The 56694-nt window shown below is 61.1% G+C and carries 53 protein-coding genes and 1 pseudogene (1 of these 54 only partly in view); 15 read left to right on the forward strand and 39 right to left on the reverse strand.

What is annotated here, in order from left to right; genetic code table 11:
- From ACCC94_RS00005 to ACCC94_RS00040, 8 genes are all read left to right on the forward strand, one after another.
- Window positions 1–894: phosphoenolpyruvate carboxylase (locus ACCC94_RS00005; RefSeq protein ID WP_413347470.1), on the forward strand; the 894-nt coding region annotated here is incomplete at its 5' end.
- 248 nt (window positions 895–1142) lie between these two features.
- A complete protein-coding gene (gene adk, locus ACCC94_RS00010; protein WP_045209968.1) occupies window positions 1143–1790 on the forward strand; it encodes an adenylate kinase in 648 nt (215 codons plus the stop codon).
- Between the two features lie 102 nt (window positions 1791–1892).
- On the forward strand, window positions 1893–2567 hold the full coding sequence (gene tsaB, locus ACCC94_RS00015; RefSeq protein ID WP_413347471.1) for a tRNA (adenosine(37)-N6)-threonylcarbamoyltransferase complex dimerization subunit type 1 TsaB: 675 nt from the start codon (window positions 1893–1895) through the stop codon (window positions 2565–2567).
- Between the two features lie 66 nt (window positions 2568–2633).
- Window positions 2634–2981, forward strand: a complete 348-nt coding sequence (locus ACCC94_RS00020; protein WP_088417915.1) for a hypothetical protein — start codon at window positions 2634–2636, stop codon at window positions 2979–2981.
- The gene (locus ACCC94_RS00025; RefSeq protein WP_413347560.1) at window positions 2978–3838 is read left to right on the forward strand and encodes a DUF72 domain-containing protein; all 861 of its coding nucleotides are present in this window, start codon (window positions 2978–2980) and stop codon (window positions 3836–3838) included. The genes ACCC94_RS00020 and ACCC94_RS00025 overlap by 4 nt, the downstream gene beginning before the upstream one ends.
- Window positions 3839–3913: 75 nt before the next feature.
- Window positions 3914–4759: an isocitrate lyase/PEP mutase family protein gene (locus ACCC94_RS00030; protein ID WP_413347472.1), complete on the forward strand. Its 846-nt coding sequence runs from the start codon at window positions 3914–3916 to the stop codon at window positions 4757–4759.
- A gap of 3 nt (window positions 4760–4762) precedes the next feature.
- Window positions 4763–5455, forward strand: a complete 693-nt coding sequence (locus tag ACCC94_RS00035; protein WP_413347473.1) for an extensin family protein — start codon at window positions 4763–4765, stop codon at window positions 5453–5455.
- A 56-nt stretch (window positions 5456–5511) separates the two neighbouring features.
- A complete protein-coding gene (locus ACCC94_RS00040) occupies window positions 5512–6294 on the forward strand; it encodes a class I SAM-dependent methyltransferase (protein WP_413347474.1) in 783 nt (260 codons plus the stop codon).
- Window positions 6295–6427: 133 nt separating this feature from the next.
- On the opposite strand, the gene ACCC94_RS00045 is transcribed toward ACCC94_RS00040, so the two are convergent.
- A complete protein-coding gene (locus ACCC94_RS00045) occupies window positions 6428–7060 on the reverse strand; it encodes a TetR/AcrR family transcriptional regulator (protein ID WP_413347475.1) in 633 nt (210 codons plus the stop codon).
- A gap of 97 nt (window positions 7061–7157) precedes the next feature.
- On the opposite strand from ACCC94_RS00045, the gene ACCC94_RS00050 reads away from it, so the two are divergent.
- The 3 genes from ACCC94_RS00050 to ACCC94_RS00060 all read left to right on the forward strand — a co-directional run bounded on the left by ACCC94_RS00050 (window position 7158) and on the right by ACCC94_RS00060 (window position 12740).
- Window positions 7158–8261 (forward strand): efflux RND transporter periplasmic adaptor subunit, encoded by a 1104-nt coding sequence (locus tag ACCC94_RS00050; RefSeq protein ID WP_413347476.1) that lies wholly within the window; start codon window positions 7158–7160, stop codon window positions 8259–8261.
- A 6-nt stretch (window positions 8262–8267) separates the two neighbouring features.
- The gene (locus tag ACCC94_RS00055; RefSeq protein ID WP_413347477.1) at window positions 8268–11336 is read left to right on the forward strand and encodes an efflux RND transporter permease subunit; all 3069 of its coding nucleotides are present in this window, start codon (window positions 8268–8270) and stop codon (window positions 11334–11336) included.
- A 924-nt stretch (window positions 11337–12260) separates the two neighbouring features.
- Window positions 12261–12740, forward strand: a complete 480-nt coding sequence (locus ACCC94_RS00060) for a Bro-N domain-containing protein (RefSeq protein WP_413347478.1) — start codon at window positions 12261–12263, stop codon at window positions 12738–12740.
- Window positions 12741–13031: 291 nt separating this feature from the next.
- Here the strand turns inward: ACCC94_RS00060 and ACCC94_RS00065 are convergent, their stop codons facing one another.
- The 27 genes from ACCC94_RS00065 to plsB form a co-directional block, all read right to left on the reverse strand.
- Window positions 13032–13709: a DUF4197 domain-containing protein gene (locus ACCC94_RS00065; RefSeq protein WP_413347479.1), complete on the reverse strand. Its 678-nt coding sequence runs from the start codon at window positions 13707–13709 to the stop codon at window positions 13032–13034.
- Between the two features lie 109 nt (window positions 13710–13818).
- Entirely contained in the window at window positions 13819–14217 is a 399-nt protein-coding gene (locus ACCC94_RS00070) for a YbaY family lipoprotein (RefSeq protein WP_413347480.1), read from the reverse strand.
- 83 nt (window positions 14218–14300) lie between these two features.
- On the reverse strand, window positions 14301–16388 hold the full coding sequence (locus tag ACCC94_RS00075; protein WP_413347481.1) for a YjbH domain-containing protein: 2088 nt from the start codon (window positions 16386–16388) through the stop codon (window positions 14301–14303).
- The gene (locus tag ACCC94_RS00080) at window positions 16385–17158 is read right to left on the reverse strand and encodes a capsule biosynthesis GfcC family protein (protein ID WP_413347482.1); all 774 of its coding nucleotides are present in this window, start codon (window positions 17156–17158) and stop codon (window positions 16385–16387) included. Before ACCC94_RS00080 ends, ACCC94_RS00075 begins: the two co-directional genes overlap by 4 nt.
- Window positions 17155–17811, reverse strand: coding sequence for a YjbF family lipoprotein (locus ACCC94_RS00085; RefSeq protein ID WP_413347483.1), 657 nt, complete (start codon window positions 17809–17811; stop codon window positions 17155–17157). Before ACCC94_RS00085 ends, ACCC94_RS00080 begins: the two co-directional genes overlap by 4 nt.
- Window positions 17812–17822: 11 nt before the next feature.
- Window positions 17823–18932, reverse strand: a complete 1110-nt coding sequence (locus ACCC94_RS00090; protein WP_413347484.1) for a polysaccharide biosynthesis/export family protein — start codon at window positions 18930–18932, stop codon at window positions 17823–17825.
- 172 nt (window positions 18933–19104) lie between these two features.
- The gene (locus ACCC94_RS00095; protein ID WP_413347485.1) at window positions 19105–20520 is read right to left on the reverse strand and encodes an undecaprenyl-phosphate glucose phosphotransferase; all 1416 of its coding nucleotides are present in this window, start codon (window positions 20518–20520) and stop codon (window positions 19105–19107) included.
- A 40-nt stretch (window positions 20521–20560) separates the two neighbouring features.
- Window positions 20561–21580, reverse strand: coding sequence for an NAD-dependent epimerase/dehydratase family protein (locus ACCC94_RS00100; protein ID WP_413347486.1), 1020 nt, complete (start codon window positions 21578–21580; stop codon window positions 20561–20563).
- A 69-nt stretch (window positions 21581–21649) separates the two neighbouring features.
- A complete protein-coding gene (locus ACCC94_RS00105) occupies window positions 21650–23059 on the reverse strand; it encodes a mannose-1-phosphate guanylyltransferase/mannose-6-phosphate isomerase (RefSeq protein ID WP_413347487.1) in 1410 nt (469 codons plus the stop codon).
- A gap of 48 nt (window positions 23060–23107) precedes the next feature.
- Window positions 23108–24232 carry a glycosyltransferase gene (locus ACCC94_RS00110; protein WP_413347488.1) on the reverse strand — a complete coding sequence of 375 codons (1125 nt, stop codon included), beginning with the start codon at window positions 24230–24232 and terminating at the stop codon, window positions 23108–23110.
- Window positions 24229–25560, reverse strand: coding sequence for a hypothetical protein (locus ACCC94_RS00115; RefSeq protein ID WP_413347489.1), 1332 nt, complete (start codon window positions 25558–25560; stop codon window positions 24229–24231). The genes ACCC94_RS00110 and ACCC94_RS00115 overlap by 4 nt, the downstream gene beginning before the upstream one ends.
- Entirely contained in the window at window positions 25541–26263 is a 723-nt protein-coding gene (locus tag ACCC94_RS00120) for a hypothetical protein (RefSeq protein WP_413347490.1), read from the reverse strand. Before ACCC94_RS00120 ends, ACCC94_RS00115 begins: the two co-directional genes overlap by 20 nt.
- Window positions 26232–27212, reverse strand: coding sequence for a hypothetical protein (locus ACCC94_RS00125; RefSeq protein ID WP_413347491.1), 981 nt, complete (start codon window positions 27210–27212; stop codon window positions 26232–26234). The genes ACCC94_RS00120 and ACCC94_RS00125 overlap by 32 nt, the downstream gene beginning before the upstream one ends.
- Window positions 27170–27637: a hypothetical protein gene (locus ACCC94_RS00130; RefSeq protein WP_413347492.1), complete on the reverse strand. Its 468-nt coding sequence runs from the start codon at window positions 27635–27637 to the stop codon at window positions 27170–27172. The genes ACCC94_RS00125 and ACCC94_RS00130 overlap by 43 nt, the downstream gene beginning before the upstream one ends.
- Window positions 27638–27657: 20 nt before the next feature.
- On the reverse strand, window positions 27658–28722 hold the full coding sequence (pseI, locus tag ACCC94_RS00135) for a pseudaminic acid synthase (protein WP_413347493.1): 1065 nt from the start codon (window positions 28720–28722) through the stop codon (window positions 27658–27660).
- Window positions 28719–29231 (reverse strand): UDP-4-amino-4,6-dideoxy-N-acetyl-beta-L-altrosamine N-acetyltransferase, encoded by a 513-nt coding sequence (gene pseH / locus ACCC94_RS00140; protein WP_413347494.1) that lies wholly within the window; start codon window positions 29229–29231, stop codon window positions 28719–28721. Before pseH ends, pseI begins: the two co-directional genes overlap by 4 nt.
- 11 nt (window positions 29232–29242) lie before the next feature.
- Window positions 29243–30328 (reverse strand): UDP-2,4-diacetamido-2,4,6-trideoxy-beta-L-altropyranose hydrolase, encoded by a 1086-nt coding sequence (gene pseG / locus ACCC94_RS00145; RefSeq protein WP_413347495.1) that lies wholly within the window; start codon window positions 30326–30328, stop codon window positions 29243–29245.
- The gene (gene pseF / locus ACCC94_RS00150; RefSeq protein ID WP_413347496.1) at window positions 30325–31032 is read right to left on the reverse strand and encodes a pseudaminic acid cytidylyltransferase; all 708 of its coding nucleotides are present in this window, start codon (window positions 31030–31032) and stop codon (window positions 30325–30327) included. The genes pseG and pseF overlap by 4 nt, the downstream gene beginning before the upstream one ends.
- Window positions 31029–32189, reverse strand: coding sequence for a UDP-4-amino-4,6-dideoxy-N-acetyl-beta-L-altrosamine transaminase (pseC, locus tag ACCC94_RS00155; protein WP_413347497.1), 1161 nt, complete (start codon window positions 32187–32189; stop codon window positions 31029–31031). The genes pseF and pseC overlap by 4 nt, the downstream gene beginning before the upstream one ends.
- Window positions 32189–33187: a UDP-N-acetylglucosamine 4,6-dehydratase (inverting) gene (gene pseB, locus ACCC94_RS00160; RefSeq protein WP_413347498.1), complete on the reverse strand. Its 999-nt coding sequence runs from the start codon at window positions 33185–33187 to the stop codon at window positions 32189–32191. The genes pseC and pseB overlap by 1 nt, the downstream gene beginning before the upstream one ends.
- 7 nt (window positions 33188–33194) lie before the next feature.
- Complete coding sequence (locus tag ACCC94_RS00165) at window positions 33195–34460, reverse strand: lipopolysaccharide biosynthesis protein (RefSeq protein ID WP_413347499.1); 1266 nt, start codon at window positions 34458–34460, stop codon at window positions 33195–33197.
- A gap of 129 nt (window positions 34461–34589) precedes the next feature.
- On the reverse strand, window positions 34590–35084 hold the full coding sequence (gene rfaH, locus ACCC94_RS00170; protein WP_413347500.1) for a transcription/translation regulatory transformer protein RfaH: 495 nt from the start codon (window positions 35082–35084) through the stop codon (window positions 34590–34592).
- Window positions 35085–35122: 38 nt separating this feature from the next.
- Window positions 35123–37363 carry a polysaccharide biosynthesis tyrosine autokinase gene (locus ACCC94_RS00175; protein ID WP_413347561.1) on the reverse strand — a complete coding sequence of 747 codons (2241 nt, stop codon included), beginning with the start codon at window positions 37361–37363 and terminating at the stop codon, window positions 35123–35125.
- 19 nt (window positions 37364–37382) lie between these two features.
- Window positions 37383–37829 carry a low molecular weight protein-tyrosine-phosphatase gene (locus ACCC94_RS00180; protein WP_413347501.1) on the reverse strand — a complete coding sequence of 149 codons (447 nt, stop codon included), beginning with the start codon at window positions 37827–37829 and terminating at the stop codon, window positions 37383–37385.
- A gap of 336 nt (window positions 37830–38165) precedes the next feature.
- Complete coding sequence (locus tag ACCC94_RS00185) at window positions 38166–39218, reverse strand: glycosyltransferase family 4 protein (RefSeq protein ID WP_413347502.1); 1053 nt, start codon at window positions 39216–39218, stop codon at window positions 38166–38168.
- Between the two features lie 149 nt (window positions 39219–39367).
- Window positions 39368–39814, reverse strand: coding sequence for a low molecular weight protein-tyrosine-phosphatase (locus ACCC94_RS00190; protein WP_413347503.1), 447 nt, complete (start codon window positions 39812–39814; stop codon window positions 39368–39370).
- An 87-nt stretch (window positions 39815–39901) separates the two neighbouring features.
- Window positions 39902–42412 carry a glycerol-3-phosphate 1-O-acyltransferase PlsB gene (gene plsB, locus ACCC94_RS00195; RefSeq protein ID WP_413347504.1) on the reverse strand — a complete coding sequence of 837 codons (2511 nt, stop codon included), beginning with the start codon at window positions 42410–42412 and terminating at the stop codon, window positions 39902–39904.
- A 169-nt stretch (window positions 42413–42581) separates the two neighbouring features.
- Here plsB and ACCC94_RS00200 point away from each other — a divergent pair.
- Window positions 42582–43020 (forward strand): annotated as a pseudogene (locus ACCC94_RS00200) (hypothetical protein).
- A gap of 558 nt (window positions 43021–43578) precedes the next feature.
- Window positions 43579–43788, forward strand: a complete 210-nt coding sequence (locus tag ACCC94_RS00205) for a cold-shock protein (RefSeq protein ID WP_015476243.1) — start codon at window positions 43579–43581, stop codon at window positions 43786–43788.
- 70 nt (window positions 43789–43858) lie between these two features.
- On the opposite strand, the gene ACCC94_RS00210 is transcribed toward ACCC94_RS00205, so the two are convergent.
- The 5 genes from ACCC94_RS00210 to ACCC94_RS00230 form a co-directional block, all read right to left on the reverse strand.
- Entirely contained in the window at window positions 43859–44230 is a 372-nt protein-coding gene (locus ACCC94_RS00210; protein ID WP_413347505.1) for a hypothetical protein, read from the reverse strand.
- 10 nt (window positions 44231–44240) lie between these two features.
- A complete protein-coding gene (locus tag ACCC94_RS00215; RefSeq protein ID WP_413347506.1) occupies window positions 44241–45050 on the reverse strand; it encodes a putative RNA methyltransferase in 810 nt (269 codons plus the stop codon).
- Window positions 45050–45235: a hypothetical protein gene (locus ACCC94_RS00220; RefSeq protein ID WP_413347507.1), complete on the reverse strand. Its 186-nt coding sequence runs from the start codon at window positions 45233–45235 to the stop codon at window positions 45050–45052. Before ACCC94_RS00220 ends, ACCC94_RS00215 begins: the two co-directional genes overlap by 1 nt.
- Window positions 45232–46389, reverse strand: a complete 1158-nt coding sequence (dapE, locus tag ACCC94_RS00225) for a succinyl-diaminopimelate desuccinylase (protein WP_413347508.1) — start codon at window positions 46387–46389, stop codon at window positions 45232–45234. The genes ACCC94_RS00220 and dapE overlap by 4 nt, the downstream gene beginning before the upstream one ends.
- 192 nt (window positions 46390–46581) lie before the next feature.
- Window positions 46582–49179 carry a glycosyltransferase gene (locus tag ACCC94_RS00230; RefSeq protein ID WP_413347509.1) on the reverse strand — a complete coding sequence of 866 codons (2598 nt, stop codon included), beginning with the start codon at window positions 49177–49179 and terminating at the stop codon, window positions 46582–46584.
- Window positions 49180–49482: 303 nt separating this feature from the next.
- Here ACCC94_RS00230 and tcdA point away from each other — a divergent pair, with 303 nt between their 5' ends.
- Window positions 49483–50289, forward strand: coding sequence for a tRNA cyclic N6-threonylcarbamoyladenosine(37) synthase TcdA (gene tcdA / locus ACCC94_RS00235; protein ID WP_413347510.1), 807 nt, complete (start codon window positions 49483–49485; stop codon window positions 50287–50289).
- Between the two features lie 98 nt (window positions 50290–50387).
- Here the strand turns inward: tcdA and ACCC94_RS00240 are convergent, their stop codons facing one another.
- The 5 genes from ACCC94_RS00240 to ACCC94_RS00260 form a co-directional block, all read right to left on the reverse strand.
- A complete protein-coding gene (locus ACCC94_RS00240) occupies window positions 50388–50795 on the reverse strand; it encodes a SufE family protein (protein WP_413347511.1) in 408 nt (135 codons plus the stop codon).
- Complete coding sequence (locus tag ACCC94_RS00245; protein ID WP_413347512.1) at window positions 50792–51997, reverse strand: aminotransferase class V-fold PLP-dependent enzyme; 1206 nt, start codon at window positions 51995–51997, stop codon at window positions 50792–50794. Before ACCC94_RS00245 ends, ACCC94_RS00240 begins: the two co-directional genes overlap by 4 nt.
- 75 nt (window positions 51998–52072) lie before the next feature.
- Window positions 52073–53107 (reverse strand): 2,3,4,5-tetrahydropyridine-2,6-dicarboxylate N-succinyltransferase, encoded by a 1035-nt coding sequence (gene dapD, locus ACCC94_RS00250; RefSeq protein ID WP_413347513.1) that lies wholly within the window; start codon window positions 53105–53107, stop codon window positions 52073–52075.
- Window positions 53108–53148: 41 nt separating this feature from the next.
- Window positions 53149–53775 (reverse strand): LysE family translocator, encoded by a 627-nt coding sequence (locus ACCC94_RS00255; RefSeq protein ID WP_413347514.1) that lies wholly within the window; start codon window positions 53773–53775, stop codon window positions 53149–53151.
- 11 nt (window positions 53776–53786) lie between these two features.
- Complete coding sequence (locus ACCC94_RS00260) at window positions 53787–54095, reverse strand: arsenate reductase (RefSeq protein ID WP_413347515.1); 309 nt, start codon at window positions 54093–54095, stop codon at window positions 53787–53789.
- Window positions 54096–54281: 186 nt separating this feature from the next.
- Here ACCC94_RS00260 and ACCC94_RS00265 point away from each other — a divergent pair, with 186 nt between their 5' ends.
- Complete coding sequence (locus ACCC94_RS00265; protein ID WP_413347516.1) at window positions 54282–55970, forward strand: Na+/H+ antiporter; 1689 nt, start codon at window positions 54282–54284, stop codon at window positions 55968–55970.
- Between the two features lie 159 nt (window positions 55971–56129).
- On the opposite strand, the gene dapC is transcribed toward ACCC94_RS00265, so the two are convergent.
- Window positions 56130–56694: the end of a succinyldiaminopimelate transaminase gene (gene dapC / locus ACCC94_RS00270; protein WP_413347517.1), read on the reverse strand. Its footprint extends 632 nt past the window's final position; only the last 565 of its 1197 coding nucleotides appear in the window; the start codon falls outside the window, past its right edge; it ends in the stop codon at window positions 56130–56132.

Here is a 56694-nt window from a genome sequence, read left to right on the forward strand (position 1 = left end):
TTTCTAACACCCCCCGGCGGCGCCCCGGCCCCCGCGGCGATCCTCTCGCAGCCGCCGGGCTCGGTGGCCGGGCGCTTCCGCACCACCGAGCAGGGCGAGATGATCCGCTTCAAATTCGGCCTGCCGGACATCGCCGAGCAGAACCTCAACCTCTACCTCGCCGCCGTGCTGGAGGCCACCCTGCAGCCGCCGCCGGTGCCCGAGCCGGCCTGGCGCGAGGAGATGGACCGCCTGGCCGCCGATGGCGTGCTCGCCTACCGCGCGGTGGTGCGGGAGAACCCGCAGTTCGTCGACTACTTCCGCGAGGCCACGCCCGAACAGGAACTGGGCCGCCTGCCGCTGGGCAGCCGTCCGGCCAAGCGCCGCGAGGGCGGCGTGGAAAGCCTGCGGGCGATCCCCTGGATCTTCGCCTGGACCCAGACGCGCCTGATGCTGCCGGCCTGGCTGGGCTGGGAAGACGCCCTGTTCAAGGCCATAGAACGCGGCGAAGGCGCGCTGCTGTCGCGCATGCGCAAGGAGTGGCCGTTCTTCACCACGCGCATCGACATGCTGGAGATGGTGCTGGCCAAGGCCGACCGGGAAATCGCCCAACTCTACGACGAGCGCCTGGTGCAATCGGAACTGCGACCATTAGGTGCGCATTTACGCGACCTATTGTCGCAGTCGGTGCGAGTGGTGCTGGGGCTTACAGGGCAATCGCAACTGCTCGCCCATGCCGCCGAGACGCGCGAATCCATCGGCGTGCGCAACACCTACCTGGACCCGCTGCACCTGCTCCAGGCCGAGCTGCTGGCTCGCTCGCGGCGCTGCACGGGCGATGCCTGCGGCGGTCTGGAGCAGGCCATGCTGGTGACGGTGGCGGGGATCGCGGCAGGCCTGCGCAACACCGGCTGAAAGACCGCCACCCCCCACCAAAGGTGGATTGCCGAACGGCCGGATGAGATTAATTTGATGGCTGATTCCGGGCGCCGAAATCGCCCGGAATCGGCTTGCGCCGTCCCCAAGGCCAGCTTGTGTGGTGGGGGACCGCTGTGTATCTTGAGCAACCTTTCGGCGCACCTCTGCGCCATTCCAAGCATGATGAGATTGGCCCCACGAGGCGGATCCGTGATTTCGCTTAACAAGTATTAAGGAGCATATCGATGCGTGTGATTCTGCTCGGGGCGCCCGGTGCCGGCAAAGGTACCCAGGCTCGCTTCATCACTGAGAAGTTTGGCATTCCGCAGATTTCCACCGGCGACATGCTGCGTGCAGCGGTCAAGGCTGGCACCGAGCTCGGCCTGCAGGCCAAGAGCGTCATGGACGCCGGCGGCCTGGTTTCCGATGACCTGATCATCAACCTGGTCAAGGAACGCATCGCCCAGCCCGACTGCGCCAAGGGCTTCCTGTTCGACGGCTTCCCGCGCACCATTCCCCAGGCCGAGGCCATGAAGGAAGCCGGTGTGAGCATCGACCACGTGGTCGAGATCGCCGTGGACGACGAGGAAATCGTCGGCCGTATCGCCGGTCGCCGCGTTCACCCGGCCTCGGGCCGCGTCTATCACGTCGAGCACAACCCGCCGAAAGTGGCTGGCAAGGACGACGAGACCGGCGAAGAGCTGATCCAGCGCGAAGACGACAAGGAGGCCACCGTGCGCCACCGCCTGTCGGTCTACCACTCGCAGACCAAGCCGCTGGTCGATTTCTACCAGAAGCTGGCTGATGCGCAGGGCACTCCGAAGTACACCCGCGTCGAGGGTGTCGGTTCGGTCGAGCAGATCACCGCCAAGGTGCTCGGCGCTCTGAACTGATCCGTCGCCGTATCAGCCAAAGGCCCGCACATGCGGGCCTTTGGCGTTTATAATGCCCGCCCGTTTTTATCGCCCTGTTCCTCACGCCCTATGGAAAACACCATGCCCACGCTGCTGGCCCTGGATACCTCGACCGAAGCCTGTTCCGTCGCCCTGCTGCATGAGGGCCGCCGGTTCGTGCGCCACGAGGTGATCCCGCGCCTGCACGCCCAGCGTCTGCTGCCCATGGTGCAGGACATCCTCGGCGAGGCCGGCATTGCGCTGTCTGCCGTGGAAGCCATCGCCTTTGGCCGCGGTCCCGGCGCCTTCACCGGCGTGCGCATCGCCATCGGTGTGGTGCAGGGCCTGGCGTTCGCCCTGCAGAAGCCGGTGCTGCCGATTTCCGACCTCGCGGTACTGGCCCAGCGTGCCCATCGCGAGCACGGCGCCAGCCAGGTGGCTGCCGCCATCGATGCGCGCATGGACGAGGTGTACTGGGGTTGCTACCGCCTGGAGCAGGGCGAGATGCGCCTGGTCGGCGCCGAGGCGGTGCTGCCGCCCGAGCGCGTCGAGCTACCGTGCGATGCCCAGGGTGAGTGGTTCGGTTCCGGCACCGGCTGGGGCTTCGAGGAACGCCTGGCGGTGAGGGTTGCCGCCCATGATGCCAGCCTGCTGCCGCACGCCGAGGACCTGCTGACCCTGGCCGAATTCGCCTGGGCTCGCGGCGACGCGGTTGACGCAGAGCAGGCTCAGCCCGTCTACCTGCGCGATAACGTGGCGACGCCCAAGAAAGCCTGACCTGCGCCAATTGACCGCAGCGGACCCCGCTCGCTAGAGTGGCTGCATTCCCACTGAGTTTCTGCCATGCGTATCGATGGTTTTACCTCCACTTCCCAGACGCCGGAGCGCGGTTCCCGAACGGGCACTGCGGTCACGCCGTATCGGGAAGTGCAGCGTGACGTCGAGACCCGCCGCGAGCAGCCCGCGCCGACCTCGGCCAGCCAGGGACTGGACTCGCAGGCTCGCACCCGCCGCGTGGAGTCTTCCAGCGCCAGCAGCTACGGCGTGCCGGCAACCCTGCGCGACAACCTCGAATACCAGCGTCCGCTGAGCTCCCGTGCCGCCCAGGCGCTGGCCAGCTACACCAGCACCGCCAGCATGGCCGGCCCGTACGAAGGCCAGGAAGTCGTCGGTCTCGACCTCTACGCCTGATGCTGCTGCCGTACTACCTCGGTTGCCCCTCCTGGAACGAGCCTGCCTGGCGCGGCACTTTCTATCCCGCCGATCTTCGCCCCGCCGACACCCTGGGTTTCTATTCCCAGGTGTTCAATGCGGTGGAAGGCAACACCACTTTCTATGCCCGCCCGAGCGCCGACACGCTTTTGCGCTGGGCGCAGACCATGCCGGAGACCTTCCGCTTCTGCGCCAAGCTGCCGCGCGACATCACCCATGGCGGCGACCTGCGCGGTCAGCTGGAGACCACGCGGGACTTCCTCGACCTGCTGGCGCCGCTGGGCAAGCGCGTGGCGCCGTTGTGGCTGCAGGTTTCCGCCAGTTTCGGCCCCGACCGCCTGGGCGAGCTGGGGGCCTGGCTTGATGAGTTCTGCGAGCGTCGCATCGCTGTGGAAGTGCGCCACCCGGCCTTCTTCGCCAAGGGCGAGGAGGAGCGCGCGCTGAACCGCCTGCTGCTGGACCGTGGCGTCGAGCGCATCTGCCTGGACTCGCGGGCGTTGTTCGCCGTTCAGTCCGACGACCCCGCCGTGCTCCATGCCCAGTCCAAGAAACCCAAGGTGCCGGTGCGCCCCGCGGCCTTCAGCGACAGCCCGCAGGTGCGCTTCATCGGCGGGCCGGACCTGGACGCCAATCTCGTCCATCTCGCGCCCTGGATCGGCAAGGTCGCCGAGTGGATCGAGCAGGGCCTGACGCCCTACGTTTTCCTCCACACCCCGGACAACCACCGCGCCGCCGAACAGGCGCAACGCTTCCACGCCTTGCTGCGCGAGCGCCTGCCGGGGCTGCCGGCGCTGTTCGAGCCCAAGCCTGAAGTGGAACAGCTCGGCCTGCTCTGAGCCGGCAACTGTGCATGGCGTGGCGCGGGCGAGGGGGCTAACCTGCTGCTTCCCCCGTTCGGCAAGGAGACGGCCATGACCTCGCAACAACCCCAGCGCAGCCAACAAGAACGCGGCGAAGCCTTCCGCGCATTGCACCAGCGCGATGGCCTGTTCGTCCTGCCCAACCCCTGGGACGCCGGCTCGGCGAAGATGCTCGCGCATCTGGGCTTCGAGGCGCTGGCGACCACCAGCGCGGGCCTGGCTTTTGCGCTTGGCCGCCCTGACGCGGAAGGCGCGGTGAGTCGCGACGAGGCATTGGCGAACGCGCGCGCGATAGTCGAGGCGACACCGCTGCCGGTCGCCGCCGACCTGGAGAATGGCTACGGCGATGCGCCGGAAGACTGCGCGCAGACCATTCGCCTCGCCGCGGCCTGCGGGCTGGTCGGCGGCTCCATCGAAGATGCCAGTGGCCGCGCCGATGCGCCGATCTACCCGCTGGAATTGGCCGTTGAGCGTGTCGCCGCCGCTGTGCAGGCTGCTCGCGCGCTGCCATTCACTTTCACCCTGGCGGCACGGGCGGAGAACTTCCTCCACGGCCGCGCTGACCTGGACGACACCATCCGCCGCCTGGTGGCCTTCGCCGAGGCTGGTGCCGACGTGCTCTACGCGCCAGGGCTGAAGACCCGCGAGGAAATTGCCGCGGTGGTGCAGGCGGTGGCGCCGCGCCCGGTCAACGTGCTGGTGGGCTCGCCCGCCGTGCAACTGGGCCTGGATGAGCTGGCTGAGTTGGGGGTGAAGCGCGTCAGCGTCGGTTCGACCCTGGCGCGCGCGGCCTATGGCGCTTTCTTCAGCGCTTCGCAGGCGCTGGCGAAAGGCGACCTGAAGCCCATGCACGGCGCCATGCCGTTCGACCAACTCAACGGACTGTTCCGGGGCTGACGCTTGCGCTGGTGGCTGCTCGGTTTCGTCTTCGCGGTCGGCGCCCTTGGGCTGGCGGTGCAGCAGCAATGGCTGAAGCTGCCCGATCGCTGGAATCCCTGGGCGCCGCTGGACGTGCGCGACGAGCCGAACCTGCTGACCCGCTACAAGCTCTGGCGCCTGCGCGACGATGCCGACCTTTGCCGGCTGGCGCTGCAAAGCTCCGACCTCAAGGTGCAGCCCATGGCCGACAGCGAGCCGGTGGCCGGTTGCCCGTTGCAGAACGTCTGGCGAGTGCAGGCCGCCGAGGTGAAGTTGAGCAGCAGCTTCCTCGCCAGTTGCCCGCTGGCGGTGAGCTTTGCGCTGTTCGAGCGGCATTCCCTGCAACCGGCCGCGCAGCAAATCTACGGCCAGCCGGTTGCTGGGGTGGAGCATCTGGGCAGCTTCGCCTGCCGCAATATCTACGGTCGCGCCGATGCCCGGCGCAGCCAGCACGCCACGGCCAATGCGCTGGACATAGCCGCCTTCCGCCTCGCCGATGGCCGGCGCATCGTCGTCGCCAGGGACTGGAATGGCGAGGGTGACGCCCCGCGCTTCCTGCGGGCCGTACGTGATCGCGCATGCAGCAACTTCGACGGTGTGCTCGGGCCGGACTACAACCGTGCGCACCACGACCATTTTCACCTCGACCTGGGTGGTTGGCAGATCTGCCGTTGAGCCCGCGGACTTTCGCGCTGCGGTAGAATCGCGGTTTTTTCCAGGATCGCCCCGCCATGACCGAAGTCCTCACTCCGCCGCGCATCGTCGTCCAGGCGCTGGCACCTGCCTGGCAGGCCGCCGCCGAGCAGTGGGCGCAGCGGCTCGGGTTGCCGGTGGGCGAGGGCGATGCGGATTTTGCCCTGCAACTGGGCGACGACGGTTTGCAACTGCTGCAGCTGGGGCCGGATTCGCCTGGCCCGGTGCGGGTGGATTTCCTTGAAGGGTCTGCCGCGCACCGCCGGCAGTTCGGCGGCGGCGCCGGGCAGATGATTGCCAAGGCCGTCGGCATCCAGCAGGGCGTGCGTCCCCGTGTGCTGGACGCCACCGCCGGGCTGGGCAAGGACGCCTTCGTACTGGCGACTCTGGGTTGCGAGATGCACCTGACCGAGCGCCAGCCGATCATTGCTGCCCTGCTTGAGGACGGTCTGGCTCGTGCGGCAGGGGATTTTGAGGTGGGCGCCATCGTCGCGCGCATGCGCCTGTTGCAAGGCAACGCCATCGAGCGCATGGCCGCGTGGGAAGGGGAGGCGCCGCAGGTGATCTACCTCGACCCGATGTTCCCGCACCGCGACAAGAGTGCGCTGGTGAAGAAGGAAATGCGCCTGTTCCGCCCGCTGGTGGGCGACGACCTGGACGCCCCGGCGCTGCTGGCAGCCGCCCTGAAACTGGCCAGTCACCGCGTGGTGGTCAAGCGCCCGCGCAAGGCGCCGATCATCGAGGGGCAGAAGCCCAGCTACAGCCTCGAAGGCAAGTCCAGCCGCTATGACATCTATCCGCTGAAGAGCCTGAAGGGCTGACGGCCCCTGCGTCGAGCCGAGGCGGGGAGATTGCGGGACCCTGTAGGAGCGAGCTTGCTCGCGAACAAATCACCCGGCGGCTCCAATGCCGGGCAGGTTCGCGAGCAAGCTCGCTCCTACGAAAAGCAGACGTTCAGGGCGCAAACGCCCTGAGGAACAACGCCACCACTTCCTGCACATGGGCCTCGGCTTCCGCCTCGGTGGGCGGTGCTTCGCAGCCGATCAGCAGGCGGAAGTGCACGCAGCCCTGCACCAGCATCAGGAAATGCTCGGCGGCCCGGCGTGGGCAGTCCATCCTCACCTTGCCCTGCTGGCGGGCCTGCTCCAGAAGCCGTTCCATCTGGTCCAGCACGCGTTGCGGGCCTGCTTCGAAGAACAGCTGCGACAGGTGCGGGTTGCCCGCGCCCTGGGCCACCATCAGCCGGCTCAGGGCGATCGCCTCAGGGCTGTTGATCAACTGGTTGAAGCCGCGTCCCAAGTTCAACAGCAGGCTTTCCAGCGACGCATCGGCGGGCGGCTCGGCGAACAGCTCGGGCATGCGCTCGGCGCATTTGGCCTGCACCGCTTCGACGAACAACGTCTCCTTGTCCGTGAAGTGGCTGTACACGGTGAGCTTGGAAACCCCGGCCTCGGCGGCGATGGCCTCCATGCTGCTGCCGTCGTAGCCGTGGCGGACGAACAGCTCCTTGGCGGCTTCGAGAATGGCCTTGCGCTTGGCCGGATCCTTGGGGCGACCCGGTCCGTTCGATGAGTTCGTTGGTGACATGTCTTTACATTTCTAATACTGGACTGATGGGTTCTGTATTTTTACTATACCGGGGAGTATAAGAATTCCAACCGCGTTTTGCGAAAGGTCACACATCATGTTCCGCCATGCTCTGTCTGTCGCGCTGCCTGCTGCCTTCATCCTTTCCCTTTCCGCCTGCGGTAATGGCGAGCCCGCCAAGCCGGCGGTGCGCCCGGCCATCGTGGTGCAGCCGCTGCCCGCGCGGGACATCACCGAGGCCTATCCTGGCGAAGTCCATGCCCGCCACGAGCCGGAACTGGCCTTCCGCATCGGCGGAAAAGTCAGCAAGCGCCTGGTGGAAACCGGCGAACGGGTGAAGAAGGACCAGCCGCTGGCGGAGCTCGATCCCGAAGACGTCCGCCTGCAGCTCGAAGCCACGCGCGCCCAGGTGGCGGCCGCCGAGGCCAACCTGCAAACCGTCCGCTCCGAATACACCCGCTACAAGACCCTGCTGGAGCGCCAGCTGGTCAGCCAGTCGCAATTCGACAACATCGAGAACACCTACCGCGCCGGCGAGGCGCGGGTGAAGCAGATCCGCGCCGAGTACGACGTGGCCCGCAACCAGGCGGACTATGCCGTGCTGCGCTCGCCCCAGGACGGCGTGATCGCCACCCGTCGGGTGGAAGTGGGGCAGGTGGTCGCCGCCGGGCAGACCGTCTTCACCCTGGCCGCCGACGGCGACCGCGAAGTGCTGATCAGCTTTCCCGAACACGCCTTCGACCGCTTCCGCGTCGGCGAGGCGGTGAGCGTCGAACTCTGGTCGCAGCGCGACAAACGCTTCAGCGGCAAGATCCGCGAGCTGTCGCCGGCGGCTGATCCACAGTCGCGCACCTTTGCCGCGCGAGTCGCCTTTGACGACGCCAAGGTACCCGCCGAGCTGGGCCAGAGCGCCCGCGTCTATATCCACGCCGAGGGCGCCGTGCCGCTGGCGGTGCCGTTGGCGGCGCTGACCTCGGAGGCCGGCCAGCCGTTCGTCTGGGTGGTCGATCCGCAGACCTCCACCCTGCATCGCCGCCCGGTGCGCATCGGCCCGTACGCCGAAGACCGCGTCCCGGTGCTCGAAGGGCTGAAGGACGGCGACTGGGTCGTGGCCGCCGGCGTGCAGGTGCTGCGCGAAGGGCAGGAGGTACGGCCTGTCGACCGGGAGAACCGGTCGATCAAGCTGGTGGCGAAGGAGTAACGCCCCATGCAATTCAACCTTTCCGCCTGGGCGCTGCAGAACCGCTCCATCGTCCTCTACCTGATGCTGCTGCTGGGCATAGTCGGCGCTCTGTCCTACACCAAGCTGGGGCAGAGCGAAGACCCGCCGTTCACCTTCAAGGCCATGGTGGTGAAGACCAACTGGCCGGGTGCGACTGCCGAGGAAGTCTCGCGCCAGGTCACCGAGCGCATCGAGAAGAAGCTGATGGAGACCGGCGACTTCGACCGCATCGTCTCCTTCTCCCGTCCCGGCGAATCCCAGGTGACCTTCGTCGCCCGCGAGGATTTCCATTCCCGCGACATTCCCGAGCTCTGGTACCAGATCCGCAAGAAGGTCAACGACATCCGCTACACCCTGCCGCAGGGCATCCAGGGGCCGTTCTTCAACGACGAGTTCGGCACTACCTTCGGCAATATCTACGCGCTGTCGGGCAAGGGCTTCGACTACGCGGTGCTGAAGGACTACGCCGATCGCCTGCAGCTGCAACTGCAGCGGATCAAGGACGTCGGCAAGGTCGAGCTGGTCGGTCTGCAGGACGAGAAAATCTGGATCGACCTGTCCAACACCAAGCTCGCCACCCTCGGCCTGCCGCTGGCGGCGGTGCAGAAGGCACTGGAAGAGCAGAACGCGGTGACCGCCACCGGCTTCTTCGAAACGGCGACCGACCGCGTGCAGCTGCGAGTTTCCGGACGCTTCGATTCGGTGGAGGACATTCGCGCCTTCCCGATCCGCGTCGGTGACCGCACCTTCCGAATCGGCGACGTCGCCGAGGTCCATCGCGGGTTCAACGACCCGCCCGCGCCGCGCATGCGCTTCATGGGCGAGGACGCCATCGGCATCGCCGTGGCCATGAAGGACGGCGGCGACATCCTGGTCCTGGGCCAGAAGCTCGACGCCGAGTTCGAGCGCCTGCAACAGACGCTGCCGGCGGGCATGGAGCTGCGCAAGGTTTCCGACCAGCCGGCGGCGGTGCGCGAAGGCGTGGGCGAATTCGTCCGCGTGCTGGCCGAGGCGCTGATCATCGTGCTGCTGGTGAGCTTCTTCTCCCTCGGCCTGCGCACCGGCCTGGTGGTGGCGCTGTCGATCCCGCTGGTGCTGGCGATGACCTTCGCCTGCATGTACTACTTCGGCATCGGCCTGCACAAGATTTCCCTCGGCGCGCTGGTGCTGGCGCTGGGCTTGCTGGTGGACGACGCGATCATCGCCGTGGAGATGATGGCGGTGAAGATGGAGCAGGGCTACGACCGGCTCAAGGCGGCGAGCTACGCCTGGACCAGCACGGCCTTCCCGATGCTCACCGGCACGCTGGTCACCGCCGCCGGCTTCCTGCCGATTGCCACCGCGCAGTCCGGCACCGGCGAGTACACCCGCTCGTTGTTCCAGGTGGTGACCATCGCGCTGCTGGTGTCGTGGATCGCCGCGGTGGTCTTCGTGCCCTACCTGGGCGAGAAGCTGCTGCCCGACCTCGCCAAGCGCCACGCGGAAAAACACGGCGGCAGCGACAAGGGCCATGACCCGTATTCGACGCCGTTCTACCAGCGCTTCCGCCGTGTGGTGGAGTGGTGCGTGCGCTACCGCAAGACGGTGATCCTGCTTACCGTGGCAGCCTTCATCGGCTCGATCATGCTGTTCCGCCTGGTGCCGCAGCAGTTCTTCCCGCCCTCGGCGCGCCTGGAGCTGCTGGTGGACCTGAAGCTGGCCGAGGGTGACTCGCTCACCGCCACCGCCGAGCAGGTCAATCGCCTGGAGAAGATGCTCGCCGAGCATCCGGGCATCGACAACTACGTAGCCTACGTCGGCACCGGCTCGCCGCGCTTCTACCTGCCGCTGGATCAGCAACTGCCGGCGGCGAGCTTCGCGCAGTTCGTGGTCCTGGCGAAAAACCTGGAGACCCGCGAGGAAGTCCGGCAGTGGCTGATCAAGCACATGAACGAAGACTTCCCGACCCTGCGCACCCGTATCAGCCGCCTGGAGAACGGCCCGCCAGTGGGCTACCCGGTGCAGTTCCGCGTTTCCGGCGAGCACATCCCGGAAGTCCGCGAGCTGGCGCGCAAGGTCGCCGACAAGATGCGCGAGAACCCCCACGTGGTGAACGTGCACCTGGACTGGGAAGAGCCGAGCAAGGCGATCTTCCTCGACATCGACCAGGAGCGCGCCCGTGCGCTGGGGGTGAGCACTTCGGACATTTCGCAGTTCCTGCAGAGTTCGCTGACAGGTTCCACTGTCAGCTTCTACCGCGAGGACAACGAGCTGATCGAGATCCTCCTGCGCGGCGACGAGCGCGGCCGTCATGACCTGTCGCAGCTGCCCAGCCTGTCGATGCAGACCAGCAGCGGCCGCAGCGTGGCGCTGTCGCAGGTGGCGACTCTTGAGTATGGCTTCGAGGAAGGAATCATCTGGCGGCGCAACCGCCTGCCCACCGTGACCGTGCGCGCCGATATCTACGACGACTCGCTGCCGGCGACCCTGGTGAAACAGATATCGCCGACCCTGGACCCGATCCGCGCCGAACTGCCCGACGGCTACCTGCTGGACGTCGGCGGCACCGTCGAGGATTCGGCCAAGGGCCAGAACTCGGTGAACGCCGGCGTGCCGCTGTTCATCGTGGTGGTGCTCAGCCTGCTGATGATCCAGCTGCGCAGCTTCTCGCGGATGATCATGGTGTTCCTCACCGCGCCCCTGGGCCTGATCGGCGTGACCCTGTTCCTGCTGGTGTTCCAGAAGCCCTTCGGCTTTGTCGCCATGCTCGGCACCATCGCCCTGGCGGGGATGATCATGCGCAACTCGGTGATCCTCGTGGACCAGATCGAACAGGACCGAGCCCACGGGATGGACACCTGGCACGCCATCATCGAAGCCACGGTGCGGCGCTTCCGCCCCATCGTGCTGACCGCCCTGGCCGCGGTACTGGCGATGATCCCGCTGTCGCGCAGCGTGTTCTTCGGCCCGATGGCGGTGGCGATCATGGGCGGCCTGATCGTCGCCACGGCGCTGACCCTGCTGTTCCTGCCGGCGCTCTATGCGGCGTGGTTCAGGGTGAAGAAAGAGGTCTGACTTCGGCATTTGGCTTTTCGTATGAGCGAGCTTGCTCGCGAACATACCTCCCGGTGCTTCCGGCGTTGGGCGGTTCGCGAGCAAGCTCGCTCCTACAGTTTCAACTCCGTGCTGGGCTCTTGTGGGACTCCATGCCTGGGATCTCCCTCTCCCTAACCCTCTCCCTGAAGGGAGAGGGAACTGGTTCGGTGCCGGTTGAAACCGTGGCTTCAGCTGGCACGGATAGCTCCCTCTCCCTTCGGAGCGGGGCGCGCAGCCAGGGCGGGGGAGAGGGCATGCCCAGGGCGTGGATACATATAGGAGCGGATTACTGCGTTCCGTCCTGCTCAGAGGCTTCGCGGACTGATCCCGCGCCCGATAGTGCGGTGAACCTGGAACGGATCTATGGGAAAAAAATAACCCGGCAGACGCCGGGCTTTGCTTTACCTGTAGGAGCGAGCTTGCTCGCGAACACTCTTGAGGCGAACCTCATCTGTAGGGCGAATAACGCGCAGCGTTATCCGCCGTCCGACCTGCTGAAGCGAATCGCCCGACAGACGCGAACCCTTCGGCCTGTCACCCTCGCTGTCCTTTCCTGAGCACGATTCCCAAGCCCGGATCACTCCGTCAGGCTCGGGGCATTCATTCAGGAACCGCCTGACTCTTCAACGGCGTTGCGGTCCTACAAGCGTGCTGCTTAGCGTTCTCTCCGCCACGGAACAACCGTGGTCAGGTGTGGAAACCTGTGAGCTTTAAGCATTCGCCATAGCAGAGAATGGCCCGGCCTTTTCAAAGGCCGGGCCGACTCTGGCTGTCTATGGCGGACCGTGCGAGGCGGGCTTCGGCCCGGCCGGTCTTTGGCTTAAAGCTCCCGGTTTTCCACCCTTGCACGGTCCGCCTCCCTTTCCGGGATGGCGGCTTTCCAGCTGTAAAGGGAGAGACCGCATGAACCCTTCGACGATGTTCCCGGCCGACAACGGCCTGAGCTTCCAGACCTTCCAGCGCTTCGACCGCCCATTGCGCGGCCTGCTGCTCGACCGCCAGGCCTGGTACTGCGCACGCGATCTGGCGCGCCTGACCAACACCCACTTCGCCGCTCGCGTGCCGCGCAAGCTCGACGCCGACCAGTACCGCTGGGAACGCTTGCTGGGTGGCTCCGAGGACGAGCTATTGGTCAGCGAAAGCGGCCTCTACACACTGCTGCTGGTCTACTTCTACCATCCGGAAAACCGCAACCTGCGCCAGTGGTTGAGCAACGAAGTGGTTCCCACCCTGCGCGACGCCCAATTGCCGACGGGCTACGGCCCCCGCCACGCCACGCGCGAAGTGCAGGGGTACCCGCTGGCGGTCCTGGAATGGCAAGGCAGCGTCTGGCTGCGCTTCGGCGATGCCGCGCGCGTGCTGGAGCGGGGCGGCATCTCGTAGGATGGCGTGGAGCGCAGCGATACCCATCGCCAGCGGCGGCCAACTGAAGGAGTTGCTTCGGACTGCTCTCGTAGGAGCGGATTCATCCGCGATCGCCCCAGCGCGAAAGCATCGCGGACAAGTCCGCTCCTACGGTTACCGGGTAGCACGGTGCACCTTGAACGGATCATTCCCACAATTCACGCGCATGGCGTGCTCTTGCGCAGGGCAGGCAAGAAAAAGCCCGGCAGATGCCGGGCTTTGTTTTACGTGTAGGAGCGAGCTTGCTCGCGAACGCTCTTGAGGCGAGGCTCAGAGCACCCCGAACACCTTCTTCGCCAGCCCGGTGGCCGCAGCGGTGGGGTTCTGGCGAATGGTCTTTTCCTGCTCGGCAATGATCTTGAACAGGCCGTCCAGCGCTTCCTCGGTCACATAGTTCTCGATGTTCGCGCTCTTGGCATCGACCACGCCGAACGCGGCAGCCTGGCTGGCGAAGGCGTTGTACTGCTTGGCGACGCCGACCTGATCGGTGGCCTGCTTGATGATTGGCAGGAACTTGGCGCGCAACTGGTCGCGGCTGCTGCGGTTCAGGTAATCGGTGGCGGAGTGTTCGCCGCCCTGGAGGATGCCCTTGGCATCGGTCACGGTCATCTTCTTCACCGCGTCCACCAGCAGCGCCTGGGCTTGCGGCATGGCGGCCTCGGCGGCTTTGTTCATGCTCGCTTCGAGCTGGTCGACCTGGGCGCCCATGCCGAACTGCTTCATGGTCTTGGCGGCCTTGCCCAGCTTGCCGGGCAGTTCGATGCGCACGGCCGGATCATTGCTGAAACCGCCGGGCTGGCTGAGCTGCTTCACGGCTACCTGTGCACCCTGGGTCAGCGCGTCCTTCAGGCCGCCGGTGGCGTCGCTCTGGCTGAGGTCGGAGAGGGACAGGGCAAAGGCATTGACGGACAGCAGGGCGCCGGCCAGGAGAACGGGGAATCGCAGCATCAAGACTTCCTTGGACGAGAGTCAGCGGTTTCAGGACCGTTGACCTGGAAAGTGGAGGGGGGAGATTAACGGAGGATGGCCGCCGGGGAAAACCCGGCGGCGCGGTGAATCAGCGCACGGGGTCGACGCGGACGCGCAGCGGCTGCGGATCGCTGCCATCGAGTTTGACGCTGTGGCGCTCGGTGGTGATGAACAGCAGGCGACCGCTGTCCTCGATGCGCGCGCTGATGGCGTAGCTGTGGCCCGGCTTGACCTGGTTGCGGTCGTAATCCAGGTGGAACGCCAGCGGTACCTGACGCCCTGGCTCCAACTGCTGTTGGGCGAGGTCGATGGCCGGGGCGTCGGCCAGCGATACGTCCTGCAGGTTGACGGTGACCTGGGCGGTTGGCGGCAGGGCGATGCGCTGCAGGTAGAAGACTTCGCCGTCGAGCGACGCCTTGTCGCCCGAAACGGTAGTACCGCAGGCGGCGAGCAGGCCGGTCATCAGCAGCAGGGGGAGGGTTTTCATGGGGAGCTCTCCTTGGATCCAGGGCGCGTCTGACCATTGTGGGGGACTTTGGTTTCCGCGCCATTATCTGGATGAGCGTCGAGTTATTTCACGATGCGGCCGAAGAGGTTCTGGAACATGACCTGATCGCGGCCATCCGTGAGGTCGTACAGCGAGTAGTAATGGCCGAGCCTTGCGCCGCCGTCGCGGGTCAGCGGGTCCCAGGTCAGGCTGGCGCGGCGCATGGTGGAGCTGCTCATCAGCTCGTCGAAGGGGATCGACACGTACATGCCCTTGTCGAAGCTGCCTTCGCCGTAGGCTTCCTTGTCGGCGGTGGTCAGCGTGACCCAGGCGCCGAAGCGCACGCCGTTCCTGAACTGGCGGGACAGGTCGAGCGTGCCGCCCCAGTCGCGTGCCAGGTAACGGCCGGCGCTGGCGGTGGCGAGGATGTCCTGGAAGCCGGTCTGCCAGTAGAGGGTGACGAAACCGGTGGCCACCTGGTAATCGCGCAGGCCGAAATGCTGGTCGAATTCGCGCTGGCGCACCAGGTCCAGGTTGGCGCCCAGCGCCCAGCTCTCGCCCATCGGGCGATAGAGCAATTCGCCGCCGAAGCCGGCGTACATGCTTTCCAGATAGCCGCCGTAGACCATGCCGTAGAGGTCCTGGTCCAGCCGTGCGGTCTTGTTCAGCTGGAAGTCCTGCAGCATGACGTTGGAGGTTGTCATGTATTCGCGAACGTCGGTTCGCACTCGCGGCAGCCCACTGGGAGCGTCGTAGGTGAAATTGTCGAAGTTGTTGAACAGGTTGACGCTCAGCAGGCCGTTCGCCCACAGGCTCGGTGTGAAGCGGTATTCGCTGTCGAGGTCGGCGGTGAACTGGTAGAGCAGGAAGTCGTTCGGCCCGCCGATGCTCTGGTTGTAGCCCAGGCCGAGGTTGTAGCTGAAAGGGTCGGGCTCCTGCTGGTAAAGCACCGTCTCCTGCTGCGGCAGGGGGACATTCTGCTCGGTGGTGCGGCGCAGGTCTGCCAGTGGCCGTTCCTGATTGGCCACCTCCTCGAACATCCGACGCGGTACGCTGGTTTCGACAATGGGCTGGCCGTAGCGGGTATCGACCACGGTGAACCACTGGACGTTGGCGTCGGTGCTGCTGTCGAGAATTCGCGCGGTGCGCCCGACCGCTTCGGGGGCATAGAGATAACGAGTCTGTTCGCCATAGACCACGACTTCGCGGTCCTTCTGGGTGATGCGGTCCACTTTGTAGCCGGCGTTCTGTTCAAGGCGACGGGAGACGTCGGCCCAGTCGGTTGGCGCGATCTGTTTCTGGCCAGCGCCCTGCGCCAGGGCTTCGGGAGCGGGGTCATTCACCTTCGCCGGTGCGGTGCGGGTGGCGAAGTTGGTGTGCAGGGTGATGCCGAACATGGCTGTATTGCCACGCTCGAAGGCTGCCGTCAGGTCGATCGCGTCACTGGCCTTGTAGACCATGCCGATGTTGAACGGGGAACTCTGTTTCTGGTTGTCGTTCAGCGGCTCGTGCTGGTAATCGTTGCCGTCGTATTCCAGCTTGAAGGACAGGGGGGCCCAGGGCGTTTGCCAGTTGATGCCGCCGAAAAGGGAAGGGCGGCCGCGGAAGTAGCTGTTGGAACTCGGCTCGCCTGTCCCTTCAGGTTGGGGACGCGTATTGAATCGGTCGTCGATCCAGCCGAGTGGATTGTCCAGCTCGCCACGGTTACCGATATAGCCCCAACCCAGGCCAAGGCTGAAATCAAGGTCGCCGACGCGTTTGTTGCCAACGAAATACTCGCTGGAGAACAGCCCGGTACCGCCGACGTCCCGGCCGCCCAGAGCAATCTCGGGCACCCAGCGGCTTTCCTGCAGAAGGCGGAATTTGACGTCGAAGGCCTTGTCCTTGTAGCTCTGGTCACCGCTCTCATCGGCGGAACCGTATTGGCGGTTGCTTATGGAGGTGTAGCGAAAGGTCCCTTCCATCCAGTCGAAAGGCTGCAGCGAGAAGCTATAGCGCGAGTAGGGATCGGTGCGGTTGGCGTTGATGCTGATTTCGCCGGCCGGTGCCATGCGTGCGGTGGGGGTCTGCAGCAGGCCGACGCCACCGAAATCGTTCTGGGTATAGCGCGGTTCAGCAATGGCCAGGCTGGTGCTGACCAGCAGCAGGCAAAGCCCTTGGCGGCAGTTCATGGCGACTCCATCGACAACGGCTGGGTAGCGATGAACTTGGCCAGTTCACTGTTCAGGTCCGGGACTATCGCATCCACTCGCGTGGCATCCAGGGGAATCAGCAGGACGGCGCCAGGTGCGGGCGGAGCGGCCTCCTGGCGGTTCCACAGGGCAATGCCCAGGCGGGACACCTGCCCATCGGGCTGAATCAGATAGAGATAATCCGGATCGGCCTCGGCAAGGGCCGGGCATTGCTGCGCATACCGGTAGGCTTGCTCCAATGCGGCGAACGGAAGGGTGCAATCGTCCGATACCGCGCCGGTAACGCGGATGCTGTCGGGGCGCGTTGGAAAGATCAGCCGGTCGCCGCCCTGCAGTTGGGGTGAGTGGGCGCTATTGAGCTCAACCGCCAGCGGATCGAGGCGATAGAGGCGCCGTCCCGTAACGGGCAATCGGCTTACCTGCTCGTTCAGCCTCTGGGCTGCGGCGGCAAGGGCCGGCTCGTTCTGAAGCAATGCGAGGCGCTGGAGCTGGATCAGGTCGAACAGGACGCCTGCTTTCAAGCGCTGTTGTTCCTGCTTCAGGCTCTCTCGCTGCCAGGATGCGCCGAGCCAGTAGCCCATCGGATCGATGCGCAATTGCCCCATCAGGTCACCCAGGCGCAGGCCATCGGCGATGACCTTTTCCCCCGGAGAGGAGACGGCGCCCAGCACCTCGATGCGGGTATTGGCAAGGAGGGTGGTGCTGAGGGTGAGGCCGAGCAGCAGCGAGCCCATCCATGCAAGCTTCATGGTTGCCCTCGCAGTGGCCGCAATTGAATAAGGGTGACGCTCAGGTTCGGCGTGACCTGCTGGCGGCTCCGCATGACGAAGCCGTCTTGTGGATCGACCCAGTAGTGGTTGGTCGAAGACATGCCGGCGATGGGAGATTTCAGCGACTCATCGATGCGCAGCAGGGGGTAATTTCGCTCCAGGATTCGGACCGTTTCGATGCTGGCTGGGTGGAAGGTTCCGCGCAGGGCAATATCGAACTGAGTGTTGGAGTCGAGATCGATCCAGCGCTCGCTTGGCTGCCCGTCCGCAACGTGCTGCAACCCATGAGAGAAGGGGGAATCCGCGATCAGCCGAGTTCCCAGCAGGTCATTCGGAAAGCCGAAGGTGCGCACGATGACGCCATCTTCCATCAGGAGGATCTGATTGGAGTTGGCTCGCCAGTACTGCAGCTTGCCCTGCACACGGACCAGCGCCATTACCGCCGAGCCGTACTCGGTGGTGACCTGGATCTGGTAGTAGGGGAGGGCGTCGACCTGAGCCTGCGTTACTTCCAGCGAGGCAGGGCCGCGCAGGCTGGCCCCGAATGTATCGAGGGAGCCTTGCATCAGTGGGTTGCAGGCACTCAGCGAGGCGGCCAATGCCGCCAGCGCGAGCAGGCGAAAGGCAGTCATGGCGCTCGGTATCAGTTGTTGTTGGTGAGGTTGCGCTGCACGGTCGAACCGGTACCGACGATGCCGGCGGAAGGCACCAACTGGCTGATCAGGCGGTTCCAGCGCGTCACGCCCGCCGGCCCGACATACACCACGTCCTGCGGTTGCAACTGGAACTGCTGGGCAAGGATGAACGCAGTGGGCGAATTGGCGTCGAGCTGGAACACCTTGGCGCGCTCGGTCTCCAGGTTCTCCACACCGCGAATGACGTAGACGGCCTTGCCGTTGGCCGTGGTCTGGTTCAGGCCGCCGACACTGCCCAGGGCGTCTGCCAGGTTCATCTCCCGGGTCTTGAAGGTCAGGGCGCGCGGCGCGTTGACTTCGCCCATCAGGTAGACCTTCTTGCGGTCGTTGTAAGGCAGGTAGATGCGGTCGCCGTCCTTCAGGTACAGGTTATACAGGTCGGAGCCTTGCGCGGTGTTCAGCGCATCGAGGTTCAGGTGGAATACCTGCTTGTCGCGCTGCAGCGTGAGGCCGGAAAGGTCCGCGTTGGCCGTGTCCAGTTCGGCGGCGCCGATGGCTTCCATCAGGGTCAGCGGCGTGGCGGTGATGGCTTGTTGCCCCGCTTTCACGAAGGCGCCGTTGAGCACCACGCGCTGGCTGGCGTAGCGCATCACGGCGATGTCCACCTGCGGCTGTTCGACGTAGTCGGCCAGCGCTTCGGTGATGCTTCGGCGAACCTCCTCGATCGTCCTCCCGCCTACCTTGATCTGGCCAACGTAGGGATAGAAGAGGGTGCCGTCCGGGCGCACCAGGCGGCCGTTGGCGTCGATCTGCTGTTGCTGGCCGGCTGGCGAGGTCAGTTCCGGGTGATCCCATACGGTGATGTAAAGCAGGTCGCCGGCGCCGATGCGATAGCTTTCCGGCTGATAGCCGACCAGCTCCGGGGGAACCACATCGTCCTGCTGCGTTGCGGCTTGCACAGTGAGCAGCTTCGGCGTGATCGGCACCAGTTGTACGCGGCTGGACTCGACGGAGTCCTCCTGCATCAGTCGACTGGTATCCAGGTTCTGACCTGGGGAAAACATGCACCCCTGAAGCACGAGTGCGGACAGGACAGCGACAGACAATGGACGGATCATGACGGGCTACACAGGAGAGGTGAACAGGATGACGCAGGGGGCTTTCAGCGCCGGTAGTCCTGGGCTCGGGGGCTGGTCAGGAGGCTGCGCAGGTTAGCAATGGGGCTTAGAGGCGGATGTAGGAAAAGGATGGCGAAGAGCGACAGGGAATTCTTTAACTGCAACGCTATGGCTAGTAGGCGTTCTGATGCACGAAGCCCTTGAACAGCGTGAGAAAGACGATCTTCAGGTCCCACCAGAGTGACCAGTTGTTGATGTACGCGAGATCGAATTCGACCCGCTTCTGCATCTTCTCCAGGGTGTCTGTCTCGCCACGCCAACCGTTTACCTGGGCCCACCCTGTGATGCCCGGCTTGACCTTGTGGCGCAGCATGTAGCTGCTGATCTGGCCGCGATATTCCTCGTTGTGCGCGATGGCATGCGGACGCGGGCCGACGATGGACATATCGCCCAGCAGCACGTTGATGAACTGAGGCAGTTCGTCCAGAGAGGTACGGCGCAGGAAAGCTCCAACCGGAGTGATGCGGCTATCGTTGCGCGTCGCCTGGGTCACCTTCGCGCCGTTCTCCATCACCCGCATGCTGCGGAATTTCCAGACTTCGATGGAGCGTCCGTCGATGCCGTAGCGCTTCTGCTTGAAGAACACCGGGCCTGGGGAGGTGAGCTTGATCGCTGCGGAAATCACCAGCATCGGGAGGGCAATCAGGCAGAGGATCAGCGAGGAGAGCAGGATGTCCTCCAGGCGCTTGATCAATGCAGCAGCCCCCACCATGGGGCTGTCGAAGATGCTGATGGTGGGGATGCCGTCGATATTTTGCGAGCGTGCGTGGAGCAGATCGAAGACAAAAACATCCGGCACGACATAAACAGAGGCAGTGGTATCGCTCAGCTGTTGCACCAGCCATTTGATACGCGCCTCGGCGCGCATGGGCAGCGTAATGTAGACGCGATCCAGCTTGCCCGCGCGGGCCTGTTCGACCAAGTCTTCCAGCGCGCCGGAAATGGGCAGTTTGATGTTGCCGCTACCCAGGCTGACAGGGGCATGGAGCTTGTCGTCGAAGAAACCGATCAGTTCCAGCCCCATCCAGGGGGCGCTCGCAATATTGGTTGCCAAGCGCTGCCCTAGCGTCCCGGCGCCGGCAACGGCAACCGAGCGGGTGTTAAAGCCTCGACGGCGAAGTGCGTGCAAACCCGAGCGCAAAAGCACGCGATAGCCGCAGAGGCCGGCGAGCACCAGAGAGAACCACTGAATCTGCCCGGAACCGTTGAGCACGGTGATCTCCGGGCTGAGGCAGTCGGTTACTGCCACTCCGGCGAAACTTATTGCCCAGATGCCACCGACCTTGCGCAACTCCTCACGAATTCGCTCGCCTCGCCACGAGACATAAAGCTGACCAAAGTCGCTGAGCAGATAGAAGATGACCAGCGCGAACAGGATCGCGATCACTGCTGAGTAATCCCACTGCGCTCCATCGGCGGCGATGACCACTCCCATACCTAGGCAGATTACTCCGAGGTCGAGCAGCTTTTGCAGGACGGAAATAGTGGCTTGGTGGGGGCGGAGAATTCCGCGGTCCCTGCTATTCATTTTGGGATTCTCTGTGGAGATATCGGTGCATTGGAGGAGTTCAGCGCCACTCTTCAGGGGCGGCGGACTTCCAGTCGCTGAATGCAGACTTCAGGTCGTACTGGTAGGGATATCCCAGTTCGACCAAGCGACCAGGATGGATATTGTTGGATCGCACTAGCTTGCGAATACGTACGGGGCTGAAGGGGTGACGAACTCCCAGCGGCCTTGCGATCAGGTCAATGCCATAGGCAGCGCCCAGCAGGAGAGGGAAAGGTATTCCCGGAACGCGGCGCGTAACACCGGCGACCTCGCAGACGGTATCCACATATTCCTGAATCGACGGGCCAGGATTCATCGACATGTTGAATAGCGAGAAGTGCTCACCTTGAGCTTTCTGCCGCTCCAGCATCCACCACATCGCAGCGCACAGCTCCTTCACATAGGTACCGGCCTTTCGCGTTTCGCGGTTGCCCATGTAGAAGAAGTAGCGACGCATGACTGCCTTGATCAGGCGGGAAACATTGCCGCCCTCGCCGGGGCCAAAAACAACACCGGGGCGAACGATGACCAGATGGCGGTTTTCCATGTCGGCCGCGAGCCAGGTCTGATGCATCTTTTCCGCTACCAATTTTGAGCCGCCGTATGCGGTCATGGGTACCGGCAGGGATCGCTCATCCTTCTGCTGTTCGCTAGGCCCGTAGGGTGAAATCGAGCTGGTAAAGACAATCTCATTGCATCTGACGCGCTCGGCCCAGGCACAAACGTGCTGCGCACCAAGCAGATTGGTTTCGTAGTACTCGAAATCCTCATGCCCTGGTTCGCGATGTACTGCCGCGAAGTTCGCAATCAGCGAGACTGGCTCTGGAGGTGTCCAGTCAATGGGATGACGGACGTCGCCAGGGATTTCGACGACTCTGGTCTCCATCCGAACCAGTTCTTTTCGATAGGAAAAGGGTTTGTCGGAAACCTGTTCCTTATCGAGCAAGTAGATCTTGTCAAATTTTCCAGTGGAGAGCAGTTGTTTGGCGAAAAAAACGCCAATGAAGCCAGAACCCCCGAAAATGACGGCGCAGCGCATAATTAACCTTAGAATTTGAAGTGTGACGGATAACGAAGATTGAAATATTGAATCTACGGAAACTCTCGATCAGGTGCGACCGTATTTATCTTCGTAGCGAACGATGTCATCTTCGCCGAGATAAGTTCCCGACTGAACTTCGATCAGATCTAGAGGGATTACCCCAGGGTTTTCCAAGGCATGGATCTGGCCGATGGGTATATATGTCGATTGGTTTTCTGTCACCAGATAAGTTTGGTCACCATTAGTAACTTTCGCTGTGCCACTGACGACGATCCAGTGCTCTGCTCGGTGATGATGCATTTGAACAGAAAGTTTGGCGCCCGGTTGAACCGTTATGCGCTTGACCTGATAGCGCTGCCCGTTGTCGATAGAGTCATAAACGCCCCAGGGACGATAAACTTCCCTATGATTGATATGCTCAGTTCGATTCTCGCTCTTGATTCGTTCAACTATATTCTTTACTTCTTGGACCTTGTCCCTGTGAGCGACCAAGATAGCGTCCTTGGTTTCGACGATTACCAGATTCTCTACCCCGACGGTCGCCACCAACCGACTGTCCGCATGGACATAGGTGTCGCGCGTACCTTGCTCCATCACATCGCCAGAAAATACGTTTCCATGACCATCTTTTGCGCTCACTTCCCAGACCGCCGACCAAGAGCCGATATCGCTCCAGCCAGCGTCCAGAGGAACCATGACGGCATCAGAAGTCTTTTCCATCACCGCATAGTCGATCGAGTCTTCTGGACAGGCAACAAAGACATCATGATCGACACGGATAAAGTGCAGATCTTCTTTTGCTCCATCTAAAGAACTTTTGCAGGCAGCCAGGATCGTTGGCTGGAAACGTCCGAGCTCCTCTAGATAACGACTGGCGCGGAACATGAACATGCCGCTATTCCAGCAATAGTTACCGCTGCGAACATAGTTTCGCGCGGTCTCAATATTTGGTTTCTCTACGAAACGGCGGACGGTATAGCTGCCATCGGGCAAGGTGTCGCCTTTTTCAATATAGCCATAGCCGGTCTCTGCCTGTTTCGGGACGATTCCAAAGGTGACCAGCTTGCCAGCATCAGCCAACTGAAGTGCTGTATGAATACCCGAATGAAACGCTGAAATATCTTTGATCAAATGATCGGCTGCCAGCACGAGCATAATGGCATCGCCTTTTTCTTGGACGATTTGCAGGGCAGCGAGTGCTATAGCGGGTGCGGTATTCCGCCCGATCGGCTCCAGCAGAATCCTGGAGCTATCCATGCCGGACTGACGAAGTTGTTCTGCCGCGAGGAAGCGGTGTTGCTCATTGCAGATAAGTATTGGCTGCGCTATTTCCAGACCGCGCAAACGTTCGATCGTGGCTTGCAACATAGAGAGTCGGTCGTCGGCCAATCGGAGAAACTGCTTGGGGTTCAGTTGCCTGGAGAGGGGCCACAACCGGGAGCCGGAGCCACCAGCCATAATGACAGGAATGATCACGTAATAGTCCTTTAGCTTGTTGCCCCGATTCCGGAGTACACACCAAGCTTATTTTGCAGTGGAAAGAGGGGATTCAGTTGCAGCCAAAGCATTATTGATAAATGCTTGGATTCGCTGCTGGAAAACCGATTTCTCAAAACCCAGTGCATGCCGGTGCATATCAGTTGGTGAGAAAACGAATTCGCCAGATTCCAGGCGGCCAACGGCTTCAATTAAGGCGTCGACGCTTTGTTCGTGGAAAAGAATGCCGGTCTTGCCGTGGACCACAGTGTCCAGGGCACCGCCCTTACCGTAGGCAATGACTGGGGCGCCGGCTGCCATAGCCTCGACGGGGACGATGCCGAAGTCTTCAAGACCGGGGAAAATCAGGCCTCGGCAGCGTTGTAGCAAATCTTGGATAACGGAGAAGTGTTGGCGTCCCATCAAGGTGATATTTTCACTAGCAGTTCTTTTCAACTGCTCAAACAGTTCGCCCTCGCCAACAACTACCAGCGGCAACCCAAGTTTATTAAAGGCCTCTACAGCTAAGTCGGCTCGTTTGTAGGAGACCAATTGACCCAGGCACAGATAGAAGTCGCCGCGTATTTGTTTAGGATCGAAGTCGGTAACATTAACCGGTGGATAGATGACCTCGGATTCTCGACGGTAGAATTTCTTTATCCGCGATGCCACAAAGCTGGAGTTGGCAATGAAATGGTCGACACGATCTGCTGAGAGTCTGTCCCAAACTCGGAGCCAATGAGCTATGAGGGGGAACAAAATTCGAATGAGTCGACCCGCGCTGGATAAGTAGTCGTAGTACATATCCCAGACATAGCGCATAGGTGAGTGGCAGTAGCAGACATGAACTGCGTCAGGGCGTGTTATCACTCCTTTTGCGGGACCGGATTCACTGCTGATGATCAGGTCATAGTCGGTCAGATTCAGTTGTTCGAGCGCAAGTGGCATCAAGGGGAGGTACTTTTGGTAATGCTTTTGCGCTTTGGGGAGTTTTGAAATAAATGTCGTGATTATTTTTCCACGGAAAGTGCTGGGTAATGCTCGGCGCATCACCTGTTCATCGTAGACGTGAATGAATATATCTGCATCTGGATATAACTCAGCGATTGCGGAACAAACGGCTTCTCCTCCTCGATTGCTAAGCCACCAGTAATGCAATATTGCTGTTTTCATTTTTGAGCCTGCGTAGAGCGAAGGTGGGTATATGGTAATTTGATAAATACTTTCAATCGAGAAATTATAATTAGCATAATCATTGATGAAATTGTAAGGTACTGGCCTGCCCCGGAAGTGAATAAGTTGACGACAAGGGCGAAAGATATGAATGAGTTTACGATCAGTAAAAAAGGTAGCCATTTCGAAGCTCCCTGTTTTAAACGGCGATTTGCATGGCCAAAGACTAATCCAGCGAAAAAACAGGCAGGGGCGCTTAATGCTGGGCCAAAGTCGTATATAATTGGACCGAAGAAGGTGGTGTAAACTCCAGGTCTTAGTATTCCTGATGCTATGACCTCTTCTATGTTGATATTGCCGAGTAATGATGCAACTACTTTGACAGGGATGTAAAAGTCAATCATTCCATATGTTGTTGCAGAGTTTGTGCTCTCTGCGAGATAAAAAAATTCATATAGCCCATGTAAGAAATACTGACAGAAGTTCACTGTTGAATAGATGGCAGCTGAAATTCCACTTATTCCGCTTTCTCTCAGGAGTGCTAGCGTGGTGTCGCTTGCAGGAGCAAATTTTGCGTACCCAGATATCTGCATGGAAGATATTGGGTCAACTCCAAACTGTGTGGCTCTCTCGATAAAGATATAAGTGGAGAGTCCAAATAAAGATATTAGCGTCGGAAGTGCGATGGTTACTAATGCTGCCATCGTTTTTATTTTTTTTAGGTTTATTGATTGCGTTGTTGCTGCTGATATTAGCAATACGCTTAAGTACATTACCAAGGTACTTCTGGATCCTTGGTATAGTACGTCGAAAAGAGGATACGTTAGGCTTGCCAGGAAGTATATTGAATGGACTCTTCTATGCATTCCGCATTTATTTGAAAGGAACAAGAATAGTGGCAAAAACATAAGCATTGAAGCCAACGTCGCAGAGATTAATGCTAGTGGACCGCTTCCGCCCGAAGAGATTAACTCTCTATTTTCTGCGAAATCAGAAGAGATATTACCTCCTGCACGTAAAACTACTCGCTCGAATATTCTGAGACTTATTCCTATTATTCCAAGGGTAAATGTATGTTTTATAAGTTTTTTTAGTTGAGATAGGTTTGCTTGAAATTTTATTTTTGAGCTTTTAAAGCTTCGGGCACCTAATGCTATTCCAAGAAATAGGAAGGTAAAGCAAAGGGTGAGTAGTGTTATTGATTTTATTCCCCCTTTATAAATGAAATTTATGGGGGCGATGGTCCAGAGAATGATGAATATTGCTGATCCATATAGTAGCGGTTTGATTGGGTTTATGGCGATTATGTCAACGTGTGGCGTCTTCATTTTTTGTTGAGGATTGGGTGTTTTCTATTAGTTTAATAATGGCAATGCTTAATATGTCTTGGTAGCCTTGCTTGAAGTGGAAATAGTCCTTGTTGTAATGGTTCTCGTAACTAGTACAAGTTAAACGGTTTGGGTCTATTGTGCTGGTCGGGAAAGCCTCTTGGAGAAAATCGTTGAACTCTCTTGAACGTACGTTGTGAGCCTGTCCATATAGACGATGGTCTACTCTGAATGTGGGTATTATCAGAATTCTATCTGATTTAAGGGAAAGCTCTTTTATTATTCTTGTGAATACTGATTTTAATTCTTTCGGAGAGGAGTAAAATTCTGGAAACAGACGAATAAGTATTAGGCGTAATAGAAATAGCGGTAATCTAAGTATGTAACTAATGCAGATGGTTGGGGGGACAGAGAAGTACGAGTCTCGAGCTTTTTTTATCCCTAGTGCTCTTAGCGCTAATATGAATTTTCTGGGGATTCTTGGATGTATGTCGGGGTTTCCGAGCCCGATAAGAATTAAGTCATAGCTTTCGTGTGTGTCAGTAATTGCAAGAATAGCGCTTTCTATTCTTAATCCCGGGAGTTTTATTGTGGTGGTATCCCAGTCTCTTATCAGAGCATTCTCTATTAGGCTTGCATAACCCTTGCATCCCCAGTTTGTTCCGTGAGAATCACATATTATGAGTAGCTTCTTTTTTTTCATTGATTAATCGCTCAAATGCATCTGAAACTAATGATATGTTTTTCTCGGAAATGCAATCTGGATCGCTTATTGGATCGCTTATTATTCCTTGGTAAGAGTCTTTTATTATCTGTCTAAAGGCGATTTTTGTGAGGTCTGGTGAGTAAATTGATGGCTCACTTAGGAGTTGCGGGATGTCGGAAGGGTTTCGAATGTATGTACATAATGGGAGAATGTTGAAAAACATCGGAGATAATGTCGCAGATTTTATTCCGAAGAGAGCTGCCTCGAATGCAATAGTTCCAGATATGGTTATGACGAGGGACGAATTTTTTATTAACTCATGAGAATCATGTGATGGATTTATTAAGCGAACATTGGGGATTTTCTTTATGGATTTTAGGTATGATAAAGGTCTGTCTCCAATGGCGTTAGAGTGCTCTTTTACATATATTTTGTATTGGCTTGGAGTGTTTATTGATATTTTTCTTATCAAATCTATCTGATCTGAGTGTTCGGTTCCTAATACATCTATGGATGCTTCGGGCTGCTTGTGTAGAGTGAATAGTATGTTTTTCTCTCCGGGGACGGGGTTCTCGAACCTTATATTACTATAAAGTCGATTGGCGCGAATTGGGAATAAGTATTTCTTCTCTATAAATAAGTGGTGGAATATGCTTTTCTCGGCTGCGTTGCTATTTTGTTCCTTAATTGCCGATATTAATTTTTTGGGAATTGTTTTTAATAGTTTTTTGTCTAGAATTTTAGGTGTTTTATTGTTTGTATAGAAGTATGCTGGTTTTTTGTTTCTTTCGGTTACCTCTTGGATTATTTCTTCGGGAGATAATTCGCTATTTAGTATTTTGTTTTTATATGTTTCCTCTTCTAAGTATCCATCAAAAAAAGCAAAGCGGTTGCTGGGTATTCTTATTGTGTGCGGCTTCTTGAATTCGCACCTTGTATTTTGCAAATAAATGCTGTGAGGGTTTCATGGAGAGCAGTGGTCTCTCCAAATATAATTTTTATTCTTTCGCCTTTGATTTTTTCATTTATTATGTGAGTGCAATAAAGTAAATATTCTTCAGCCCTGTCTTGAGCCCAGTGTGAGACTATTCTGTCGGATTGAGTTATAAAATTTGCTGATTTGCCGTTTAGCTTCTCGGCTTTGGCAAGTATTTCTCTGGCTGTTTCTTTGTCCTGAGATTGAATCTCATCTCTTGGGGCTATTTGAGTTATTAGTTCGCGTCTAACTCCGTTGTTTGTTAGGTAGTTTGTCCATTTTGGTGAGGTTGATATCCAGCTGATAGTTATGTCTTCGATTCGTTTTTCTAGTTCCTTGGCTATTCGCTGAAAAAGAACTGTCTTGTAGAAGCAGGCAATAAAGCAAATATTCACTTCTAATTTTTCCAGTGGGGTTACTCGGAGAAATCTACTAGTTCTAGCGATGCAGGTGTGTTTTTCTTGATTTCTTTTTTTGCCGTTTTTCCAATTATCTCTTCGCACATCTTTGGAGGTAGGCCGTAGCCCGGGCGGATGCTTATTAGAGCGTCGCTCGTAATGGTCTGTCCGGGCTGAATATCTTTCCTGAAATATAGTGATCGGCGAAATTTAATATTCTCCTGTTCACTGGATTTGCAACCGTAGTTTACTTTTCCTAGTGCGCTCCAAGCGAGTTTGCTTCCTTTGCAAAGCTGCGATAGCTCTTCAGGTTCAATTGAGAAGCTATCATCCGGACCACCACCGTTACGGTCCAAGGTGAAGTGCTTCTCGATGATTGATGCGCCTAAAGCAACACTAGTGATGGAAGTAGTGTTGTCTAAAGTGTGATCTGATAGTCCTGTGACTAGCCCAAACCGCAGTTTCATATCAGTAATGGTATGCAGGTTGTAGTCTTCTGCCGGAGCGGGATAACCACTGACACAGCGCAGTATGGCCAATTCCTTGCAGCCGCCTTCTCGTGCGGCTTCGATCGCTTCTCCAATTTCATCGGCATCGGCCATGCCGGTGGAGATAATCATCGGTTTGCCAGTGCTTGCCACGTATTTGATCAGTGGCAAATCGACGGCCTCAAAAGAGGCAATTTTATAGGCCGGCGCGTTCAGGCTTTCGAGCAGGTCTACCGCGGTGTTATCGAAAGGGGAGCTAAAGATGGTTATGCCAATTTTTCGTGCATGCTCAAACAGTGGCTTGTGCCATTCCCAGGGCATTTGAGCTTCTTGGTAAAGTTGATAGAGCGTTTTACCATCCCACAGGCCACCATGAATCTGGAATTCTTCCGAGTCGCAGTCGAGGGTGATGGTGTCGGCAGTGTAGGTTTGCAGTTTGATAGCATCCGCACCAGCCTTATGAGCTTCTTCAATGATCCGGAGTGCTGTTTCCAGCTTGCCGTTATGATTCGCGGAGAGCTCGGCGATAATATAGGGAGGGCAGTCTTCGGCAATGCGTCGGCCGGCGATGGATATGCTGGGTATGTTCTTCATTTTTGAGTTCCAGAGTTACTTTGCCACTCGTGCGCGAGCAGCCCGAAGCAATGAATACTGTGGTAATGGCTGCCATCGAAGTGATGGTCCCGTAACACACCTTCCTGTTGAAAACCAAGCTTCTGGTGCAGGTGCAGGGACCGCTCGTTGTAGGCCAGTACTTGAGCGCTGACCTTTCTGAGCTTAATTTCCAGGAACGCCATTCGGAGTGCTGCTGTGCACATGCCGGAACCCGTGCCTCTTGGGGCGTCGGGCGCAATATAGAATCCCCACTCGGCAATTCCGCTATCCGGTTTTTCCGTGAAATTAACGTGCCCCAGTGGGGCGCCATTGTTCTCGTAAACCAGCAACGTGTATTTTTGGTCCTGGGCAGCGCGACAGAACCACTTTATATGCTCGGCGAGTTGGATGGGGCGTTGGTTGAACATGTAGCGGTTGATTGCAGGGTCATTACGCCAATCGAGCAATAACGGAAGGTCTGACTCGGTCAGAGGTCTGAGTTTTCCCATGGGTGGTCCTGTTATAGCTTGAGGATGTTCGCAACCCGTTCGGCTCCGTGCCCATCAGTAATATTTTTCGCGGCATCGGACATCTGTCTAAGTTGACTCGACGAGCACATACGCTGGAACTCGCCGGGAAGTTGGGCTGCAATTTCGTCAACAGACTCGACCAAGGTTGCGGCGCCAACAGCCTTAAGGTGGTGGGCAACTTCGCGTTGGTTGTCCGCCAGTATGAGCATGAGGCTGGGCAGGCCGAGGCAGCATCGCTCCCACGAGGTGGAGCCTGCGGCCCCAATGGCGATATCGGCTTCGCTCATCAGTTGGGCCATGTGCGAGGTGTTGATCAGTACGTTGGTAGCACAGGGCATGGTATGCGCGAGGGTTTGTACCGCTTCACGCCATGGAGCGGTCGTCCCCAGTACCACTTGTATGTTCCAGTGGGGCTGAACCAGCGCTTGTAGTGCTGCCAAAACCTGGCCCGTGGCATTGTGGGCATCAATGCCTCCCATACTGATCAGCAGGTTGCGGATGTGCGGATGTTTTCTCCGCGTCAGGCTTTGATTACGCATTTGAGGGAACTCCGGCCTTAGCAAAGCGAACTGCGGCCCGAGTAGTTGCATGCAATCGGTGGGTACTTTCGCGAAATAATCTTCTTCTTTCCGCCCAAGGCTCTGGTCAAGTAACGCGTGGCAGACATGGTCCCTGTCAGCAAGATCATCGATTACCATCAACTTCTTGCACTGCCCTGCCAGTTGGCTTTCCCATCGGAGATCCAACGCATAGTGGTCGACTATCAACCAGTCCACTGATTTGCCCGCAGGTAGCTGATACTGGGTTTGCAGGGCATCCTCCTGCCAGCTTGCACCGAGCCACCCTGCATGAGCAGGGTGGGCGTTGGCGACATGTTGCTGGATGGAAGGCGCCGGTAAAACGCTCAGCGTGTGCCCTTTCTGCAGAACAGTGGTGTTCAGGTTCCCAGGGTGTTCGCGGCAGATGAAATGACTCTGATGCCCAGCGGTCTTGAGGGCATCCGCCAGCGTGAGGCAGCGCATCAGATGGCCGGTACCCATGTTCAATGACGCGTCAACCCGGAAAACAATGTTCACCGGGCTGCCGCCCGAGTTTCTGCTTGCATGGCTTTGAACATCCACTCCGCCCGTTGCCAGTCTTCTTCGGTGTCGATGTCCTGAACTCGGTGCCGGGGAAGCAATACTGCCGCAGAGGCGTCCCCGAAAATCATGCTTCCGGCGAGCCAGGCTTCGGGACGCCCCCAATAGAACTGTCCGGCGTCGTGATACGCCTCTTCCAGGTCCTGGGAGCGTGTGGCGAAGTGCTCCGGATTGAACATACCGACGCGGCTGTTTGCAGTCAGGCGAATGGCGCGCTGAATGGGAAACGCATAACTGGTCGCAGCGAAGACATAATCCACTCGCTGCGAGTCCAGCATTGCTTGTCCTTCGCGCAAATATTCAGGCTGCAGGAACGGGGCGGTCGCATAGATACAGCACACCTGCCGAATCACATGGCCCTGATCCTTGTGCCAATTGATGGCGTGCTGGATGACGGGGATGGTTCCGGTGTGGTCGTCTGATAGTGCGGCCGGTCGTTGAAAGGGCACAGTCGCGCCGAATTGTTCTGCGATATCCGCAATATGTGGGTCATCCGTGGAGACAACGATCCGGTCGAAGCAGCCACTTTCGTGTGCTGCCTTGATGGATCTTGCGATCATTGGCTGTCCGCAGAAGGGTTTGATGTTCTTGCCGGGAATCCGCTTGCTACCACCCCTCGCAGGAATTACGGCCAGCCTCATGGTGCAAGGGCCCCATGCAGAGCCGCCACTACCTGGTCTTGTTGTGTGTCGCCAAGGGTGGGGTACATGGGTAGGCTGATTGCTTCGCGGTAATACTGTTCCGCTTGGGGATAGTCCCCCTGTTTGAAGCCCAACTCTTGGTAGAACGGCTGGGCATGGACCGGAATGTAGTGCAGGTTCACCGCGATGCCTGACTCTCTCAGGCTTTCAAAGATTTGCCGGTGGCTGCGGTTTGTCTTTTCCAACTGAAGACGAATGACGTACAGGTGCAAGCCGGAATAGCTGTCCGGGTGTTGCCAAGGAGTGGTGACAGGCAGTGTGGCGAGCAATTGGTCATAACGTTGAGCAATGGCATGCCGACTGGCTACGTAGGAATCGAGGCGTTCCATCTGGCTGACGCCGAGAGCCGCCTGCAATTCGGTCATGCGGTAGTTGAAGCCCAGGTCGATCTGTTGGTAGTACCAGGGGCCGTCCGGCGCATGGGTCATCTGTTCGGCTTCGCGGGTAATGCCGTGGCTGCGCAGAAGTGACATGCGGTTCGCCAGATCAGCGTCGTTGGTCAGCACCATGCCCCCCTCCGCTGTAGTGATGATCTTCACCGGATGGAAGCTGAACACCGTGATGTCGCTGTAGCGTCCGTTGCCGATGAATTCACCACGGTATTTGCCGCCTATGGCGTGAGAGGCGTCTTCGATGACCTTGAACCCGTAGCGCTGGGACAGCGCGCGGATAGTTGCCATATCGCAAGGTTGCCCGCACAGGTGTACCGCAACCACGATCTTTGGAAGCGTACCGTCGAGTTCCGCCAGTTCCAGCTTTCGTGCCAGTGCTTGAGGGCAAAGGTTGTAAGTCTTCGGGTCGATATCGACGAAATCTACCTTGGCCCCGCAGTAGAGTGCGCAGTTCGCGGAAGCAACGAAGGTGATTGGCGTTGTCCAGAGCGTGTCTCCCGCGCCCAGGCCGAGAGCGAGGCAAGCGATATGCAGCGCAGATGTAGCGCTATTGACCGCCAGTGCATGCTTAGCGCCCACATGCTCGGCGACGCCTCGTTCGAAGCGCGGCACCATTGGGCCTTGGGTAAGGAAATCGGACTTCAGAACTCCCACTACCGCATCGATGTCGGCCTGGGTTATTTCCTGGCGACCGTAGGGAATCATCAGATGCTCCCGATCTTGTCGAAGTTGCGGTCGATCCAGGCGTGGAGGGCTTCGTCGTCCATCCACTCGGTGTTGTTGTCACTGGCGTAGACGAAGCCTTCTGGGACCTTTACGCCGTCCTTGATGCGCTTTTCGCAAGTAGCCCAGTTGTTGATGGTCGGCAGGATCTTGAAGTGCTCGGGGTATTCGTAGGTGTACAGGGCGTCTTCCGCGCTGATCATCTGTTCGTGGAGCTTTTCGCCTGGGCGAATACCGACGATTTCCTGGCGGGATTGCGGTGCTACCACGCGAGCGAGGTCGGTCACTTTCATCGAAGGGATCTTCTTCACATAGATCTCACCGCCTTCCATGTCGTCAAAGGCATGCCAGACGAGCTCGACGCCTTCTTCCAGGGAGATCATGAAGCGAGTCATTCTGTCGTCGGTGATCGGCAGGACGCCCTTGTCCTTGATGCTCATGAAGAAGGGGATGACCGAGCCGCGCGAGCCCATGACGTTGCCGTAGCGGACCACGGAGAAGCGGGTGTCATGCGCCCCTGAGTAAGAGTTGCCGGCAACGAAGAGCTTGTCGGAGGCCAACTTGGTTGCGCCATAGAGGTTGACGGGGCTGCTGGCTTTGTCGGTCGACAGGGCAACGACGCGCTTAACGCCTTTGTCGATGCAGACATCGATCAGGTTCATCGCCCCCATGACGTTGGTCTTGATGCACTCGAAGGGGTTGTATTCCGCGGTGGGTACAATTTTGGTGGCGGCGGCATGGACGACATAGTCCACTCCGTCAAGTGCTCTATAGAGGCGCTCCTTGTCGCGAACATCCCCGATGAAGAATCGCACTCGGCTGTCGCCCTGGAACTTTTTTGCCATCTCCCATTGTTTCATCTCATCTCGAGAGAAGATGATGATTTTACGTGGTGAGTATTTTTCCAGAGTCATCGGGACGAAAGTGTTCCCGAAGGATCCAGTTCCGCCAGTGATCAGAATGGTTTTATTGGTCAGCATGGAAATCCTAGTTTTTCGATAGATTGAGCGGGTTGTAATGAGGTGGGGTGAGCGAATGACAGGCTAAAGCCTTAATTATCAGAATGCTCAGGAAAGTGATGCATAGACTGATGGGTACTGCCATGTATGAATAAATCGAGGAGAGCATCCAGGTGCTAAGCAGAAATACAGCGCAACCAAGCAGATGGCTGATAATTATTGGGCGATCTTTACCTTGGGCGTAAAGCCAGTAATGTGGAATCATCCCAAATGAATAAAGTAGTACGCTGGCCAAGGCCCAGTAGAATAGGTTGCTGTTGTTGGAGTAGATTGGCTTTCCGATCAGACTGAGTGCCGGATCGATTAGTAGTGTTGCTAAAAGTGCCATGACGCACGAAAAAATAAGGGTTTGAATCAGTAGATTTCTGGCAAGGAGCCGGAAGCGGATTGGGTTATTTTCGTTGTATGACTTTATTAGCTCAGGATAAAGGAAGGAAAATACACCTGCATCCAGGAAAGATACGAGGGCACTACTAAGCCCCATGAAAAGTACATAGGCTCCGACAATTTCCAGATTGGAAAGCGCCTTGAGCCAGTATCGGTCAATGGTATAGATGCCCCGAATGGCGAGAGTGGCCAGCAGAAAAGGAATGGCTACTTTTACACCTTGGAAAATCCAGCGCCAATCAATTCTTTCATGCCAGCCATGGATGCCTAGGCTGCGCAGCTTGAGAATGCTGAGAGCCACCGCAAGCGCGTCGCCAATTACCCAGAGGAACAATACCGTTTTTAAATTCTGGAGACCGGGATATGACATCATCAACGCAATGGCCACCAACGGCCACGAACCGCCGCGGAGGAAAAGGTTGAGGCTGGCGGCGTGTTGTTGCGAGAGTGCTATCAGAAGTCGGCCAAGCTCTTGGTTGATATGCTCCAGTATTAGCAGGGAAAAGAACCAGATTGCCATTTGCCAAGGGAGCAAATTTTCCAGGAATATTAATGAAAGCAATGGAAATATCATGACATACAGGACGAAAGTCATGGCTGCCTGGTTTTTCAGTAGTTCCCCAAATCTTCTGTTTTCTACTTTCAGGATTTCCCGAGTTATATAAATGTAGAAATCCAGGCCTACCAGATAGAGTGCATAGGCAATGGTGGCAGTCAGAAGACCATATAGTCCCAATTCACCCGCTGTGAGAAAGCGTGCGAGGAAAAATACCAGCAAAAATTTGCTCGCCAGTGTCGCGCCACGAAGGGCGATATTGCTTAATCTGGAGAAAGCGAGTTTAGGCATGTTTGATTTTAGGTACGCTACCGCCCCAGGATTTTTCGTTTAGCTCCTGAGACGTAGCGAAAGACTTGTTAAGAGCATCTGCGTGGTGCAGATAAATTGGTTTTTTAATCAGGAGCGAAAATATTTAAGCTAGGCTCTCATCAGCCCCTGGATAGGAGAGGTTATTTGAACCTCACGCTGAAGTAGCTTTAGCAGAAGAATTACTCGTTGTGTTCCATCCTTCGCAAGGTAAATGGCTTCGATGCCATTGGTTCCTTCCCAGTTGATAATTACCTTATCCCCGGGCTTGAGTTCTTGCGCCGGTGGAGTGTTTCTCTGTCGTAAATAGTCGATAACACTATTGGCAACCGGTAGCGGTGCTTCGCCAAATCGCACGATTTGGCTGACGCCTCGTGTGGAGCGGATCGGCATCCAGTTATCCAGCAACGTGTCTAGCTCGATGAATAGGTAACCGGGAAACAGCGGCTCCTCCAACGCCTGCCATTGCCCTTTCTGCAATCGCTCAACCTTATGCAGAGGCAGAAGGCACTCATAGCCTTGTCGCTGCAGGTTTTCCAGGGCGCGAAAGTCTTGTTTGGGCTTACATTGCACCAGAAACCAGCGCTTTTCAGTTGTCGAGTTCATAACCTTCTCCCTATGGTCATTGGCCACGGGTGCTGTCATCAGCGCTTGTCGGACAGATACTCATATTGGTAATTCGCATACCCCCCATTGCCGTAGTAATCCGCAGCGCGGCGTTCGACGCCGTTGAAAATGGCGCCCTTGAGTTCGATGCCGTTCTGTTCAAAGCGTCGAATAGTCAGTTCGATTTCCCGTGGAGCGTTCTTGCTGAAGCGGGTGACTATCAGGCTGGTGCCAGCTTGCCGTCCGACGATGGCGGCATCGGTAACGGCGAGCAGGGGAGGGGTGTCCAGGATTACCAGGTCGAATGCGTTGCTCGCCCTCTCCAGCAGATCGGTGAAGTTGGGGTGCATCAGCAGTTCGGACGGATTCGGGGGAATCTGGCCGCGAGAGATGAAGCTGAGGTTTTCAACCTCAGTGTGCTGAAGTGCCTGCTCGAAAGTGCAGCGCTGGATGAGCAGATCGGAAAGACCGTTCCTGTCGTCGGTGCCGAAGACCTTGTGCAGGTAGCCCTTGCGCATGTCGACATCGATCAGCAAGACGCGTTGGCCGGCCTGGGCGATCACGGCGGCGAGGTTGGCGCTGACGAAGGATTTGCCCACTGTCGGACTGGGGCCGGAAATCATCAGGCGGTTATCGCCGGACTCCAGCATGGCGAAGTGCAGGCTGGTGCGAAGGCTGCGCAGGGATTCGACGGCCAGGTCGGTGGGATGGCTGGTCGCCAGCAACGGGGCAGGGATGATGTTGGTCTTGCCTTTCCTGTGCCTGTTGCGCTGGTCTTCTTCTGATTTTTGCAGCTCGCTGTACGGGATGGAGGCATAGACCGGCAGGCCGAGCTGTTCAATCGCTTCCGGATTTTCTATACCGCGATTCAATGCCTTGCGCAGCAATACCAGGGCGACGGCGAGGAATAGGCCAAGCAGGGTGGCAATGGCGACAATCAACAGCTTCTTCGGCTTCACCGGCTTGGTGACATCGACATCGGCCGGGTCGATGACACGGACGTTGCCGACTGCGCCGGCGCGCATGACATCCAACTCCTGGGCCTTGTTCAGCATCTGCGTATAGATAGCGGTGCTGACCTGTACGTCGCGGGTCAGCCGCAGCAGGTCCTGCTGGGTTTCCGGCAGACCTTCCACGCGTTTGGCGAGGCCGGATTGCTTGCTGGTGAGTTCGCCGATCTGCCGCATCAGCGCCTGATAGGCCGGATGCTGGCGGGTGAACTTGTGGTCCATCTCGGCCTGCTGGAGCTTGAGCTGGGAGATGTTGGTGTCCAGCGCGACTATCTGGTCCAGCAGTGCCTTGGTTTCCAGGCTGATGTCTGCTGATCTGGCCCGCGATTGGTAGCCGCTCAGGGCGTTTTCCGACTGCTCCAGATCCTTGCGAACTTCCGGCAGTTGCCCGCGGAGGAACTCGAGGCTCGATGCGGCCTCGGCCGAAGCGCGTTCAACGTTCTGCAGCACATACTGCTGGCTGATGGCATTGAGGACGGCAAGCGCCTGCTCCGGGCTCTCGTCCTCCAGCGACAACGTGAGGATGCCCGACTCCTTGCCCGTCTCGCTGACATTGAGCGCCTGCTGATAATCGAGAATGGCGCTCAGGCGCCGCTCGCGGATGACGGTGAACCCTGTACCGGGGTTGGCGTTCAGCGCTTCTACCTGCACTTTCACGCCGTTGTTCTCGGCAAGCCTGCCGACCTGCCCGTCGACCAGGACATCGTCGTCATCGTCGAACAGGGTGAATTGCCCTTTTTCGCCGGCGACGAGTTTCAGTGGCTTTTCCATCAGCGAACCCGGCACTTCGAGCTGGAAGATCTTCAGTGCCTCACCACCCCAGGCGAAGCGGCTCATGCCCAGCAGCGGCGGGGCTACGTCTCCTTCCTGAAGCGGGGTGAAGCGACGATGCAGGAAGTTGCCGATCACCGGAAACAGGGACGGCTGGATATCGATATCCAGGTTGAGCCCATCGACGGCTTTGCCGATGACGGTACGCGAGGTCAGCAGCTGAATTTCGGTCACTGCCTGCGACTGCGCTCCCAACAGGTCGCTCATATCCGACAGCCCCGGTATGCCAGGCTTCTTCTGCTCCACCTGGATGGTGGCGGTCGCGCGATAGATAGGAGCCGCCAACAGGGCATAGGCGGCGCCCACGACCATGAAGCCGGCGGTAACGCCTGCGATCAGCCACTTGCGATCGAGCAGGGTGCCGAACAGGGCGAGCAGGTCGATTTCGTCGTCATCGCTGACGGCCGGCGTGAGGGCAGGCGCTTGAGGGTATTGCATGAGGGGCTTCTTGAAGTTGTCAGCGTTGAGGTTGAAGGCGTTGGGACCAGGCATCGGCGCCTTCCTCGATCAGGGCGTAGGCATGCTCGAAAGCTGCCGTTCCGTGGCGGTAGGGATCGGGGATCTCTCGTTCGTTCTGCCATTTGCCGAGAAGAAAGGTCTTGCCGCGCGATACCGGTGAGAGCCGGATGACGTCCTGTAACTGGCGACGCTCCATGACCAGCACCAGGTCGGATACCTGCAGGAGCTGCGGCGTCAATTGGCGGGCCTGATGTTCCCGAGGTGCCTGGCCATGGCGTTGCAGGGTGGCAAGGGCGTGACGTTCGAGCGGATGACCGACCACGGCAGTGAGTCCGGCCGAACTGACCCGGATGCCGGTGTGGGCCAGTTTCCGCCGGAGCAGATGCTCTCCTGTCGGGCTGCGGCAGATGTTGCCTGCGCAGATAACCAGTACGTTCTTGAACACGCTGACCACCGATGCATTGATTGATCGCTACCTATGGGCCGCGAAAATTAAGCTTCGCGCCGGGGCGATTCAATGCATGCAGGCCCTCGTTTCGGGTGTTTAGGAATTCTCTGAGGAGGGTTAAAGGGAATCCCTTCAAATACCGGGCGGGGCGGAGAATTCTGGCGGCCTATTGCTGCCTCGATCGGCTGATCGATTGGGCGGCTTCTGTCGTCAGGGCTGCCGGGTGGGGTGACGACGAGCGAAACAGCGTGGGCTCTGGCGCGAGGCTGTCTGTCTGGAGGGAGTATCAGCTGAGCAGGGAATGTGGCCCGCCCACTGGGGCGGGCTTCGATATCAGCCCGCAGCCAGCTGACGGACCGGGTGTTGCGGAGTGAACCGGGCGTAAAGGCTTTCCAGCGAGGATTGCAGCTGCTCGCCCGAGTGCAGTCGTTGAATGCTCTGGCTGTTGCGAGCGAGTTCTGCCTGCACGCTGGTGTCGCCATTGGCGAACGCGCCGACCTGCCGCTGGGCTTCTGCCAGATCCTTCGCGGTAGACAGGCCTTCGGCAACGAACGGGCCTATGCACCGCAGGGCGATGGGGAGATCCAGCTTGGCTGCCTCCAGGACAGAGATGGGAAATCCGTCCCAGGCGGCCGTATGGAAGTACAGGTCGAGACCCTTCATATGAGCGATGACTTCTGCGCGCGGGCGCCAGCCGGTCACTTCGATGCCCGCCTCGACCATCTCCGCCATGACCTGAGCGTCTCCGCCCCCGATCCACTTGAAATGCGCCACTTCATGGCAGGACTCAGCCAGTGCGCGGAAGTAATCATGGCCCTTCTGCCGACTGATGCGCCCGACCATGCCGACCACGGGCTTGCTGGTGAGGCTGCGGACGGCGGGGACGTCCGGCAGCTCGTCGCAGACATTGACCAATCCCAGGGTGTGCGCCGGCTCGATCAGCTCCCCGGCGATGCGCTGTTCGTCGAGGCCGCAACCGGCAATCACGGCGGTACGCCGCGCCAGCAGAGACTCGATGGCCCGGTAGGCCTTGAGCACCATCGGATGGTCGCCGCGCAGGAAGGCAAAGCCGTGGGGGGTGTAGACGATCTTCTGCGCGGGGATGAAGGGCAGGGCGCGGATCAGCGCGCCGGCATAGGTGCTGTGAAGATGGATGACATCCGGCTGCACACGATCGATGTACGGCTTCACCTTTGCCAGGCTGGAAAGGCGGCGTGGCACCAGTTGCATGTGCTTGAACAGGCCGCGGCTTTCCTCGCCGGTGGTATCGCCTTTGCGCACCGAGGCCAGCAGGTAATGTTCATGCTGCTGGGAGTTGAGGATGTAGGAATTGATGGCCGAGGTAACGCCGCCGCCGAATGACTCGGTGATGTGCAGGATCTTCATAAAGCGATGTAGGCCTCTGGAAAATTACGTGTCGTAACTGGGAGACCAAACAGCTGAATATGGTCTTGCTGGGCTAGAGCGTAGCCTTTTTCATACAGGATTTGTAAGGGTTTTTGACGCTTTTCGTGGTGGCGAAAATTTCCGTCAAATTACCGACGAATTCGCAGGCGGTCGCCCCACGGAGCCACCGCGGATTCGATCAGCGCATAGGCCCGCTCGAAGGCCTCCGGGCCCTTGCGGTAAGGGTCGGGGATTTCCTGGTCGGACTGCCATTTGCCCAGCAGGAAGGTCTTGCCGCGAGCTTCGGGCGCCAGGCGGATAACGCTCTGGATCTGCGACTGCTCCATGACCAGCACGAGGTTGGCCTCGTGGATCAGTTCGGCGGTGAGCTGGCGCGCGCGATGCGGGTGAGGGTGATGGCCGTGACGGCGGAGGATGGCAAGGGCGGTGCTGTCGATCGAGTGGCCGACCAGCGCGTTGAGCCCGGCGGAGGCCACCGAGATGTCGCTGCCCTGCAGGGATTCACGCAGCAGGTGTTCGGCGATGGGGCTGCGGCAGATGTTGCCGACGCAGACGATCAGAATCCTGTTGAACACGTGGAGCGTCCCTGACCGCGACCGATGGATCGTCAGAAATCTATCGGTCGCGGTGCGCAGGCGTCAAGCAGCCGGCAGGGGTGCGATTCAGCCCTGGCTGGCGGGCGGTGCGGCGGTGGCAGCGCTTTCTTCCTGGGCTGGCCGCTCCAGGGCGACCTGGCGGATGGACAGCCGGATCTCCGCCGGCAGCACGCGCTTGGCGGCACCTTCGGCCAGTTCGCCGAGCAGTTCGTGGTAGCTCAGCTTGCCATTCTCGTCCTTGCGCAGGACGCCTTCGTCCAGCAGGGTCTGGATGAAGTGGCGGAATAGGCTCTTGTCGAAGAATTCCGGGGCATTGAGGCCGTGCAGGACCGACAGGCGCTGGGCCATCACGGTGCAGAGGTTTTCCAGTTCCTCGGCGGTGAGCTGCTTCTGTCCGGCATTGAGCACCAGCGAGATGGACATGTAGAAGCGCTGCAGGGTCTGCGCGATGGCGCGCGCCAGCAGCGTCAGCAGCACGTACTGGCGTGAGCTGGGCGGCGGACGGATGAAGGTGTCGTTCTCCTGCTTGAGCAGTTCGCTGGCGACCATGGCCTGCAGCCATTGATCGACCACGGCGTCCAGCTCGTCCAGGTTCCAGCGGATGAACAGCTCCGCCTGCAGGTACGGGTACAGCGCGCGGGTGTAGCGCAACAGCTGTTCGCGGCTGATCCGCCCGCTGTTCTGGAAGAAGCTGGCGATCAGCGCCGGCAGGGCGAAGATATGCAGGACGTTGTTGCGGTAGTAGGTCATCAGCACCGCGTTCTGCTCGTCGAGATAGCAGATGCGGCCGAGGGCGTCCTTCTGCTCGCTGAGCAGGTTCATGCTCTTCACGTACTCGATCTGTTGCTGGCCGTCGCCCTCGGGCAGCGTCGCGCTGGGCGAGTAGGGCACCTTGCGCAGCAGGTCGAGGTAGAGGTCGATCACCCGTGCCAGCGCGGTCTCGTCCAGGGCCAGGCGAGTGGTGGACAGGAGCGCCAGGGCCACCAGGTTCACCGGGTTGATCGCCGCGGCGTCGTTGAGGTGACGGGCAACGTCGCGGGCCAGGTGATTGGTGGTTTCCGAAAGCCAGGCCGGACGGAACTCCGGGCCCAGTTCCTGCTGACGCCAGTCCGGCTGCTGCTGGTCGAGGAAGGCGTCGAGGTGGATCGGCTCGCCGAAGTTCACCCAGACCTGGCCGAAGCGCTGTCTCAGCGCGCCGACGACCTTGAAGATGTCGAAGATGGACTCCTTTTTCTTCGCTGCGCCGCGCAGTTCACCCAGGTAGGTGCGGCCTTCGAGCACACGCTCGTAGCCGATGTACACGGGCACGAAGACGATCGGGCGGCGCGAGTCGCGCAGGAAGCTGCGCAGGGTGATCGCCAGCATGCCGGTGCGCGGGTGCAGCATGCGCCCGGTGCGCGAACGGCCACCTTCGACGAAGTACTCGGTGGAGAAGCCGCGGCTGAACAGGGTGTGCAGGTATTCGTTGAACACCGCGGTGTACAGCTGGTTGCCCTTGAAGCTGCGGCGCATGAAGAAAGCGCCGCCACGGCGCAGGATCGAGCCCACCACCGGCATGTTGAGGTTGATCCCGGCGGCAATGTGCGGCGGGGTCAGGCCGTTGCGGAACAGCAGGTAGGACAGCAGCAGGTAGTCGATGTGGCTGCGGTGGCAGGGTACGTAAACGATCTCGTGGCCCTGGGCGACTTCCTGCACGCGCTCGATATGGTTGACCTTCACGCCCTCGTAGAGCTTGTTCCAGAACCAGGTGAGGGTCACTTCGAGGAAGCGGATCACCGGGTAGGAAACGTCAGCCGCGATTTCATTGGCGTAGCGCAGGGCGCCGGCCTCGGCCTTCTCCTGGGAGATCTTCTGGGTCTCGCACTCCTCCTGGATCGCCTGGCGCACCAGGGGCGCGCGCAGCAGGCCCTTGACCAGGGTGCGGCGGTGGGAGAGATCCGGGCCGATCACCGCGGTCTTCTGGTTGCGGAAGTGCACACGCAGGATGCGCTGGACCATGCGCAGGGTGCGCTCGTGGCCCTTGCCCTGCTCCACCAGCTCGCGCAGGTGGATGGGAGCGGAGAACTGTACGCGGGTCTTGCGGCCGAGGATGAGGATGCGCGCCAGCTTGCGCAGGCGGCCGGTCACGGCCCAGTTGTCAGCGAACAGCAGCTTCCAGGCGCTCTTTTCGCTGTCCGGGGATTGGCCCCAGAACACGCTGACCGGGATGATCTGCGCGTCGTCGATGCCGTTCTGGCCGATGGCGCCGAGCATGCGCACCAGCGCCGGCGGCGCGCCGCGCTTGTCCTGGCGGCCGAGCCAGTCGGGTTCGGGCGTCAGGTAGAAGAAGGCCGCAGGCTCGATGGACTCACCCACTGCCACCGGCATCACCGGCCGCGGCAGGCCAGCCTTGCGGCACTCGGTGTCCACCACGGCGAGGTCGCTCACCGAGGGTTGCTGCAGGACGTAGAGGACCGGTTTGCTGCGGTCGATCTTCAGGCTGAAGGCCGACTGGTTGATGGTTTCCGAGCGCACCCAGAGGTACAGCAGGCGGCGCAGGGCACCGAAACCGAAGCGGCGGAACGGGTAACGAGGCATACAGGCCCTATGGCTGGCGTAGGTAAAACGAGCGATTGCTCAGGCCGGCTAGTTTGCCGGATTAGACCTTCGCCAGCAAAGCCGGGAGCGCTTGGTCGGCGAGGGCGGATGCCCCGTGATCAGCGGCTATCCTGCCATTTAGGGGATGACATTCTATGGAGGTTCCGCGATGCGTACGTTCACCTGGGGATGCCTGCTCGCCTTGTCGGTCGTACTGCCCGCCGCGGCGCAGACTGTCGTCCCGCTCAAGGGCCAGAGCAGCCAGCAGATGCAGCAGGACATGAGCGAGTGCAACAGCGTAGCCGCCAATGCGGCGAGCAGCGCTACCAGCAGTTCCGACCCGCATGTCGGCGACCGCTCCCGCCGCCGCCGAGGTGCGCGGGCAGCAGCATGAAGAGCTGTATGACCGGGCGAGTGACGACGCCAAGCAGCAGTACCGGCAGAACCGTGCGGGCGAGGTAGCGGCGGCGGGAGCGGCGGTGGGCGCTTCGCGCCAGCGCCAGGATCGTCGGCAGGACCGTCGCGCGCAGGGGGAGGCGCAGAGCAATGCCAGTGCCAGCGCCTACAGCGGTTGCCTGCAGGGGCGGGGTTATCAGGTCAGTCCCTGAGCGTGAGAGTCCTTTGATGGTGCACGACTGACCGCGCTTGAGGTGCGGTCAGGGAGTGTTTCATGTCCGTTATTCATGGGACGCGATGGATTGGTGGACTGCCAATTCAGCAGACAGATGATTGGGTATATTGCCGCGGCAGAAACTGCAGGGCGCATTCCGACTGCCTCTGAAAGACATTTCCCAATACCGCTGAACACGGATGAACGGGAACGAAACTACCCGCCGCGAAGACGCCAAAGTGCGAAAAGGTCCACGTTCGAAACACTTCCGTTACGCGGGGTAACGAGCACCAAAATGGCTCTGCAGGCCCCGAAAAATGGCACTTTGGCCTGTTTGGTCATAGGGGCGCGGAGGGGATGAAAAAGTGCTTTTCAGCTGTAACTTTTGATTTATATACTCGGGAGCGCTGTCGCCCGTGGGCGTTATTCGAATTACCTTCCTAAGTGCCATTGGGTGCGGGGCGGATGATCAGGAAAGCGTTCAGCTGGCGACTGCCGAAGTCCTCATTCCCGGGGGCCAATCCAAAAAATAATAGGCAAGTTGGAGAGTGTGGTAATGGCTGATCGTGAGGTCGGAACCGTCAAGTGGTTCAATGACGCCAAAGGTTATGGATTCATTCAACGCGATAGCGGTCCGGACGTTTTCGTTCACTACCGTGCCATTCGTGGCGATGGTCACCGCTCCCTGGTCGAAGGCCAGAAAGTGGAGTTCTCGGTGATCCAGGGTCAGAAAGGCCTCCAGGCGGAAGACGTCGCCAAGGTCTGAGCCCCCGAAAGTACAAAGGCCCGTCCAGTGGACGGGCCTTTGTTTTTTCCAGCCTTGCACGTGACCGGCTTCAGCCCGTGCGCCAGGTGATCTCCTCGACGCCCGCAGCGGTCACTTTCAGCCAGCGGTCGGCGTCTTCCTCGCCCTGATCCTCGCTCCAGCTGCCGGGGGCGCAGCGTACTTCCACGTCCAGCGCGGCGCAGGCATCGCGAGCGCAGGCGACATCGTCGTCCCACGGGGTCTGGTCGCTGTCCAGGAACAGGCTGTTCCACTTGCCCACGGCCTTGGGCAGCCAGGTGACGGAAATGCTCCCGGCGCTGCATTTGAAGGTCTCGCCCTGGGCGCGCCATTCGGAGCAGGGGCCAAGGGCCTGTTCCAGCCAGGCGCCGACGGCGGCCTGGTCGGCATCCTTGATGTAGATCTCGATATCCGGTTGGCGCATGGCGTCCTCGTCAGGGTTCTTGGCGTTCCAGCCAATCGTAGCGTACCGCCACCGTCACCTCGAAGGGCTCGGCGAGGATGCGCTCGCGCCGCTCAGGGTTGACGCGCCAGCCGTGCGGCGTCATCGCCAGCAGGTGTTCGCGCGCTTCGCGGGTGTGCAGCGGCAGCTTGAAGCTCAGTTGTTCGGTGTGCGCCAGCTTGAGTTCTTCCGGCAGGTCGGCGAGATGCTTGTCCTCGACGTACTCGCGAACTTCGTCGTACAGGCGCTGGCGCAGCTCCAGCAGGTGATCGCGCGCCGGGCCCAGGCGCAGCACCCCGCCGCCGGGAGTCAGCAGGCGCCCGGCTTCCTTCCAGTCGATCGGGCTGAATACGCTGGCCAGCAGTTGGCAGGAAGCTTCGGCCAGCGGCACCCGGGCCATGCTGGCGACCATCCAGGTCAATTGCGGGGCACGCTTGCAGGCGCGTTTGACGGCCTCGCGGGAGATGTCCAGGGCATAGCCGTCGGCCTGCGGCAGCGCTTCGCCCAGCTGTGCGGTGTAGTAGCCCTCACCGCAACCGATATCCAGCCAGCGCCCCGGAGCGCGCTCGGCGGCCAGTTCGGCCAGGCGCCGGGCCAGCGGCGCATAGTGGCCGGCGCCGAGGAAGTGCCGGCGCGCCTCGACCATGGCGGCGTTGTCGCCCGGATCGAGGCTCTTCTTGTGCTGCACCGGCAACAGGTTCAGGTAACCCTGGCGGGCGCGGTCGAAGCGGTGGCCGGCGGAGCAGGCGACACCGTTGTCGACATCGGTCAGCGCCTCGCGGCACAGCGGACAGATCAGCATCACTTCTTCACCGGGGTCGGTGCCAGCGGCTGCGGCAGGTCGTTGCGCAGCACGGTCGGCAGCGAACGGCGACGCTGGGCAATCTGGTACACGCGCAGGGAGTAGCGTCGTTCGGCAGCCGGGGCAGGCGGCGGAGTATCGGGCTGTACGGCGCCCAGGCAGAAGCCTTTGTTCGGTCCAGTCATGCCAGCAGTCGCACCAGGGTCTGGTAATAGATTTCGGTCAGTACATCGAGGTCGCTGGCCAGCACGCGTTCGTCCACCTGGTGGATGGTGGCGTTCACCGGACCGAGCTCGACCACCTGGGTGCCCATGGTGGCGATGAAGCGGCCATCGGAGGTGCCGCCGGAGGTCGACGGGGTGGTCTCGCGGCCAGTGACGGCGCGGATCGCTGCGGCCACGCCATCGAGCAGCTCACCCGGCTGGGTGAGGAAGGGCAGGCCGGACAGCGCCCAGTCGATGTGCCAGTCCAGGCCGTGCTTGTCGAGGATGGCCGCGACGCGCTGCTGCAGCCCTTCCACGGTGGATTCGGTGGAGAAGCGGAAGTTGAAGATCACCTTCAGCTCGCCGGGGATGACGTTGGTCGCGCCGGTGCCGCCATTGATGTTGGAGATCTGGAAGCTGGTCGGCGGGAAGAAGTCGTTGCCGTTGTCCCAGTGCTCGGCAGCGAGTTCCGCCAGGGCCGGGGCAGCCAGGTGGATCGGGTTCTTCGCCAGGTGCGGGTAGGCCACGTGGCCCTGCTTGCCGCGCACGCTGAGGGTGGCGCCGAGGGAGCCGCGACGGCCGTTCTTGACGATGTCACCCACCAGGGTGGTGCTCGACGGCTCGCCGACTATGCACCAGTCCAGGCGTTCGTTGCGGGCCTTCAGGCGCTCGACCACGGCCTTGGTGCCGTGATGGGCCGGGCCTTCCTCGTCGCTGGTGATCAGGTAGGCGATGCTGCCGCGGTGGTCCGGGTGGTCGGCGACGAAGCGCTCGGTGGCGATGATCATCGACGCCAGGCTGCCTTTCATGTCCGCCGCGCCGCGGCCGCAGAGCATGCCGTCGGCATCGATCAGGGCGTCGAACGGCTGGTGCTGCCAGGCCTGCTCGGGGCCGGTGGGGACCACGTCGGTATGGCCGGCGAAGCACAGCACCGGGCCGTTGGCGCCGTCGCGGCCCTGGCGCAGGGCCCAGAAGTTATCCACCTCCTCGATGCGCATGGGCTCCAGGGCGAAGCCGCAGGCGCCCAGGCGCTGCATCATCAGCTGCTGGCAGTCGGCATCGACCGGTGTGACGGAGGGACGGCGGATCAGCTCGCAGGCGAGGGCCAGTGTCGGCGAGAGGGACATTGAGGGCATCCTGGGGGTGGAACGGAAAAAGGCGCCCATCTTAAAGCAAAAACGCCGGCGAATGGCCGGCGTTGCTGCGAGGAGATGGACGGTGACTGCGTTTGTAGGAGCGAGGGGGACGCCATCGTTATTGCTCGCGAACCCGCCTGATGCAAGGGCATCAGACAAAAACGTTCGCGAGCAAGCTCGCTCCTACAGGTGTCAGCTGGCTGGCGCGGCGTCCGCTACCGGAGCCTCCTGAGCCTTGGGCGCCGCGGACAGCAGCGCCATCACCAGTGCGGCGAGGTAGGGCAGCGACTGCACCAGCAGCATGGCGACCCAGAACATCATGTCGCGGCTCGGCACGCCCTGCACCAGCACGATGCCCAGCGCCGCGCCCCACAGCAGCAGCATGATGAACACTTCCTCGCGCGCCTCGGCCAGCGCCACCAGCAGGCCGTGGTTGGAGGCCATCTTCGGCGTGCGGAAGAACGGGATGGTCTTGGTGAACGTCCCGTAGAGCACCGCCTTGGCGATGGTGTGCGACAGCGCAAGGCCGGCCACCGCCGCCTGGAACGAGCGCACGAGGTTCACGCCCACCGCGCGGCGGTAGAGGAACATGATCTTGCCGAACTTGAAGAAGAACAGCGCCAGCGGCGGGATGGCGAAGATCAGCAGCGGCGGGTCGACCCGCTTGGGCACGATGATCATCGCCGAGGACCAGAGCAGCGCGCCGACGGTGAAGAAGATGTTCATGCCGTCGGCGATCCACGGCAGCCAGCCGGCGATGAAGTGGTAGCGCTGGCCGAGGGTCAGCTTGCTGTCCTTGCCCTGGAACAGCGCGCGGGCGTGCCCCTTCATGATCTGGATGGCGCCGTAGGCCCAGCGGAAGCGCTGCTTCTTGTAGTCGATGAAGGTGTCGGGCATCACGCCCCTGCCGAAGCTCTGGTGCGAGTAAGCGGCCGAGTAGCCCTTCTCGAATACCCGCAGGCCCAGCTCGGCGTCCTCGCAGATGGTCCAGTCGGCCCATTTCAGCTCGTCCATCACGGTGCGGCGGATCATGGTCATGGTGCCGTGCTGGATGATCGCGTCGCGGTCGTTGCGGGTGACCATGCCGATGTGGAAGAAACCCTTGTACTCGGCGTAGCAGAGCTTCTTGAAGAGGTTTTCCTCGCCGTCGTGGTAGTCCTGCGGGGACTGCACCACGGCGATCTTCGGGTCGCTGAAATGCGGCACCATCTGCTTGAGCCAGTTCGGTTCGACGCAGTAGTCGGCGTCGATCACCGCCACGACTTCGACGTCCGGCGCGGTGTGCGGCAGGATGTAGTTCAGCGCGCCGCCCTTGAAGCCGGCCAGCGGGGCGACGTGGAAGAAGCGGAAGCGCGGGCCGAGGATTTCGCAGTAGTCGCGCACCGGTTCCCAGACCGCCGGGTCCTTGGTGTTGTTGTCGATGATCAGGACTTCGAAATCCGGGTAGTCGAGCCGGGACAGTGCGTCCAGGGTCTTCTTCATCATCTCCGGCGGCTCGTTGTAGCAGGGCACGTGCACCGAGACCTTGGGCCGGTAGCCGGTATCGCTGAGCACCGGGTCGAACGGCCGGCGGCGCTTGCGCACCCAGACCGTCTCGGCCAGTTCATGGGCCTCGGTGAGCAGCACGATGAACACGCCCAGCGCGCCGATGCCCAGCAGGCCGCCGACGGTCATGCTGAACCAGGTGCTGTACTGCTGGCTGTAGTCGTAGGCGATCCACACCAGCACCGAGCCGCCGGCGAAGGCGACCACGGTGAGGAAGGTGCGTCCGCGCTGGCGCAGGGCGCTGCCGTCGATCATCAGCAGGGTCAGGGCGAGCAGCGCCATCACCACCGAGGCGACCGCCAGGGCGCGCCATTGCGGGATGTTCACCACCGGCCCGTCGAAGTTGAACTTGGGTTGGCGCTGGGCGTTGTAGACGCCCCAGTACGCGCCTACCGAGCCTTCGTCACCGACTTTCCACGGCTGGTCGAAGGCCTCGACGACAAAGTAGTTGTAGCCCTTCTTGTTCAGCGCGTTGGTCAGCGTGCGCAGGTAGATGGCCTGGTCTGCCTGGGTGGCGTCTGCGCCGCCGCGCATACGGCCGTTGCTCGGCCAGCCGACCTCGGCCAGCAGCAGAGGCTTGCGCGGGAACTTGGCGCGCAGTTCCTTGGCACGCTCGAGGACGAACGGGATGGCGTCGTTCATCGCGGTGTATTCCCAGTAGGGGAGTACGTGGGCGGCGATCAGGTCGACGTGCTTGGCCATCTCCGGGTACTTCTCGTAGATATGCCACTGCTCGGCGGTGGTCACCGGCACCTTCACCGCCTTGCGCACGCGGTCCAGGTAGGCCGTCAGCTGCTCGACCGTGACCTCGCGGCGGAACAGCGCCTCGTTGCCGACTATCACCCGCACCACGCTGCGCGAGTTGTTGGCGATCTCGATGCCGCGCTCGATCTCGGCTTCGTTCTCCGCCTCGTCCGGGCCGATCCAGATGCCCAGGCTGACGCGCATGCCCAGCTCCTCGGCCAGGCGCGGGATATCGGCCAGCGAACCCTTCACCGAGTAGGTGCGGATGTTGTCGGTGCTCTTGGAGACCAGTTCCAGGTCCGAGCGGATCTCGTCGTCGCTGGGGAACTGGTTCTTCTGCGGATTCTGGTTCAGGCGAAACGGCGAGAAGGAGAATCCGGAAATGCTTTCCGGCCAGTCGGGAACGCTGACGGGACGGTTATAGAGGGCCCAGAAGCCGGTGAAGAGTGCCGCGAGGGCAACGAACACCACCAGGTTGAGGCCGAACTTGCGTGCAGGCATGGTGCGATCGGGTTCCAAAGGGTGGAACGGGGAGGGGCCAGGACAGTCTCCGGGCGGGAGAGTCTTCGGTCGGGGCGCATCCTACCCCGCACTCCGGGGGCTGTACAGGTTGCCGGCGCCGTCCGCCGCGTGGGCGTTCGTGGGCAATTTCCGACAGTTTAGAATGTGTGGCAGGCGCGTGACTGAGACTGCGGCAATCGGGCTTTGTTGCAGGCGTGCCCAGGCTGATTGCTGTAGGGGCGCGGTCGTTACCGGAGCCCGGTCGTTATAGAATGCCGGCCGTTTCGAAATGAGGTGTGGGCGATGCAACTGGATGAACAGCGTTTCGGCGGAATCGCGCGGCTTTATGGCCGTGAGGGCCTGGAGCGGCTGGCGGCCAGCCATGTGGCGGTGGTCGGGATCGGCGGCGTGGGTTCCTGGGCGGCCGAGGCCCTGGCGCGCAGCGGCGTGGGCGAGATTTCGCTGTTCGACCTCGACGACGTCTGCATCACCAACACCAATCGCCAGGTACACGCTATCCAGGGCGCCGTGGGCAAGTCCAAGGTCGAGGTCATGGCCGAGCGCCTGAAGGCGATCAACCCGGGCATCGTCGTACACGCCGTAGCCGATTTCGTCACCCGCGAAACCATGGCGGACTACATCACCCCCGAGCTGGACTGCGTGATCGACTGCATCGACAGCGTCGCCGCCAAGGCCGCGCTGATCGCCTGGTGCAAGCGCCGCAAGCTGCAGATCATCACCACCGGCGGCGCCGGCGGGCAGGTGGACCCGACGCAGATCCAGGTTGCCGACCTGAACAAGACCTTCAACGACCCGCTGGCCGCCAAGGTTCGCTCGACGCTGCGCCGTGACTACAACTTCTCGCGCACGCCGGGCCGGCATTACAGCGTGCAGTGCGTGTTTTCCACCGAACAGCTGCGCTATCCCAAGCCGGACGGCACCGTGTGCCAGTCCAAGAGCTTCGTCGGGGAAGGCGTGAAGCTGGACTGCGCTGGCGGTTTCGGCGCGGTGATGATGGTCACCGCGACTTTCGGCATGGTCGCCGCGGCGCGGGCTGTGGACAAGATCGTCGCCGGCGCGCGGCGCCCCTCGGAGCGCGCGGCGGGCTGAGCGCTTTTGTAGGAGCGAGCTTGCTCGCGAACGGATTTTCCGGTGACGCCGGCGTCAGGCGGTTCGCGAGCAAGCTCGCTCCTACGAAAAAGCAGTCCTTAGGCGCTGATCAGTTCCTGCATCCGCTTGAGCACCGCATTCAACCCGTTGCTGCGCGACGGCGACAGTTGCCGGCCCAGCCCCAGTTGCTCGAACCAGTCGGGCAAATCGATGATGGCCAGTTCATCAGCCGACAAACCTTCCACCCGCACCAGCAGCAACGCCAGCAGCCCGCGCAGCAGGCGCGCATCACTGTAGGCGCGGAAGTGCCAGCGCTGATCACGGCGATCCGCCACCAGCCAGACGTTGCTCTCGCAGCCCTGCACGCGCTGCTCGTCACTCAGTTCGGCTTCGCTCAGCGGCTCCAGGCGCTCGCCCCACTGCATCAGCAGGCGGGCGCGTTGTTCCCAGCCGTGCAGGGCGGTGAAGGCCTGCAGCGCCTCGGCGGCAGCGGTGGGCAGGCTCATCGCAGCAGCTCCAGGGCACCGTCCAGCGCGTGGAAGAAGCGCTCGATATCCGCGCCGTCGCTGTACAGGCCGAGCGATACGCGCAAGGCGCCCGCGACATCCAGGGTTTTCATCAGCGGCATGGCGCAGTGGTGCCCGGCACGCACGGCGATGCCCTGCTCGGTGAGCAGGTGGCCAAGGTCGGAGACGTGCACGCCCTCGACCACGAAGCTGGCCAACGCCACTTCCGGCTCGCCCAGCACGCGCACGCCGTCACGGGCGCGCAGGCCGGCCAGCAGGCGGGCGTGGAGGAAGTTCTCGTGGGCGATGACTTCGGCGCTGTCCTGGGCGGCCAGCCATTCCAGGGTCGCACCCAGGGCGATCACCGGGCCGATGGGCGGGGTGCCGGCCTCGAAGCCCATGGGCGCGTTGTGGAACTGCGCGTCGAAGTAGTCCGCCACGCGCACCATCTCGCCGCCGAACTGCCAGTGCGCCAGGCGCTCCAGCGCTTCCGGGCGGCCCCAGAGCAGGCCGAGGCCTTCCGGGCCGTAGAGCTTGTGGCTGGAGCAGACGTAGAAGTCGCAGCCCAGCGCCGACAGGTTGTGCCGGCCGTGGACCACGCCCTGAGCGCCGTCGACCACGCTCAGTGCGCCATGCTGGCGGGCCAACTGCAGCAGCTCGGGCAGCGGCTGCCAGGTGCCGAGCACGTTGGACAGCTGGCTGACGGCGAGCAGGCGGGTGCGCGGGCCGATCAGGCCGGCAGCCCGGTTCAGGTCGATTCGGCCGGCGGTGTCCAGCGGCAGTACGACCAGCTTCAGGCCGCGACGCTTGGCCAATTGCTGCCAGGGCAGCAGATTGGCGTGGTGTTCCAGCGCGCTGACGACGATCTCGTCGCCCGCCTGGAACAGGCCTTCCAGCCCGTAGGCCAGCAGGTTCAGCGCCTCGGTGGCGCCGCGGGTGAAGACGATCTGCGCCGGGCTGCCGCCATTGAGCCAATTGGCGGCCAGGGTGCGGGTCGCCTCGAAGGCACGGGTGGCGCGCTCGCCGGGCAGGTGCTGGGCGCGGTGCACATTGGCGGCGCCGCTGGCGTAGTAGCCGGCGAGTGCGTCGATCATGGCGCGCGGCTTCTGCGCGGTGGCGGCGCTGTCGAGGTAGGTCTGGCCTTCGGCCTCGAAGGCGGCGAGGGCCGGGAAGTCGGAGCGCCAGGGCGATAATGCAGTCATAAGCTACAAGCCTCGAGCCGCAAGCCAAAGATGCGTTGCTTGCAGCTTAAGGCTTGCAGCTTGGAGCTTCCCGTTTTAGTTGTGCGCGTGCAGCGCCTCGTTCAGCTCGATGGCAGTCTTGTTGGTCTTGCACTCGACCGCGCCGGTCTGGGAGTTGCGACGGAACAGCAGGTCGGCCTGGCCGGCCAGGTCGCGGCCCTTGACCACTTTCACCAGGTTGTTCTGGTCGTCCAGCACGGCGATCTTGGTGCCGGCGGTGACGTACAGGCCAGCCTCGACGATGTTGCGGTCGCCCAGCGGAATGCCGATGCCGGCGTTGGCGCCGATCAGGCAGCCTTCGCCGACGCTGATGACGATATTGCCGCCGCCGGACAGGGTGCCCATGGTGGAGCAGCCGCCGCCCAGGTCGGAACCCTTGCCGACGAACACGCCAGCGGAGACGCGGCCTTCGATCATGCCCGGGCCTTCGGTGCCGCCGTTGAAGTTGACGAAGCCTTCGTGCATCACGGTGGTGCCTTCACCAACGTAGGCACCCAGGCGCACGCGGGCGGTGTCGGCGATGCGCACGCCGGCCGGGACCACGTAGTCGGTCATCTTCGGGAATTTGTCGACGGAGAAGACTTCCAGCAGCTTGCCCTTCAGGCGTGCTTCCAGTTGCAGCTCGGCCAGCTCTGCCAGGTCGACGGCGCCCTGGTTGGTCCAGGCGACGTTCGGCAGCAGCGGGAAGATACCGGTCAGGTTCAGGCCGTGCGGCTTGACCAGGCGGTGGGACAGCAGGTGCAGCTTCAGGTACGCCTCCGGGGTGGAGCTGGGGGCGGCGTCTTCGGCGAGCAGGGTGGCGACCAGCGGCTTCTGGCTCTCGGCCAGGCGGTTCAGCAGGGCGGCCTGGGCGGCGTCGACGGTCTCGACGGCGTCGGCCAGCTGGTAGGCCTGGTGGGCGGTGAAGGCGATCGCCTGGTTGCCGCCTTCGTAGTTCAGCAGCGGGGAGATGGCGGCGACCAGCTCGGCGCTGGGGTTCAGCAGCGGCTGTGCGTAGAAGACTTCCAGCCAGTTGCCCTGGCGATTCTGGGTACCGACACCGAAAGCGATGCTGAACAGGGATTTCGACATGTGGGGATTCCTTGAAAGAGATTCTCGAATAACGGATTCGGTCAGGCCGGACGGCGGCTGAGCAGCAGGCCCAGCCCGGCGCTGCCCAGCAGCGCGGCACAACCACGGTTGAACAGGCGCCGGGCGCATTCGCCGGCGAGCAGCTTGCCGAGGCGGACCCCGGCGAGCCCGTAAAGGGCGATGGCCAGCCATTCCAGCAGCAGGAAGGCTGCACCGAGCTGGGCGAACTGGGCGCCCACGGCCTGACGCGGATCGACGAACTGCGGCAGGAAAGCGGTGAAGATGAGGATCGCCTTGGGATTGCCGGCGGCCACCCAGAACTCCTGACGAACCAGGCGCCACAGGCTGACGGCGGCATCCGGGGTTCCATCCGCGGAAAGGTTCGCAGTCGGGGCGCGCCACAGCTGCACGGCGAGCCACAGCAGGTAACCGGCGCCCACCAGCTTGATCGCCAGGAACAGCCAGGCCGACGCCTGCAACACCAGCGCCAGGCCGGAAGCGGCCAGGGCCAGCATGCCGGCGAAGGCGACCAGCCGTCCGCCGCCCGCGAGGGTGGCGCGCAGCAGGCCGAAGCGTGCGGCGTTGTTCAGCGACAGCAGGTTGTTCGGTCCCGGCGCCATGTTCAGGGCGAAGCAGGCGGGGAGGAACAGGGCCCAGGCGATGCTCATCGTCGTGATGCTCAGGCCAGCGCGGCGGCGTAGGCGTCGGGCTTGAAGCCGACCAGGGTGCGGTCACCCAGGTCCAGCACCGGACGCTTGATCATCGACGGCTGCGCGACCATCAGTTCGATGGCCTTGTCCTGGTCGAGGTCGGCCTTCTGCGCGTCGTCCAGCTTGCGGAAGGTGGTGCCGGCGCGGTTCAGGACGGTTTCCCAGCCATGCTCGTTGCACCACTGGCGCAGGTGTTCGCGGTCGATGCCGCTACTCTTGTAGTCGTGGAAGGCATAGTCGACGCCATGCTCTTCCAGCCACACGCGGGCTTTTTTCATGGTGTCGCAGGCCTTGATTCCATAAAGCGTCCGCTCACTCACGGGGCGCTACTCCTTTTCGATGCTTTTTTCAGGCGCGGGATTATGCCATTTCCCAGCGCCTTGCGGGACGCCGCCGGGAGGTCGGTCGTTCGTAACAGTTTTTTGCCCAATTCGAGGCTGATCCGCCGCGCATCGGGTGCTTCAATGGAGAGCTGTGCTGGGAGTTCGTCGATGCAGACCGTTTACACCGTTTTGATCCTGCTGCTGGTCGTGGGGGGAACCCGGCTCGCGGCGCAGTTGATCCCGCTGCCGTTGCCGCTGATCCAGATCGCCGCTGGCGCCGCGCTGGCCTGGCCGAGCCTGGGCCTGCACGTGGCGCTGGACCCCGAGCTGTTCATGTTCCTGTTCATCCCGCCGCTGCTGTTCGCCGATGGCTGGCGCATGCCCAAGGGCGAGTTCTGGAAGATGCGCTGGCCGATCCTCACCCTGGCCTTCGCCCTGGTGCTGTTCACCGTGGTCGGCGGCGGCGTGTTCATTCATCTGCTGATCCCCGAGATTCCTTGGGCCGCAGCGTTTGCGCTGGCGGCGGTGCTGTCGCCCACCGATGCGCTGGCGGTCTCGGCCATCGCCCAGAACCGCTTGCCCAAGCGCCTGATGCACGTGCTGCAGGGTGAGGCACTGATGAACGACGCATCGGGCCTCGTAGCCTTCAAGTTCGCCGTCGCCGCCGCCCTGACCGGCACCTTCTCGCTGATGGATGCCAGCCTGAACTTCCTGCTCGTGGCGGTCGGTGGCCTGGCCAGTGGCGTCTTTCTCAGCTGGCTGCTGGGGCGCATCCGCGCCTGGATGATCCGCCGCGGCTGGGACGACCCGGCGACCCACGTGGTGCTGATGCTGCTGTTGCCCTTCGCCTGCTACATGATCGCCGAGGAGCTGGGCGTCTCCGGCATCCTCGCGGCGGTGGCGGCCGGCATGATGCAGAGCTGGGTCGACCTGCTGCCCCGGCAGACCAACACCCGCCTGCTCAACCGCAGCGTCTGGTCGATGCTGGAGTTCGCCTTCAACGGCGTGGTGTTCCTCCTGCTGGGGCTGCAGCTGCCGGACATTCTCAAGTCCGTCGCCCATCATGCCGACGATGTGATGTGGCGCTCGTCGCTGCTGCTGTTCTACGTGCTGGCGGTTTTCGCGGTACTGCTCCTGCTGCGTTTCGGCTGGGTCTGGTGCTACTGGAAGGTTTCCGTGCGCTTCGAGCAGTGGTGGGGCATCGAACTGGGCGGCAAGCCAGGGGAGCCGGTGCTGCGGCTGTCGGCGATCTCCGCGCTGAGCGGGGTGCGCGGCGCGGTGACGCTGGCCGGTGTGCTCTCGGTTCCCTTGCTGCTGATGGATGGCTCGGCCTTCCCGCAGCGCGACCTGATTATCTTCATCGCCGCCGGGGTCATTCTGGTGTCGCTGATCGCAGCCACCATCGGCCTGCCGATCCTCCTGCGCGGCTTGCCGGCGGCCAGCAACGACCAGCGCGAACTGGAGGTGCAGGCGGTCTGGCGCAAGACCGCGGCGGCGGCCATTCACCTGCTCGAGAGCGAGGAGGTGCCGGCCAGTGAGGGCGGCGATGCCGACGAGACGGCGCGGCTGGCGGAGATGAAGGCCAGGCTGATGGCCGAGTACCGCCACGAACTGGACCCGGCGCCGGACAGCAAGGAAGCCCGCGAGCGTGCCCGCGCCCTGGAGCTGGCTGACCAGGCGCTGCGCATCAAGGCCCTGCGTGCGCAGCGGCTGGAGCTGTACCGGATGCGTCGCGAGCACGAGATCGACGACGAGACCATGCGCGAGGTGCTGGGCGAGCTGGATAACCAGGAGGCCTGGGTGACCAGCAAGGCGGGGAGGTGGGTGTAGTTCGCTTTTCGTAGGAGCGAGCTTGCTCGCGAACAGGGCTCTCCGGCGGGTCGCGGAGTGATGCGGGTTCGCGAGCAAGCTCGCTCCTACAGGGCTGCGTCAGGCGGTAGGGCGCGTAATCTGGAACGCTGGCGCGTTATGCGCCCTATCGGTGGAGCCTCAGAGACTCTGCACGTAGCGCTTGATGCGCTCGGCCGCTTCCACGCACTCCGCCAGCGGAGCCACCAGCGCCATGCGCACGCGGTTGGCGCCGGGGTTCTCGCCGTGCACTTCGCGGGACAGGTAGGAGCCCGGCACCACGGTGACGTGCTGCGTATCGAACAGGCCGCGGCAGAACTCGGTGTCGGCCACCGGGGTCTTTGCCCACAGGTAGAAACTGCCGTCCGGACGCTGCACGTCGAGCACGCCGCCGAGGATGTCCAGCACGGCGTCGAACTTCTTGCGGTAAAGGTCGCGGTTGGCGCGCACGTGGTCTTCGTCCTTCCAGGCCGCCACGCTGGCCAGCTGGGTCTGCACCGGCATGGCGCAGCCGTGGTAGGTGCGGTACAGGAGGAATTTCTTCAGCACTTGGGCGTCGCCGGCGACGAAGCCCGAGCGCAGCCCCGGCAGGTTGGAGCGCTTGGACAGGCTGTGGAACACCACGCAGCGCTTGAAGTCCGAACGGCCCAGTTCGGCGCAGGCGGTCAGCAGGCCGGCCGGCGGGTTCTGTTCATCGAAGTACAGC

It is taken from the genome of Pseudomonas sp. Pseusp97 (assembly GCF_047304025.1).
Classification (GTDB): Bacteria; Pseudomonadota; Gammaproteobacteria; order Pseudomonadales; family Pseudomonadaceae; genus Pseudomonas.

Excerpts from the sequence above, each read along its gene's own strand:
- adk (WP_045209968.1), top strand. The coding sequence starts at position 1,143 with ATGCGTGTGATTCTGCTCGGGGCGCCCGGTGCCGGCAAAGGTACCCAG.
- tsaB (WP_413347471.1), top strand. The coding sequence starts at position 1,893 with ATGCCCACGCTGCTGGCCCTGGATACCTCGACCGAAGCCTGTTCCGTC.
- ACCC94_RS00020 (WP_088417915.1), top strand. The coding sequence starts at position 2,634 with ATGCGTATCGATGGTTTTACCTCCACTTCCCAGACGCCGGAGCGCGGT.
- ACCC94_RS00030 (WP_413347472.1), top strand. The coding sequence starts at position 3,914 with ATGACCTCGCAACAACCCCAGCGCAGCCAACAAGAACGCGGCGAAGCC.
- ACCC94_RS00040 (WP_413347474.1), top strand. The coding sequence starts at position 5,512 with ATGACCGAAGTCCTCACTCCGCCGCGCATCGTCGTCCAGGCGCTGGCA.
- ACCC94_RS00045 (WP_413347475.1), bottom strand. The coding sequence starts at position 7,060 with ATGTCACCAACGAACTCATCGAACGGACCGGGTCGCCCCAAGGATCCG.
- ACCC94_RS00050 (WP_413347476.1), top strand. The coding sequence starts at position 7,158 with ATGTTCCGCCATGCTCTGTCTGTCGCGCTGCCTGCTGCCTTCATCCTT.
- ACCC94_RS00055 (WP_413347477.1), top strand. The coding sequence starts at position 8,268 with ATGCAATTCAACCTTTCCGCCTGGGCGCTGCAGAACCGCTCCATCGTC.
- ACCC94_RS00060 (WP_413347478.1), top strand. The coding sequence starts at position 12,261 with ATGAACCCTTCGACGATGTTCCCGGCCGACAACGGCCTGAGCTTCCAG.
- ACCC94_RS00065 (WP_413347479.1), bottom strand. The coding sequence starts at position 13,709 with ATGCTGCGATTCCCCGTTCTCCTGGCCGGCGCCCTGCTGTCCGTCAAT.
- ACCC94_RS00070 (WP_413347480.1), bottom strand. The coding sequence starts at position 14,217 with ATGAAAACCCTCCCCCTGCTGCTGATGACCGGCCTGCTCGCCGCCTGC.
- ACCC94_RS00075 (WP_413347481.1), bottom strand. The coding sequence starts at position 16,388 with ATGAACTGCCGCCAAGGGCTTTGCCTGCTGCTGGTCAGCACCAGCCTG.
- ACCC94_RS00080 (WP_413347482.1), bottom strand. The coding sequence starts at position 17,158 with ATGAAGCTTGCATGGATGGGCTCGCTGCTGCTCGGCCTCACCCTCAGC.
- ACCC94_RS00085 (WP_413347483.1), bottom strand. The coding sequence starts at position 17,811 with ATGACTGCCTTTCGCCTGCTCGCGCTGGCGGCATTGGCCGCCTCGCTG.
- ACCC94_RS00090 (WP_413347484.1), bottom strand. The coding sequence starts at position 18,932 with ATGATCCGTCCATTGTCTGTCGCTGTCCTGTCCGCACTCGTGCTTCAG.
- ACCC94_RS00095 (WP_413347485.1), bottom strand. The coding sequence starts at position 20,520 with ATGAATAGCAGGGACCGCGGAATTCTCCGCCCCCACCAAGCCACTATT.
- ACCC94_RS00100 (WP_413347486.1), bottom strand. The coding sequence starts at position 21,580 with ATGCGCTGCGCCGTCATTTTCGGGGGTTCTGGCTTCATTGGCGTTTTT.
- ACCC94_RS00110 (WP_413347488.1), bottom strand. The coding sequence starts at position 24,232 with ATGAAAACAGCAATATTGCATTACTGGTGGCTTAGCAATCGAGGAGGA.
- ACCC94_RS00115 (WP_413347489.1), bottom strand. The coding sequence starts at position 25,560 with ATGAAGACGCCACACGTTGACATAATCGCCATAAACCCAATCAAACCG.
- ACCC94_RS00120 (WP_413347490.1), bottom strand. The coding sequence starts at position 26,263 with ATGAAAAAAAAGAAGCTACTCATAATATGTGATTCTCACGGAACAAAC.
- pseI (WP_413347493.1), bottom strand. The coding sequence starts at position 28,722 with ATGAAGAACATACCCAGCATATCCATCGCCGGCCGACGCATTGCCGAA.
- pseH (WP_413347494.1), bottom strand. The coding sequence starts at position 29,231 with ATGGGAAAACTCAGACCTCTGACCGAGTCAGACCTTCCGTTATTGCTC.
- pseF (WP_413347496.1), bottom strand. The coding sequence starts at position 31,032 with ATGAGGCTGGCCGTAATTCCTGCGAGGGGTGGTAGCAAGCGGATTCCC.
- pseC (WP_413347497.1), bottom strand. The coding sequence starts at position 32,189 with ATGATTCCCTACGGTCGCCAGGAAATAACCCAGGCCGACATCGATGCG.
- pseB (WP_413347498.1), bottom strand. The coding sequence starts at position 33,187 with ATGCTGACCAATAAAACCATTCTGATCACTGGCGGAACTGGATCCTTC.
- ACCC94_RS00165 (WP_413347499.1), bottom strand. The coding sequence starts at position 34,460 with ATGCCTAAACTCGCTTTCTCCAGATTAAGCAATATCGCCCTTCGTGGC.
- rfaH (WP_413347500.1), bottom strand. The coding sequence starts at position 35,084 with ATGAACTCGACAACTGAAAAGCGCTGGTTTCTGGTGCAATGTAAGCCC.
- ACCC94_RS00175 (WP_413347561.1), bottom strand. The coding sequence starts at position 37,363 with ATGCAATACCCTCAAGCGCCTGCCCTCACGCCGGCCGTCAGCGATGAC.
- ACCC94_RS00185 (WP_413347502.1), bottom strand. The coding sequence starts at position 39,218 with ATGAAGATCCTGCACATCACCGAGTCATTCGGCGGCGGCGTTACCTCG.
- plsB (WP_413347504.1), bottom strand. The coding sequence starts at position 42,412 with ATGCCTCGTTACCCGTTCCGCCGCTTCGGTTTCGGTGCCCTGCGCCGC.
- ACCC94_RS00205 (WP_015476243.1), top strand. The coding sequence starts at position 43,579 with ATGGCTGATCGTGAGGTCGGAACCGTCAAGTGGTTCAATGACGCCAAA.
- ACCC94_RS00210 (WP_413347505.1), bottom strand. The coding sequence starts at position 44,230 with ATGCGCCAACCGGATATCGAGATCTACATCAAGGATGCCGACCAGGCC.
- ACCC94_RS00215 (WP_413347506.1), bottom strand. The coding sequence starts at position 45,050 with ATGCTGATCTGTCCGCTGTGCCGCGAGGCGCTGACCGATGTCGACAAC.
- ACCC94_RS00220 (WP_413347507.1), bottom strand. The coding sequence starts at position 45,235 with ATGACTGGACCGAACAAAGGCTTCTGCCTGGGCGCCGTACAGCCCGAT.
- dapE (WP_413347508.1), bottom strand. The coding sequence starts at position 46,389 with ATGCCCTCAATGTCCCTCTCGCCGACACTGGCCCTCGCCTGCGAGCTG.
- ACCC94_RS00230 (WP_413347509.1), bottom strand. The coding sequence starts at position 49,179 with ATGCCTGCACGCAAGTTCGGCCTCAACCTGGTGGTGTTCGTTGCCCTC.
- tcdA (WP_413347510.1), top strand. The coding sequence starts at position 49,483 with ATGCAACTGGATGAACAGCGTTTCGGCGGAATCGCGCGGCTTTATGGC.
- ACCC94_RS00240 (WP_413347511.1), bottom strand. The coding sequence starts at position 50,795 with ATGAGCCTGCCCACCGCTGCCGCCGAGGCGCTGCAGGCCTTCACCGCC.
- ACCC94_RS00245 (WP_413347512.1), bottom strand. The coding sequence starts at position 51,997 with ATGACTGCATTATCGCCCTGGCGCTCCGACTTCCCGGCCCTCGCCGCC.
- dapD (WP_413347513.1), bottom strand. The coding sequence starts at position 53,107 with ATGTCGAAATCCCTGTTCAGCATCGCTTTCGGTGTCGGTACCCAGAAT.
- ACCC94_RS00255 (WP_413347514.1), bottom strand. The coding sequence starts at position 53,775 with ATGAGCATCGCCTGGGCCCTGTTCCTCCCCGCCTGCTTCGCCCTGAAC.
- ACCC94_RS00260 (WP_413347515.1), bottom strand. The coding sequence starts at position 54,095 with ATGAAAAAAGCCCGCGTGTGGCTGGAAGAGCATGGCGTCGACTATGCC.
- ACCC94_RS00265 (WP_413347516.1), top strand. The coding sequence starts at position 54,282 with ATGGAGAGCTGTGCTGGGAGTTCGTCGATGCAGACCGTTTACACCGTT.